General features: G+C 42.6%; 58 protein-coding genes. 13 read left to right on the forward strand and 45 right to left on the reverse strand.

Annotated features, from left to right (window positions below; all coding sequences use genetic code 11):
- Positions 1–362: 362 nt before the first annotated feature.
- From folB to B3763_RS14840, 3 genes are all read right to left on the reverse strand, one after another.
- Positions 363–728: a dihydroneopterin aldolase gene (folB, locus tag B3763_RS14830; protein ID WP_286747505.1), complete on the reverse strand. Its 366-nt coding sequence runs from the start codon at positions 726–728 to the stop codon at positions 363–365.
- Positions 729–811: 83 nt separating this feature from the next.
- On the reverse strand, positions 812–1,651 hold the full coding sequence (locus B3763_RS14835) for a DivIVA domain-containing protein (protein ID WP_189630313.1): 840 nt from the start codon (positions 1,649–1,651) through the stop codon (positions 812–814).
- A complete protein-coding gene (locus B3763_RS14840; RefSeq protein WP_286747506.1) occupies positions 1,648–2,574 on the reverse strand; it encodes a WD40 repeat domain-containing protein in 927 nt (308 codons plus the stop codon). Before B3763_RS14840 ends, B3763_RS14835 begins: the two co-directional genes overlap by 4 nt.
- Before the next feature lie 65 nt (positions 2,575–2,639).
- Between B3763_RS14840 and B3763_RS14845 the strand changes: the two genes are divergently transcribed.
- The gene (locus B3763_RS14845) at positions 2,640–3,260 is read left to right on the forward strand and encodes a 4'-phosphopantetheinyl transferase family protein (protein ID WP_286747507.1); all 621 of its coding nucleotides are present in this window, start codon (positions 2,640–2,642) and stop codon (positions 3,258–3,260) included.
- Here B3763_RS14845 and B3763_RS14850 read toward each other — a convergent pair.
- The 4 genes from B3763_RS14850 to B3763_RS14865 all read right to left on the reverse strand — a co-directional run bounded on the left by B3763_RS14850 (position 3,254) and on the right by B3763_RS14865 (position 7,615).
- Entirely contained in the window at positions 3,254–4,120 is an 867-nt protein-coding gene (locus tag B3763_RS14850; protein WP_286747508.1) for a transglutaminase-like domain-containing protein, read from the reverse strand. The genes B3763_RS14845 and B3763_RS14850 overlap by 7 nt on opposite strands.
- Positions 4,121–4,122: 2 nt before the next feature.
- Entirely contained in the window at positions 4,123–5,751 is a 1,629-nt protein-coding gene (locus B3763_RS14855) for an acyl-CoA carboxylase subunit beta (protein ID WP_286747509.1), read from the reverse strand.
- 101 nt (positions 5,752–5,852) lie between these two features.
- The gene (locus B3763_RS14860; protein WP_286747510.1) at positions 5,853–6,812 is read right to left on the reverse strand and encodes an MlaD family protein; all 960 of its coding nucleotides are present in this window, start codon (positions 6,810–6,812) and stop codon (positions 5,853–5,855) included.
- Complete coding sequence (locus B3763_RS14865) at positions 6,812–7,615, reverse strand: N-acetylmuramoyl-L-alanine amidase family protein (RefSeq protein ID WP_189630307.1); 804 nt, start codon at positions 7,613–7,615, stop codon at positions 6,812–6,814. Before B3763_RS14865 ends, B3763_RS14860 begins: the two co-directional genes overlap by 1 nt.
- On the opposite strand from B3763_RS14865, the gene B3763_RS14870 reads away from it, so the two are divergent.
- Positions 7,608–10,433, forward strand: coding sequence for a putative LPS assembly protein LptD (locus B3763_RS14870; RefSeq protein WP_286747511.1), 2,826 nt, complete (start codon positions 7,608–7,610; stop codon positions 10,431–10,433). The two genes, B3763_RS14865 and B3763_RS14870, sit on opposite strands and share 8 nt — an antisense overlap.
- A gap of 103 nt (positions 10,434–10,536) precedes the next feature.
- On the opposite strand, the gene lysS is transcribed toward B3763_RS14870, so the two are convergent.
- Together lysS and B3763_RS14880 are read right to left on the reverse strand one after the other, a co-directional pair.
- Complete coding sequence (lysS, locus tag B3763_RS14875; RefSeq protein ID WP_286747512.1) at positions 10,537–12,246, reverse strand: lysine--tRNA ligase; 1,710 nt, start codon at positions 12,244–12,246, stop codon at positions 10,537–10,539.
- A gap of 68 nt (positions 12,247–12,314) precedes the next feature.
- Entirely contained in the window at positions 12,315–13,526 is a 1,212-nt protein-coding gene (locus B3763_RS14880) for a proline dehydrogenase family protein (protein WP_189630304.1), read from the reverse strand.
- Between the two features lie 79 nt (positions 13,527–13,605).
- Between B3763_RS14880 and B3763_RS14885 the strand changes: the two genes are divergently transcribed.
- The 5 genes from B3763_RS14885 to B3763_RS14905 all read left to right on the forward strand — a co-directional run bounded on the left by B3763_RS14885 (position 13,606) and on the right by B3763_RS14905 (position 18,779).
- Entirely contained in the window at positions 13,606–14,706 is a 1,101-nt protein-coding gene (locus B3763_RS14885) for a chorismate mutase (protein WP_286747513.1), read from the forward strand.
- Positions 14,699–15,238 carry a prephenate dehydratase domain-containing protein gene (locus tag B3763_RS14890; protein ID WP_286747514.1) on the forward strand — a complete coding sequence of 180 codons (540 nt, stop codon included), beginning with the start codon at positions 14,699–14,701 and terminating at the stop codon, positions 15,236–15,238. Before B3763_RS14885 ends, B3763_RS14890 begins: the two co-directional genes overlap by 8 nt.
- A 207-nt stretch (positions 15,239–15,445) precedes the next feature.
- The gene (locus tag B3763_RS14895; RefSeq protein ID WP_189630301.1) at positions 15,446–16,540 is read left to right on the forward strand and encodes a bifunctional 3-deoxy-7-phosphoheptulonate synthase/chorismate mutase type II; all 1,095 of its coding nucleotides are present in this window, start codon (positions 15,446–15,448) and stop codon (positions 16,538–16,540) included.
- Complete coding sequence (gene aroB / locus B3763_RS14900; protein WP_286747515.1) at positions 16,537–17,562, forward strand: 3-dehydroquinate synthase; 1,026 nt, start codon at positions 16,537–16,539, stop codon at positions 17,560–17,562. Before B3763_RS14895 ends, aroB begins: the two co-directional genes overlap by 4 nt.
- A 5-nt stretch (positions 17,563–17,567) precedes the next feature.
- The gene (locus tag B3763_RS14905) at positions 17,568–18,779 is read left to right on the forward strand and encodes a 3-phosphoshikimate 1-carboxyvinyltransferase (RefSeq protein WP_286747516.1); all 1,212 of its coding nucleotides are present in this window, start codon (positions 17,568–17,570) and stop codon (positions 18,777–18,779) included.
- A gap of 41 nt (positions 18,780–18,820) precedes the next feature.
- Here the strand turns inward: B3763_RS14905 and B3763_RS14910 are convergent, their stop codons facing one another.
- Genes B3763_RS14910 through B3763_RS14920 form a run of 3 tightly spaced genes read right to left on the reverse strand, consistent with a single transcriptional unit; the run spans position 18,821 to position 20,677 of the window.
- Positions 18,821–19,303 carry a hypothetical protein gene (locus tag B3763_RS14910; RefSeq protein WP_286747517.1) on the reverse strand — a complete coding sequence of 161 codons (483 nt, stop codon included), beginning with the start codon at positions 19,301–19,303 and terminating at the stop codon, positions 18,821–18,823.
- Complete coding sequence (locus tag B3763_RS14915; RefSeq protein WP_286747518.1) at positions 19,300–20,406, reverse strand: BF3164 family lipoprotein; 1,107 nt, start codon at positions 20,404–20,406, stop codon at positions 19,300–19,302. The genes B3763_RS14910 and B3763_RS14915 overlap by 4 nt, the downstream gene beginning before the upstream one ends.
- A 55-nt stretch (positions 20,407–20,461) precedes the next feature.
- Positions 20,462–20,677, reverse strand: coding sequence for a hypothetical protein (locus tag B3763_RS14920; RefSeq protein WP_286747519.1), 216 nt, complete (start codon positions 20,675–20,677; stop codon positions 20,462–20,464).
- Positions 20,678–20,869: 192 nt separating this feature from the next.
- Here B3763_RS14920 and B3763_RS14925 point away from each other — a divergent pair, with 192 nt between their 5' ends.
- The gene (locus B3763_RS14925; RefSeq protein ID WP_348655151.1) at positions 20,870–21,037 is read left to right on the forward strand and encodes a hypothetical protein; all 168 of its coding nucleotides are present in this window, start codon (positions 20,870–20,872) and stop codon (positions 21,035–21,037) included.
- Positions 21,038–21,077: 40 nt separating this feature from the next.
- Here the strand turns inward: B3763_RS14925 and B3763_RS14930 are convergent, their stop codons facing one another.
- Genes B3763_RS14930 through B3763_RS14940 form a run of 3 tightly spaced genes read right to left on the reverse strand, consistent with a single transcriptional unit; the run spans position 21,078 to position 22,896 of the window.
- Positions 21,078–21,335 (reverse strand): hypothetical protein, encoded by a 258-nt coding sequence (locus B3763_RS14930; protein ID WP_286747520.1) that lies wholly within the window; start codon positions 21,333–21,335, stop codon positions 21,078–21,080.
- A 3-nt stretch (positions 21,336–21,338) separates the two neighbouring features.
- On the reverse strand, positions 21,339–21,875 hold the full coding sequence (locus B3763_RS14935) for a hypothetical protein (RefSeq protein WP_189630298.1): 537 nt from the start codon (positions 21,873–21,875) through the stop codon (positions 21,339–21,341).
- A gap of 1 nt (position 21,876) precedes the next feature.
- Complete coding sequence (locus B3763_RS14940; RefSeq protein WP_189630297.1) at positions 21,877–22,896, reverse strand: 6-bladed beta-propeller; 1,020 nt, start codon at positions 22,894–22,896, stop codon at positions 21,877–21,879.
- Between the two features lie 116 nt (positions 22,897–23,012).
- Between B3763_RS14940 and B3763_RS14945 the strand changes: the two genes are divergently transcribed.
- From B3763_RS14945 to B3763_RS14955, 3 genes are all read left to right on the forward strand, one after another.
- Positions 23,013–24,764 (forward strand): ABC transporter ATP-binding protein, encoded by a 1,752-nt coding sequence (locus B3763_RS14945; protein ID WP_286747521.1) that lies wholly within the window; start codon positions 23,013–23,015, stop codon positions 24,762–24,764.
- 12 nt (positions 24,765–24,776) lie between these two features.
- Entirely contained in the window at positions 24,777–25,427 is a 651-nt protein-coding gene (locus tag B3763_RS14950; RefSeq protein ID WP_189630295.1) for a GDSL-type esterase/lipase family protein, read from the forward strand.
- A gap of 170 nt (positions 25,428–25,597) precedes the next feature.
- On the forward strand, positions 25,598–26,113 hold the full coding sequence (locus B3763_RS14955; protein WP_189630294.1) for a hypothetical protein: 516 nt from the start codon (positions 25,598–25,600) through the stop codon (positions 26,111–26,113).
- A 129-nt stretch (positions 26,114–26,242) separates the two neighbouring features.
- On the opposite strand, the gene B3763_RS14960 is transcribed toward B3763_RS14955, so the two are convergent.
- The 3 genes from B3763_RS14960 to B3763_RS14970 form a co-directional block, all read right to left on the reverse strand.
- Positions 26,243–27,010, reverse strand: coding sequence for a helical backbone metal receptor (locus tag B3763_RS14960; RefSeq protein ID WP_286747522.1), 768 nt, complete (start codon positions 27,008–27,010; stop codon positions 26,243–26,245).
- 106 nt (positions 27,011–27,116) lie between these two features.
- Positions 27,117–28,181, reverse strand: a complete 1,065-nt coding sequence (locus B3763_RS14965; protein WP_286747523.1) for a M42 family metallopeptidase — start codon at positions 28,179–28,181, stop codon at positions 27,117–27,119.
- Between the two features lie 26 nt (positions 28,182–28,207).
- The gene (locus tag B3763_RS14970; protein ID WP_189630804.1) at positions 28,208–29,794 is read right to left on the reverse strand and encodes an acyl-CoA carboxylase subunit beta; all 1,587 of its coding nucleotides are present in this window, start codon (positions 29,792–29,794) and stop codon (positions 28,208–28,210) included.
- Between the two features lie 137 nt (positions 29,795–29,931).
- On the opposite strand from B3763_RS14970, the gene B3763_RS14975 reads away from it, so the two are divergent.
- Entirely contained in the window at positions 29,932–30,870 is a 939-nt protein-coding gene (locus B3763_RS14975) for an exopolyphosphatase (RefSeq protein WP_286747524.1), read from the forward strand.
- A gap of 10 nt (positions 30,871–30,880) precedes the next feature.
- Positions 30,881–31,954 (forward strand): Ldh family oxidoreductase, encoded by a 1,074-nt coding sequence (locus B3763_RS14980; protein WP_286747526.1) that lies wholly within the window; start codon positions 30,881–30,883, stop codon positions 31,952–31,954.
- A 121-nt stretch (positions 31,955–32,075) separates the two neighbouring features.
- Here the strand turns inward: B3763_RS14980 and B3763_RS14985 are convergent, their stop codons facing one another.
- The 27 genes from B3763_RS14985 to rpsC form a co-directional block, all read right to left on the reverse strand.
- On the reverse strand, positions 32,076–32,648 hold the full coding sequence (locus tag B3763_RS14985) for a hypothetical protein (protein WP_229838640.1): 573 nt from the start codon (positions 32,646–32,648) through the stop codon (positions 32,076–32,078).
- A 32-nt stretch (positions 32,649–32,680) separates the two neighbouring features.
- Entirely contained in the window at positions 32,681–32,980 is a 300-nt protein-coding gene (locus tag B3763_RS14990) for an FtsB family cell division protein (protein ID WP_286747527.1), read from the reverse strand.
- 317 nt (positions 32,981–33,297) lie between these two features.
- Positions 33,298–34,587: a phosphopyruvate hydratase gene (gene eno / locus B3763_RS14995; protein WP_189630288.1), complete on the reverse strand. Its 1,290-nt coding sequence runs from the start codon at positions 34,585–34,587 to the stop codon at positions 33,298–33,300.
- Positions 34,588–34,599: 12 nt separating this feature from the next.
- The gene (gene carA, locus B3763_RS15000; RefSeq protein WP_286747528.1) at positions 34,600–35,712 is read right to left on the reverse strand and encodes a glutamine-hydrolyzing carbamoyl-phosphate synthase small subunit; all 1,113 of its coding nucleotides are present in this window, start codon (positions 35,710–35,712) and stop codon (positions 34,600–34,602) included.
- A gap of 125 nt (positions 35,713–35,837) precedes the next feature.
- Positions 35,838–36,422 (reverse strand): 50S ribosomal protein L17, encoded by a 585-nt coding sequence (gene rplQ / locus B3763_RS15005; RefSeq protein WP_286747529.1) that lies wholly within the window; start codon positions 36,420–36,422, stop codon positions 35,838–35,840.
- 3 nt (positions 36,423–36,425) lie between these two features.
- Complete coding sequence (locus tag B3763_RS15010) at positions 36,426–37,415, reverse strand: DNA-directed RNA polymerase subunit alpha (protein ID WP_189630285.1); 990 nt, start codon at positions 37,413–37,415, stop codon at positions 36,426–36,428.
- 30 nt (positions 37,416–37,445) lie between these two features.
- Complete coding sequence (gene rpsD / locus B3763_RS15015; RefSeq protein ID WP_189630284.1) at positions 37,446–38,051, reverse strand: 30S ribosomal protein S4; 606 nt, start codon at positions 38,049–38,051, stop codon at positions 37,446–37,448.
- A gap of 18 nt (positions 38,052–38,069) precedes the next feature.
- Positions 38,070–38,462, reverse strand: a complete 393-nt coding sequence (rpsK, locus tag B3763_RS15020; protein WP_189630283.1) for a 30S ribosomal protein S11 — start codon at positions 38,460–38,462, stop codon at positions 38,070–38,072.
- A 36-nt stretch (positions 38,463–38,498) separates the two neighbouring features.
- A complete protein-coding gene (gene rpsM, locus B3763_RS15025; RefSeq protein ID WP_189630282.1) occupies positions 38,499–38,876 on the reverse strand; it encodes a 30S ribosomal protein S13 in 378 nt (125 codons plus the stop codon).
- 2 nt (positions 38,877–38,878) lie between these two features.
- The gene (gene ykgO, locus B3763_RS15030; protein ID WP_084375668.1) at positions 38,879–38,995 is read right to left on the reverse strand and encodes a type B 50S ribosomal protein L36; all 117 of its coding nucleotides are present in this window, start codon (positions 38,993–38,995) and stop codon (positions 38,879–38,881) included.
- 6 nt (positions 38,996–39,001) lie between these two features.
- Entirely contained in the window at positions 39,002–39,220 is a 219-nt protein-coding gene (gene infA / locus B3763_RS15035; protein ID WP_189630281.1) for a translation initiation factor IF-1, read from the reverse strand.
- Between the two features lies 1 nt (position 39,221).
- Positions 39,222–39,995 carry a type I methionyl aminopeptidase gene (gene map, locus B3763_RS15040; protein ID WP_189630280.1) on the reverse strand — a complete coding sequence of 258 codons (774 nt, stop codon included), beginning with the start codon at positions 39,993–39,995 and terminating at the stop codon, positions 39,222–39,224.
- A gap of 2 nt (positions 39,996–39,997) precedes the next feature.
- A complete protein-coding gene (secY, locus tag B3763_RS15045; RefSeq protein WP_189630279.1) occupies positions 39,998–41,326 on the reverse strand; it encodes a preprotein translocase subunit SecY in 1,329 nt (442 codons plus the stop codon).
- A 4-nt stretch (positions 41,327–41,330) separates the two neighbouring features.
- Complete coding sequence (rplO, locus tag B3763_RS15050) at positions 41,331–41,777, reverse strand: 50S ribosomal protein L15 (RefSeq protein ID WP_189630278.1); 447 nt, start codon at positions 41,775–41,777, stop codon at positions 41,331–41,333.
- 1 nt (position 41,778) lies between these two features.
- Positions 41,779–41,958 carry a 50S ribosomal protein L30 gene (rpmD, locus tag B3763_RS15055; RefSeq protein WP_189630277.1) on the reverse strand — a complete coding sequence of 60 codons (180 nt, stop codon included), beginning with the start codon at positions 41,956–41,958 and terminating at the stop codon, positions 41,779–41,781.
- A 6-nt stretch (positions 41,959–41,964) separates the two neighbouring features.
- A complete protein-coding gene (rpsE, locus tag B3763_RS15060) occupies positions 41,965–42,468 on the reverse strand; it encodes a 30S ribosomal protein S5 (protein ID WP_370298998.1) in 504 nt (167 codons plus the stop codon).
- 18 nt (positions 42,469–42,486) lie between these two features.
- The gene (gene rplR, locus B3763_RS15065; RefSeq protein WP_286747532.1) at positions 42,487–42,831 is read right to left on the reverse strand and encodes a 50S ribosomal protein L18; all 345 of its coding nucleotides are present in this window, start codon (positions 42,829–42,831) and stop codon (positions 42,487–42,489) included.
- An 8-nt stretch (positions 42,832–42,839) separates the two neighbouring features.
- Positions 42,840–43,391 (reverse strand): 50S ribosomal protein L6, encoded by a 552-nt coding sequence (rplF, locus tag B3763_RS15070; protein ID WP_189630274.1) that lies wholly within the window; start codon positions 43,389–43,391, stop codon positions 42,840–42,842.
- A gap of 11 nt (positions 43,392–43,402) precedes the next feature.
- Positions 43,403–43,798, reverse strand: a complete 396-nt coding sequence (gene rpsH / locus B3763_RS15075) for a 30S ribosomal protein S8 (RefSeq protein WP_189630273.1) — start codon at positions 43,796–43,798, stop codon at positions 43,403–43,405.
- 139 nt (positions 43,799–43,937) lie between these two features.
- Positions 43,938–44,207, reverse strand: a complete 270-nt coding sequence (gene rpsN, locus B3763_RS15080) for a 30S ribosomal protein S14 (RefSeq protein WP_189630272.1) — start codon at positions 44,205–44,207, stop codon at positions 43,938–43,940.
- Between the two features lie 7 nt (positions 44,208–44,214).
- A complete protein-coding gene (gene rplE, locus B3763_RS15085; protein WP_189630271.1) occupies positions 44,215–44,769 on the reverse strand; it encodes a 50S ribosomal protein L5 in 555 nt (184 codons plus the stop codon).
- Positions 44,762–45,109, reverse strand: coding sequence for a 50S ribosomal protein L24 (rplX, locus tag B3763_RS15090; protein WP_189630270.1), 348 nt, complete (start codon positions 45,107–45,109; stop codon positions 44,762–44,764). Before rplX ends, rplE begins: the two co-directional genes overlap by 8 nt.
- Before the next feature lie 2 nt (positions 45,110–45,111).
- Positions 45,112–45,480, reverse strand: a complete 369-nt coding sequence (gene rplN / locus B3763_RS15095; RefSeq protein WP_189630269.1) for a 50S ribosomal protein L14 — start codon at positions 45,478–45,480, stop codon at positions 45,112–45,114.
- 2 nt (positions 45,481–45,482) lie between these two features.
- A complete protein-coding gene (gene rpsQ / locus B3763_RS15100) occupies positions 45,483–45,740 on the reverse strand; it encodes a 30S ribosomal protein S17 (protein ID WP_189630268.1) in 258 nt (85 codons plus the stop codon).
- A gap of 8 nt (positions 45,741–45,748) precedes the next feature.
- On the reverse strand, positions 45,749–45,943 hold the full coding sequence (rpmC, locus tag B3763_RS15105; RefSeq protein ID WP_189630267.1) for a 50S ribosomal protein L29: 195 nt from the start codon (positions 45,941–45,943) through the stop codon (positions 45,749–45,751).
- Positions 45,944–45,945: 2 nt separating this feature from the next.
- Positions 45,946–46,365 carry a 50S ribosomal protein L16 gene (gene rplP / locus B3763_RS15110; RefSeq protein WP_189630266.1) on the reverse strand — a complete coding sequence of 140 codons (420 nt, stop codon included), beginning with the start codon at positions 46,363–46,365 and terminating at the stop codon, positions 45,946–45,948.
- 23 nt (positions 46,366–46,388) lie between these two features.
- A complete protein-coding gene (gene rpsC / locus B3763_RS15115) occupies positions 46,389–47,111 on the reverse strand; it encodes a 30S ribosomal protein S3 (protein ID WP_189630265.1) in 723 nt (240 codons plus the stop codon).
- Between the last annotated feature and the right edge of the window lie 2 nt (positions 47,112–47,113).

Here is a 47,113-nt window from a genome sequence, read left to right on the forward strand (position 1 = left end):
TTAGTTTATAAAAATTTATAGGGTTACTTACTTAAGTCGCAAGAAATATATTTCTGAACCTTGCCTCCATTTGTGCCCTCACAAATGGCTGTTAAAAGACGTTGTGAGGACACAGCTTGTGGCTAGTATACTGGATCTAACAAATGCGATCTAAATGAGTAACCCTAAAACTTAATTATGAAAGTCATGATTAAGCGGGGTAGATATCTCCGTCAAGTCGGGATAAAAACCTTTTTAGGTTGAACAAACCCCAAATTTCAATTGGATCATCATTACCGACCTGATCGGGATCTCAATTGTTTTGAAAAGGGTTTGGGGATTCCTCCCGATTTTTTTCGGGACGGGAATGACAAAATCACGGACTATTTACGTGCCCGGATCATCGTTATCTTGGATTGCTCAATTTTAGCATCAATAGGCGGATTTTTCTTGGCTACAGACACCTTCACTTCTGAAGCTGTTGGAAACTGCTCGAAGCATTTTTCAATAATTCTGCCGGCCACGCGCTCCAATAACTTGGTTGGGATTTCCATTTCGGCTTTCACTAGCGCATGCAGTTCTTCGTAGTTGACGGTACCGGAAAGTTCATCGGTTTCAGCTGCTTTTTCGAATGAGGTGGTCAGGGCAACATCCACCACAAAATGATTACCTTTTTCTCTCTCCTCTTCATAAAAACCATGAAAGGCATAGAACTCCATGCCTTCCAGCGCAACGATATCTTTGTTCATCGATTCGTTTAAATATTGGAATGAATATCCTCACTCATTCGACAGTGAATACACCATCTATGCTATGAAGTGAGCTAATTGAATCAATCAAACTGATCGAAAAAAGAACCTTTCTCTTTCTTCTCAGTGGTTTCTTCAACCATTTGTTCTTCTTTAGGTGTTTTGGCTTTGGGCTCTTCTTCTACCTTTTCCTCTTTTTGAGTTTCAGCTTCCGGGGCCTCATCAATGGCCTCTACCATAGCAATGGTTTCTTCATCGTCAGAATCTTCCACCATTTCATCAATGCTGGCCTCTGCTTCTTTTTTCTCGTTGTGGGCGATGATTTTATTCACATCTACGGGAGCCACATTGTCATTGACCTCCCTTGCTAACTCCTTTGCTTTTTTGAGGTGGGGTTTAATGTCGGCCGGAAAATCTTCGTGTCGGCTGAGTTTTGAAAGAATATCTTCAGCCAGCATCTTCAAATCGCTCATTAAAGACGATTTGTTGGCATCCAAGCTTCTGAACACCTGCTCTAACTGACGAATCTCATCTTCCATATCGTCCACAATCATACGCGCCTTATCTTCAGCATCTTCGATAATCGACTTGGCTCTGGATTTAGCCTCACTCATCAGGGCATCGGCCTTCATCTCTGTCTCGCGCATGTGCAGCTCGGCAGTCCTTGTGGCTTGCTCAATCATATTGGCCCCGGTATCTTCTGCTGTTTTCAACGTTTTGAAAAGCGAGTTTTCTACTTCCCGTAGTTTTTTCACTTCTTCTTGCGCTGCTTCCAACTTAAATTTCAACTCCTTATTCAGGTCGTTGAGCTTCTCCCACTCCAGGGAAAGCGAATTCAAAAAGGCTTTGACTTCGTCTTTGTCATAACCTCTAAAGTTCTTTTCGAACTCCTTTTGTCTAATTTCTAATGGTGTAATATTCATTCCTCAGAAAGATTAAAATTAATATTCCAAACGGATATACTCCGATCGTCACTTGCCGATACCAATAGGTTGTTGAAGTTTGACCAAAGCACTTTGTTGACTGAGGTGCCATGCCCTGCGTGCCTTGCCTTATCGATTACTTTAAGGAGTTGGTAAGTCGCGGCATCCCAGACCTTTATCGACTTATCCATGCTACAAGTTACAAAATGTTTGCCATCAGCACTAAAAACCAGGTGGTTAATTGCATACATATGAGCCACTATGGCTTGTTTGAGCTCATAGCTTTGGTTCACCTCCCAAATCTTCAGGTGGGCATCTCTGCTACCACTGATTAAGTAACGCTCATCGGATGAATATTGTACGGTAAAAACCGAAATTTTATGAGCTTCAAACTCTTTTTTCTTACTGAATGTCTGCAGGTTATAAATTCGAATATAATTATCGCTAAACCCAACCGCCAACTCATTGTTTTTCGGACTAATGGCGATGCATCTGGCACTTTTGTCGGAAGCTTTAATAACCCGTAAGGTTTGAAGTGTGGCAATATCCAGCACATGAACCTCTCCGTTGCCCAATGCACAGAAAATATGATCGTTCATTACCTTTATATCGAAAATAGCCGCATTACCCAATTTAATTGAACCCTTCTCCTTCTTTTCAGTAAGATCGATAATATGAATGCCATCGAAGTTTTGGCCTACAATCAGTGCATTGCGTTGGGAATAATAACAAAGGGCATATACAGAATTGGGCACTTTAGCTACCATCTTTGCCTGTTCGAGGTTGGTAAGGTCCCACTGGGCTACTACACCATCGCCACCCGAAGAAAAGAACACATGTGGTTGGGGCCCTGGTGCTAAGGCGTAAACACAATCCTGATGGGCAGCAAGAGTATTTACTTTAGCGACTTGAATTTTAGACATATCTTTGGCCTTTGAATTATCCGTTGCAAAGCTAAGCAGCCGCCAACCAAAAACTTAGAAAGCAGATGCCTATTATTAAAAAAGGTGAAGTAGAAGAAAATGTTCATTTTGCCATTTGGCAAATTGAAGAGGAGGCCGACACTCTGCAGGAGTTTTTGAACCTGACCATTCAGGATGAGGAGCTAAACAGTATAAAAGTAGAATCGCGCAGAATCGAATCGCTGGCCGCACGCTGTGCGTTGCGGGTTCTACTAGAGCCGTTTGGCGATTTCGAGATTTATAAGGATAAGTTTGGCAAACCTCATTTGGTAGACGAGAGCATAGGGCTATCTATTTCGCACGCTAAGGGTTATGCTGCTGCAGCTATAAACCTCAATGGCCCCATAGGTATTGATATTGAACACGAGCGTGAGCAGGTGCTCAAAATCGCTCATAAGTTTGTTCATTCCAGCGAACGCAAATGGGTAGATGGGGATATTAATCGCCTAACCCGGGTATGGAGTGCCAAAGAGGCTTTGTACAAATTGCACGGCCGAACTCAGTTAATCTTTGCAGAACAACTCATCACTAAGAACCTGGACAGGCCCTACGGTGAAGGAAAAATTATTGAGAGAGATGAGGGAGTATCTCTATACAAGCTTTTTCTGCCGGCAGACACTCCTTTGACTACGGTTATTGCTTACTGATTTTCTTTGCTGGCTTCTATAATGGAGAGCATCTGCTGCACTTCATTGACCTTGTCATTATTACCCAGTTTTTCATGAGCATTCATGAGATTGCGTAACACTCTGGCAATAATGTCCAGATTAGTACAAGGCTCATAGAATTTTTCGTTCGGAGGCAACCTCAGGTTAGTGATGTACTCATCAATTTCTTTTTTAGAAAACACCAAGCCTCTGTTAAAGGCATTGATGTAGAACTGCACATCGCCTTGCTTGTAAGTCATTACAAACAAATTGGGCAGATTGACTCCATAAATTGGCATTTTTAGCTTTTGAGCAACCAACATATAGATTATGCAAAGCGATATAGGATTACCTTTTCGGGTTTGCAACACCACATTGAGCATGGAGTTTCCTGGCGAATGAAAGTTCTTAGTGTTTGCTCCAAACTTCAGCTTATTGAACATTACCGAGTTGAGCAGCTTTACCTGGTCTACAGGGTGTAAATCCGTCTTAAACTCTAACCAGGCGTCATAATAAATTTGTTCTACTTCTTTACTGAGTTGCTCTAATTCCAGATCGGGGTACTGATAGGTATTTATCAGCCACATACCTTCCAATAAGTCGTGGTTTCCCTGAACCTTCCAGGCATAGAGCTTTTCTTTTGTTAACTCAAACTGCAGGTTGTGCACCAACTCTTCTATGCGCTTTTGCACCACCGGGTTAAAGCTATTTTCCCATTCAAACTCCAGGTAAGGAATAATGTAGGTTCCCAAGGCCATGATTCTATTCTCCACATGCTGAACCACCTCCACATCGTCATCGTCTAACAATGACACCAATGCCTTGAGCTCACTATTGTTTAAATGATTTGTCTCTTCCATACTTATGTCTGAATCACTCCTACATTAAATGCTTCTTTAATGGGGGCATGATTAGCAGCTTCTATTCCTTTAGATATAATTTTTCGGGTGTCTTTGGGGTCAATAATACCGTCTACCCACAAACGGGCGGCAGCGTAATATGGGCTCATTTGCTCATCATAGCTAGCCTTTATTTCATCGAGTAGTTTCTTTTCTTCCTCCTCACTTATCTCTTTACCTTGGGCTTTTAGTGTAGATACTTTTATCTGAAGCAAGGTTTTGGCCGCAGAAGCTCCACTCATTACCGCTATTTGTGCGGTCGGCCAGGCATAAATGAGGCGTGGATCATAGGCTTTGCCACACATGGCATAGTTGCCTGCTCCAAATGAATTGCCTGTAATAATGGTGAACTTAGGTACTACCGAATTAGCCATTGCATTGACCATTTTAGCGCCATCTTTGATAATACCACCGTGTTCGGCACGGCTGCCTACCATAAATCCGCTTACATCCTGCAAGAACACCAAAGGAATTTTCCGCTGATTGCAATTCATTATAAATCGAGCGGCCTTATCGGCAGAGTCAGAGTAAATCACTCCTCCCATTTGCATTTCGCCTTTTCTCGACTTAACCACAACCCGCTGATTGGCTACAATTCCAACAGCCCAACCATCAACTCGGGCATAGCCACATACTATGGTTTGGCCATACTTCTCTTTGTATTCATCGAACTCCGAGCCATCTACCAGGCGAGCTATAATTTCGCGCACATCGTATGGCTTCACCCTGTCTTGAGGCATTATTCCATAGAGTTCATCGGGATCTTTCTGCGGCAGCCGGGGTTCTTTTCTGTCGAAACCGGCCTTTTCAAATTCCCCAATTTTATCGAAAATGGATTTTATGTAGTCCAAACAGGCCTCATCATTTGGAAACTTGTTATCGGTTACTCCCGAAATCTCACTTTGGGTGGTTGCTCCTCCGAGAGTTTCATTATCAATATCTTCGCCAATGGCGGCCTTTACCAGGTAAGAGCCTGCCAGGAATATGGAGCCTGTTTTATCTACAATAGCTGCCTCATCGCTCATAATGGGTAAATAGGCTCCTCCGGCCACGCAACTTCCCATAATGGCAGCTACCTGAATAATTCCCATTGAAGACATCCGGGCGTTGTTTCTAAATTGCCTGCCAAAGTGTTCTTTATCGGGGAAAATTTCATCTTGCATGGGAAGAAAAACACCTGCACTATCGACCAGATAAATAATGGGCAACCGGTTTTCCATGGCTACCTCCTGAGCCCTCAGGTTCTTTTTGGCGGTTATTGGAAACCAGGCTCCTGCTTTTACAGTGGCATCGTTGGCCACAATAACACATTGACGTCCACTAACCCTTCCTATTCCTGTGACCACTCCACCTGAGGGGCATCCGCCAACTTCGGTATACATGCCGTCTCCGGCAAAAGCTCCTATTTCAACAAAATCATCAGAATCGTCAACAAGGTAGTCGATACGCTCTCGGGCAGTAAGCTTTCCTTTATCGTGCTGTGCTTTTATCTTTTTCTCTCCTCCGCCAAGTTTAACTTTCTTCAGTTTGGTATTTAACTGAAAAAGCAGCTGACGCATGCTGTCGTCATTTTTATTGAATTCTAAATCCATTTCCTTTAAGTGAGTTGCTCAATTTCTATTACGGTTTACAGGCTAAAAATAGACCTGCACCCTCAGATTTCAAACTTGAAATTGGAGCTACTGTTTTTGCACTACCTGTTTGATTTCCTACTATCGGCTGGCGGACGGTTCTTTCTGCCAAAAATAGAGAAGTGCATATAACGCTTAGGATTGTACCTCAGGTCGATCATCAGACTATCTAAATCGGCCATGGTCCGATTCAGGGTATTGTACAGGGAGTCGTTGGTAAGCAGCTTGCCAAGTGTACCATCATCAGAGTTGAGTCGGGCAAGGAAGCTCTGCGTAGAATAAAGCACCGAATCGATTCGTTCCAGCCTGCTCTCCACATCAACCGCATTGAGCTTTTCGCCCAGCTTTTTGTATTCGTCCATTAGAGGCTTTACACCTCCCATGGCCGCCACGAGCGAATCTGTTACATATTCCAGCCTAAGGTTGAATTGTTCCATTGAGGCCTGGGCCAACTCGTTGGTAACAACCAGCCCATCTGAAAGTTTCTTGAAATTATCTATGGCTGCCGCAATGGTATCCGTTTTTTCAGCAAATGGCTCCAACACATTGTTTATTCTATTCACCAAGGCGGTGAGTTGATTGGCTGCCGAGAGGCCTTCCTGAGTAAGTAGTTCTGTAATACCTCCATCAATTTCTCCGATCAGCGTGTCGCCTTTTTCCAGTATCCGAGTACCTCCGGAATTCAATACCAACTGCACTTCAATTCCTCCAAGAAAATCAGGCTTAGCTAATCTGGCCAGGGTACTATCGGTGAGCTTAATGGTTTTATCTATAGCCAGCGTTACTAAAATTTCATTGTACTGTTCGTTAGAAAAACGCCTCTCTATTACGCTTCCTACATCAAGACCATTGAGAATAACCCTGTCACCCTTGTTGAGCCCACTTACATTGGGATATTTCACATAGTATGTGGTAAGCGGAGAAAAGACATCGAGCCCTCTAAGGTAATTAAACCCAATGTAGAGCGATGCTGCCATGAGCACTACAAAAAGACCAACTTTGAATTCTTTACCTTTAGCCACTAGTTATCTAACGTTTTCTGATACTCGAAATAGTCGCGAATAGCCCTGAAAATGGCCGAAGCAATATACTCCTGAACCTCAGGGGTAGAAAGCTCTCGCTCTTCTTTCGGGTTGGTAAGATAACCTATTTCTATTAAAACACTTGGCATTGCTGTGTTCCAAAGTACCCAAAGACTCGATTGCTTTACCCCTCTGCTGTGTCTGCCCGCACGCTTAGAAAACTGCTCCTCAATGTTTTGCGCTAACAAAATGCTGTTTTCCTGAAATGCTTCCTGCATAATTTCGAACATAATATTTACCTCCGGGGCATTGGGGTCGAACCCCTGATAAAGCTCTTTATAGTCTTCTTCCAGAAGAATTACAGAGTTCTCACGCTTTGCTACTTCAAAGTTTCTTCCTTCGTTTTTGGTTCCCATCACGTAGGTTTCAGTACCGTAAACATGAGAGTTGCCGGCAGGCATGGCGTTCGCATGTATAGACACAAACAAGTCGGCCTCCATATTGTTGGCTAGCGTGGCACGAACTTTGGGGTGACTGTACTCATCTTTTTTGCGGGTAAAAATCACCTCAATGTCATCGGTATATTTTTCAAGATATTCTCCCACTTTAAGAGTAACGGCCAAAACCACATCCTTTTCCAAAAGTTTGGAACCTCTTGTACCGGAGTCTTTCCCACCATGTCCGGGGTCTAAAACTACCTTATACTTCTTTTTGGCCGTTTGTGCGGGCGAAACAGTCGGGCATACCACCAGAAGTGTTAAAAGAACTAAAGGAATCAGATAAAATTTCACTTCGATGCGCATGAAACGGCTGATTGAGATAACTTTACGCAAAAATCTTAAAAATTCGGAAAAACCGAAATTCAGCGTGTTTTCAAACGGGAAAATATTCTTCATTGTTTTAGCCATACTCTGTACTTCTTCTTTGAAGGCTCAGTTTATAAGAGCCGGACAAGAAAGTAGACAAAATCGTGCCGAAGCCGAACAACCGGTTAAAAACGACACCGTACCGGGTATTTCCGATTCGCTACAGGTTGTGGTTGGAGGGATTCAAACCACCATTAAATACTACGCTGAAGACTCCATCATCACCAAACTGCTTACCAACCAAACCTACCTCTACGGAAACGCTAAAATTGAATATGGTAATATAAAGCTGGTTGCAGAAAGAATAACCATAGATAAAAACAAGAACGAGCTAATGGCCACCGGTATTCAGGATTCGCTGGGCAACTGGGTGGGCAGACCAATTTTTCAGGATGGCCCTGATATTTTCGATACCGAAGAGATTCGCTACAATTTTGAAACACAAAAGGCCATAATTAAAGGTGTGGCCACCAAACAGCAAGATGGCCATTTGCGCGGCAGTGTAGTGAAAAGAAATGCCGATCAGAGTGCGTACATAAAGGACGGCAAATTTATACCCTGTCTGGACGACCCTGATGCAGGCACCTACATTAAGTCTTCAAAAATTAAAATTAACCCGGGTAAAAATGTAATAACAGGCCCTTTTCTGTTGTATGTAGGTGACATACCCACTCCCCTGGGGCTTCCCTTTGGTTATTTCCCGGACACGCAAGAATCTACCTCTGGCATTCTGTTTCCTAAATATGGAGATGAACGAAGAAGAGGGCTTTTTCTAAAAGAAGGAGGCTATTACTTTGCCTGGAACGATAATATTCACACCGCAGTTACAGCCGATTATTACTCCAAAGGAAGCTGGGCTACTCGTATTCGATCGGTATATAAGCAACGCTATAAATTCAGTGGGCAGTTTGACCTTACCTATAATCGCAACATTACACCCGACTATGAAGTAGATGCCTTGGACTCTAAGGACTTTTGGGTTTCTTGGTCTCACCGACCCGACTCCAGAGGGCGCAACGGGCGTTTTTCGGCCAGTGTAAACGCAGGAACAAGCACCTACAATCAGAACAACCTGGGTACCGTTAACCTTCAGAACAATATACGGTCGGAGTTTAGGTCGAATGTGCAGTATAGTGGGGTAATACCTCGCTCACCATTTAGCTATTCCTTTAGTGCCCGCCACAACCAAAACGTACAGACTGGGATTATAGACATTTCATTACCGGAAATGTCGCTGAACATGAACCGGGTATACCCTTTGCAAAATTCAGACATTGACCTTTTAAAAAGGTTCAACTTTGGCTGGCGATTTAATGCATCGAACCAAATCACAAACATTGTAAGACCCGGAAGTGCGGGTTTTCAAATTGCCAACAAAGCTGAGGCAAACGACACCATTGCCGTTGGTTTTGACACTTTAGGAGAACTACTGGACAATGCAAAGAACGGTGCCCGACACAACATCGATGTTTCCACCTCCTTTTCGGCACTAACCTACCTTAACTTTTCGCCTTCTTTTCAAATAGAAGAACTCTGGTATCTGGAAGAACTGCAATATGAATTTCTCGAAGACCAGAATGCTGTGAGAATAGACACCATCAATGGTTTTTCCAGATCGATGACTTATTCGGCCGGTATTGGAATGACCACCCAGCTTTATGGCATGTTCAATTTCAAGAGAAGTCGCAGGGTTGAAGCCATCCGCCATATCATGACTCCTTCAGTTTCTTTTAGCTACAGGCCTGATTTTAGCGATCCAAAGTATGGCTATTATCAGCTCGTACAAACCGACACCACCGGAGGGGGAAGATTCCGATTGCTTTCTAAATACGATGGTTTCCGCTTTGGTACACCAAGTCTGGGAGAGTCTGCTGCCTTAGGTTTTTCGCTCAATAACAAATTTGAAATGAAAGTAAAGAGCGACACAGCCAAGTCGGAGAAAGTAGCCTTACTGGAAAGCCTTAATTTACAGGGTTCTTATAACTTCTTAGCCGATTCATTCAGGCTATCCCCCATTCAAATTACTGCCAGAACCACCCTTTTCGATAGAAAACTAAACATCAATATGGGGGCCACGCTCGATCCTTATGCCTATTTGCCCGAAACCTCTGAAGGCGTAACCACTTTACGGCCTGTTGATGTACTGGCCATTCGATCCGGCCAGGGGCTGGGCAGAATCACAAGTGCCCGATTCTCCCTTTCCACCAACCTTAATTCGAAGGCTTCGGCCCCTATGGGAGGTGGTGGACGCTTTGGTGGCGAGAGTATTGGTGTTGGAGATTTCGGGGGTGATGGCTTTGGCAACAATAATGAGAACGAATATGGCTCGTTAAACGATGGTGGTGGTGCACTGGCAGCCCAAATGGGTGAATATTTTTATGACCCAAATGCCTATGTGGATGTGGAAATTCCCTGGAACATTCGGTTGAGCTATGACTACAGTTATCGCTGGACACCCACTAACCAGGTAACACGCCAGTCGGTAAAGGCTCATGGACAGGTGGCTCTTACTCCAAAATGGCAAATCACATATAATACCGGCTACGATTTCTTCGAAAAAGAATTCACCACCACTTCTATTGGTTTGTATAGAGACTTAGGTTGTTGGGAAATGCGAGGCAACTGGATTCCATTTGGTGCCTTTACTTCTTATACTATCGATATTCAGATTAAGTCTTCCGTACTGAAAGACCTGAAAATAAGCCGCAGAAGAAGCCAGTTTGAAAACAACCGAGGTGGATTCTCCTCTTTCTAATGCTACATTTCTTTTAAAGGACTGCGGTAAAAAAAATCCTCTCAAAGACTGCGACCTTATTTGGTCCGGTACTTTAAGAGGATCTTTAGAATTGTTGTAGCGATTAGGCTACCGGCTCTACTGTAAGTGCATCGTTAGTCTTTTGCACTTTGGCCAACCCATTGCGGGTCAATTCTTTTATGGCTTTATCCCATTTCTTGTTAGAAAGCCCGGTACTCTCTTTAAATACATTAAGATCGGTAACACCCGCAGCCTTCAGAGCATCCAGTACTCCTTTTGCGTCTTCGCTCAACTCCACAGACACCTTCTTTTCAGGTTTCATCTGAGGGAAGAACAATACATCTTGTATGGAGTTGGAGTTGGTCATAATCATGGAAAGTCTATCAATGCCTACTCCCAAGCCGGCCGTTGGTGGCATTCCATACTCCAGTGCGCGCAAGAAGTCTTCATCTAAAACCATGGCCTCATCGTCTCCACGCTTGCCAAGCTCCAGCTGCTCTTCAAAGCGCTTTCTCTGGTCTATCGGGTCGTTCAATTCAGAGAATGCATTGCAAATTTCCTTTCCGTTACAAATAGCCTCAAAACGCTCTACCAGTCCTTCTTTGGTTCTGTGCTTCTTGGCCAAAGGAGACATTTCTACCGGATAGTCGGTAATAAAAGTTGGCTGAATGAGCTTTGGCTCGCAGTGTTCACCAAAAATCTCATCGATGAGTTTTCCTTTGCCCATGGTATCGTCCACCTCAACCTTTAGTTCCTTGGCCGTCTTTCTCAATTCATCTTCGTTCATTTGAGAAATATCAACCCCGGTAAAGTGTTCTATAGCCTCAAACATGGTAAACCTCTTCCATGGCCTCTGGAAGTTGATCTTATGCTCTCCTACTTGCACCTCGGTGGTTCCATGAAGGTCCAGCGCCACCTTTTCAATCATTTCCTCCACCAAATCCATCATCCAATTGTAGTCTTTATAAGCTACATAAAGCTCTACCTGGGTAAATTCGGGGTTGTGGAAACGCGACATCCCTTCGTTTCTAAAGTCTTTAGAGAACTCAAATACACCATCGAAACCTCCTACTATAAGCCTCTTTAAGTATAGCTCATTGGCTATTCTCAAATAAAGAGTCATATCGAGCGTATTGTGATGGGTTTTGAACGGTCTGGCGGCAGCTCCACCATACAGGGGCTGAAGAATGGGAGTTTCTACTTCCAGATACCCTCTATCGGCCAGGAAGTTGCGCATAGAATTTACCAATTGCGTGCGCTGTACGAAGGTCTTTTTTACGTGCGGGTTTACTACTAAATCAACATACCGCTGACGGTAACGTTGTTCAGGATCGGTAAAGGCATCATGCACTTTGCCTTCGGCATCTGTTTTTGGTAATGGAAGTGGCTTCAACGATTTGGCCAAAACCTTGAGCTCAGTAACGTGTACTGAAATTTCTCCCACCTGGGTTTTAAAAGCGTAGCCCTTAATGCCTATAAAATCTCCTATGCCCAATACCTTTTTAAATACGGTATTATAGAGTGTTTTATCGTCTCCCGGGCAAAGGTCATCTCTCCTCAGATACACTTGAATTCTGCCCTCAGAATCTTGCAGTTCAGCAAAAGATGCTGAACCCATAATTCTTCGGCTCATAATGCGTCCGGCAAGGCTTACCTCTTTGTACTGCTCAGGATTTTTTTCGAAATTCTGCTTTATCTCTTTGGTATAGGCAGTAACCTCGAATGTTTCTGATGGATAAGGATTAATGCCTAGTTGCTCTAGTTCCTCCCTTTCTTGTCTTCTTTGTATCTCCTGTTCGCTTAGTGCTTGCATGACGCTTCAAAATTTTGGAGCGCAAAGTTAATGATTCAACAGGATAATACGAACAGACTCAGGCAGAACTAAAATTTATCCTGATGGCCTAGTTGTTTCTTAAATAATTTTCTTCGGCTCATCTCCTTTCTTAGCAAGCTAAGCTCTCTTCCGCTTTGCCCTTTCACCGAGGTGTTTTCATTGGCTCTTCTAATAAGGTATGGAATAGTTGCTTTTAAAGGACCGTACGGCACATACTTTATTACATTATAACCTGCATCGGCCAAGTTGAACGAAATATGATCGCTCATGCCATATAGCTGACTAAAGTATATACGGTGGTCATTCTTTTGCAAGCCAAACTCGTCCATAACAAGAGTGAGTTTGTAGTTAGAAATTTCGTTGTGGGTACCACAGAAAAGACCGATCTGGTGGATATTTTCTACGCAATACCTTACCGCCAGATCAAAATCCCTGTCGGTTGCTTCTTTGTTGGGTTGAATAGGATCTTTATAGCCCAACTCTTCAGCCCGATCGCGTTCTTTCTCCATGTAGGCTCCGCGAACCAATTTAGCCCCCAACCGGTAGCCGCTATCAACGGCCTGCCTGTGCATACTTTTTAGGTTATCGAGCATGCTATGGCAGTACATCTGAAAAGTATAATAGATGAGTGCTTTTTCGCGGTTGTAGATACTCATCATTTTCTGAGATATCTCATCAATTGGCTTCTGAATCCAGGTTTCTTCGGCATCAATCAATACAGAAACATCCTTTTCATAGGCCAGACGGCAAATTCTGTCTACCCTATCAAAGACACGGGCGTAAGCAGCCTCCTCTTCCTGAGTAAGTTTTTCTCCGGCATGAATTTTTTCGAGCAGATCGAAAGAAGCCAACCCCGTTACTTTAAAGGCCGAAAAACGGATATATTCCATTTCCCCTGCCCTCTCTATGGTGCGAAGTATCTCATTGGTTGTCTGGTCGAATCCCTCTTCAGACTTTTCTCCTTCTACTGAGTAGTCGAAGATGGCCCCTATTCCAAAAGCTGCCAGTTCGTTGGAGGATCTTTGGCAGCCATCGAGCGTTTCTCCTCCGCAAAAAATATCGAAGATGGTAGATTTTATGAGCTTCTTTACAGGAAGCCCGGTGGCTAGTGCAAACTTGGTAAGGCTTGTACCCAATTTTACCAACCATGGCCATTGCATGGTAGAAAAAATGAAATGACGTTTTTTGAGAGCTTCATCAGTTTTAGCACGAAAAGCCACTTCCAGCTCATCAAAATCAACAAACTTCTTTAGTTCCATAGGCGATTTTCGGTCGGCAAATATAACAACAAACCAATACCTTTCTACATTTGTTAAGGCTCTGTAAAACAGGAATAGAATGGTTGTGCGCGAACTTAAAGACTGGTACCCTCAATACAATAAACCTTTGCTTATTTCAGGCCCTTGCAGTGTAGAAACGGAGGAGCAACTGAGAAACAGTGTTCTCCCTATTATTGATAAGGTAGACTTTGTTCGGGGTGGTATTTGGAAACCCAGGACTCGCCCGGGGAATTTTGAAGGACATGGCGAACGCGCATTGCAATGGGTACAAGCCCTTAGAAAGGAGACTCCTTTTAAATTTGCCATGGAAGTAGCTACTCCCGAACATGTTGAGCTGGCTCACAAGTATGAAGTAGACTTGGTTTGGATTGGTGCCCGAACCACCGTAAACCCTTTTAATGTGGCAGAACTTGCCGAGTCGTTTAAGGGTTCGGAACTACCCGTTTTTATAAAGAACCCCATTCATGCGGAACTGTCGCTCTGGAAAGGAGCGCTAGAGCGCTTCTCCAAAGCGGGAGTAAGTAAGCTAGGAGCCATACACCGGGGCTTTCATAGCTACCAGAAAAACAAATACAGAAATGTGCCCATGTGGCAAATACCTCTAGATCTGAAGAGTGAGTTTCCGGAGTTGCCACTCTTGTGTGACCCCAGCCACATTGCGGGCGATCGTGGACTGGTTGCTGAAATTGCCCAACGAGCGCTAGACCTCAACTATGACGGGCTAATGATTGAGTCGCACTGCAAGCCTGATGCGGCCTGGAGTGATGCCGCCCAACAAATTGCCACAGCCAACCTTCCTGACCTTATCAATGGTTTGTTGCTACGAGACGATGTGTTTACTAAAGAAAACATCATTAACCAACTGGAGCTCATTCGAGAACAAATAGATCAGGCCGACCGTGAACTGCTGGAGGCTTTGAATCTGCGCATGAACCTGGTTGAAAAAATTGGTGAGTTTAAAAAAGAAAATAACGTAGCCATTTTTCAACTTAGCCGCTGGAAAGAAATTTTTCAGTCGAGACAAGAATGGGCCGATCAGCTAAACCTTGATCGCCAGTTTGTAGTAGAAGTGTTAAGATTATTACACCAACAGTCAGTGAAAACGCAGACTGAGGTGTTCAACAAAAAAGAACAAAACCTAAATTTACCTAATGACTGACTTGGGACTACTCGGTCCGGAAAACACCTTTCACGATCTGGCAAGAAAGCGCTTCTTGCCTCACCTTAGTTTTGCCTATTTTCAAAACTTTGAAACCATCTTTAAGGCATTGAAAGAGGGTCAAATAAAACAGGCTCTCGTTGCCCTCAGAAACTCACACTCCGGTCAGGTGGGCAATAATCTCGAAACCATACGCCAAAGAGGGCTTCAATTGATAGAGGAATTTGAGCTGCCGGTAAATCTGTGTTTGGGGAGTCTAAAACCAAACACGATAAAGAGCATTCGCAAGGTTTTTTCGCACCCCATGGCCATTAAAGAAACCACACATTTCTTTTCTAAATACAGTCATATAAAGTTCATTGCCAGCTCGAGTACGGCCGGAGCCATAGACGAACTTAAGAATAGCCGCGACTCTCAGGCAGCCGTTATTAGCTCAAAAGAGGCCTTAGAGTCTCAGGGCTTACTTATTATTGCCGGGGGCATTCAGGATGAAAAGCATAACACCACCACTTTTGGTTTGATCAGGGCCTAGACAATCGTTTTCCGATTTTTTTTCAAATAATGTTTTCTTTAGAAAACTAAGATGAATATGTTTAGGCCATGAAAACATTGTTCGCGGCTTACTTTTACTTTTTTTACTTTATCGAAAAGGTGAGGTGAACCGCAGCTTATTAAGAAAAAATTAACTTATCACATAGGCCCGGTTCACACGAACCGGGCTTTTTATTTTTAAAAAGTCATGGAAATTGTAGACATCAAAGACTGGGGGTTGGGGCTATCGGAGCACACATTGATAGCCGGACCTTGCAGCGCAGAAAGCCCCGAACAAATTGAGGCTATTGCCCGCGGACTAAAAGGAAGCCCTGTGGAAATGTTTAGGGCAGGCGTTTGGAAGCCCAGAACCAGACCCGGTTCTTTTGAGGGTATAGGCACCGATGCCCTGGAGTGGCTGAACATTGCCAAAGACATACTCAATGTACCGGTTACGGTAGAGGTAGCCAACACAGCTCATGTAGAAGCCGCCCTTAAAGGTGGAGTAGACGTGTTATGGATTGGTGCCAGAACCACCGTAAACCCATTTTCTGTACAAGAAATATGCGACTCTCTAAAAGGAGTAGATATTCCAGTTATGGTTAAAAACCCCATTAACCCCGACTTGCAGCTTTGGCTGGGTGCTTTTGAAAGGCTCAATAAGGTAGGCATTAAAAAACTAGCGGCCATACATCGCGGCTTCTCCGACCCATACGAAAAGCGTTACCGAAACAAACCTGAATGGAGTATGCCCATTCACTTAAAGCGTATGATGCCGGGCATTTCGGTGGTTTGCGACCCAAGTCATATTTGTGGCACCAGAGAAATTATAGCATCGGTGAGCCAGCGAGCCATCAATTTCGGATTGGATGGACTAATGATAGAAACTCATCACGACCCCGATAAGGCCTGGAGCGATGCCAAGCAGCAGGTGACGCCTGAAATGCTGAAGATCATTTATGAAAACCTGAACTTCCGAGAATCCATTGATAAACATCCAGAAGCTATTACTGAACTGGAGCAACTTCGGCAAAAAATAGACCTTCTCGATGGTCAGATCATAGAGTTACTGGCCGATAGGTTTCAGATAATAAAGCAAGTGGGTGATTACAAAAGAGATCATAACCTGGCGGTATATCAGCCGGGAAGGTGGCAAGAAGTAATGGAGTCCAGAATAAGAACAGGCATGAAGAAAAACATGACCGAAAAATTCATGAAAAGTTTATTATTTGCCATTCATGAAGAATCAGTTAAAATGCAGGAAGCACAGCTCAAAGAAGTGAAGACTTCTGTAAAAATATGAGTATACAAATCGATGATATCAGTTTAAGCCTACCCTCGTTTTTCAACCAAAGCAAACATTCGCAGATTGCTGTTTTGGTAGATGAAAACACAAGGGCTCATTGCTACCCAAAAATTAAATCATTATTGCCCGAGCATCAACTTATTGAGGTAGCATCGGGCGAGATAAATAAAAATCTGCAAACCTGCGAGCACATATGGAAAGAGCTCACCAGGCACCAGTTCGACCGCAAGGCCCTGCTGGTTAATCTGGGGGGCGGAGTAATTGGCGATATGGGTGGTTTTTGTGCCGTAGCTTATAAAAGAGGGATCGACTTTATCAACATTCCCACTACCCTGCTGGCTGCTGTAGATGCCAATATTGGTGGTAAACTGGGTATCGATTTTCATGGTTTTAAAAACCACCTGGGCTTTTTTCAGGATCCACTACATGTATTCATTGACCCGATTTTTCTGGAAACTTTGCCCGAACGCGAGCTTAGATCCGGTTTTGCCGAGGTGGTAAAGCATGGTTTAATAGCCGATGCCGACTATTTTGAAAAGGTGAGTTCAAAAGGGCTTAAGCAAGAGAATTGGAATGCTGTAATTGCTCACAGTATTCATATTAAGGATGCGGTAGTAAAAGAGGACCCCAAAGAGAGAGGTCTTCGCAAAATCTTAAACTTTGGCCACACCATAGGGCATGCCATTGAAAGCTACTACCTGCACACAGAAAACAGGCTACTCCATGGCGAAGCTATTGCTATAGGAATGATATGCGAAAGCTACCTCTCCGGTAAATTATTGGGTTTATCGGATAGTGCTGTCAAAACTATTTCTCAAACCTTAAAAGGTATTTATCCGGAACTAAGAATAGAAAAAAGACATTTTACAAGCATCATTGAACTGATGTACCACGACAAAAAGAATATCAACAACTTCCTCAATCACTCATTACTCTACGAAATAGGCCGGGCAGGTTACGATATTGCCGTAGACGAAAAAGATGTAATGGACTCATTGTTTTACTACTCCAAAACCTAAACTCCTTGGACACCAAAAAACTACCACATAGCCCCAAATTAAAATCAGTTGATATACCTCTTGAGGCTTCTAAAAGTGAGAGCAATCGGGCCCTTATAATCAACGCCATTTCGGGCAACCGTTCGGTAATCAGAAACCTGTCGAATGCCAGAGATACGCAAACGATGCTTCGCTTACTGAGCTCAGAAGAAACAACGCTCGATGTGCTTGATGCAGGCACCACCATGCGTTTTCTAACAGCCTATTCTATATTGGGAGAACAGCCCAAAATACTTACGGGCACCGAACGTATGCAGCAAAGGCCCATTCATATATTGGCCAAATCGCTCAAACAACTCGGTGCCAAAATCAAGTACCTCAACGAAGAAGGCTTTCCTCCCTTGCGCATAAAGCCACTGGAGCATCAGAAAACAAATCGATTGAGTATTAGAGGCGATGTGAGTAGTCAGTTTATATCGGCCTTGTTGATGATAGCTCCCGCATTGCCCCAAGGGCTTAGTCTGGAACTGAAAGGCAAAGTTGGCAGCCGTCCTTACATTCAGATGACATTGGACATGATGCGTCTCTTTGGTGTACAGTCTAACTGGACCAACAACACCATAGAAATTGCTCCACAGAGCTACGGAGAATACCCTTATGTGGTAGAGTCTGACTGGTCTGGGGCTAGCTACTGGTATAGCTTTGTCGCCCTGGCCGATGAGGCTAAAATAAAGCTACTGGGCCTACGGCAGAAGTCGCTACAGGGCGACATAGCCATTGTGCGGATTATGAACCAGTTAGGTGTAATGAGCACTTTCGAAGATGATGGGGTGGTGTTGGAGAAAATTCCGCATCAGGAAGAGTTGGAGTTCGATTTCTCTGATTGTCCGGATCTTGCACAAACGGTTGCTGTAGTTTGTGGCATAAAAGGAATCCACTGCCGCATGACCGGCCTGGAAAGCCTCCGAATCAAAGAAACAGATCGAATTAAAGCCCTCAAAAAAGAGCTCAAAAAATTTAAGATTAAACTCAAAGAAGTTGAAGAAGGCCTCTGGGAGGTGAAATCGAAGTATCAGCCAAGTGAAGAGATTATAGCAATTGAAACCTATGACGACCATCGCATGGCTATGGCCTTTGCGCCCATAATGACCCGACAGCCAATAATCATTCACAACCCCTCGGTAGTGAATAAATCATACCCTGGTTTTTGGGAGCATGTGGAGATGGTAACCCTTTAGATTCCTTAAAGCATCAAAAACGAATGACTATTTGAGGGTATTTAATGCATTGCTTTCAAAACACCTAAAATCTCTTCAACTAACTCATCGAAATCGGTATGTGAATCATACTGTCTAAGTATTTCCCGATTTCTATTTATGATATAGGTATTATTGAGTAATGCGATATCTTTATTCTCCTCATAAAAATTATTATCTAAGTCGATAATGACATAATTAGCAAGCTCAAAAAGATTTGTGTTATAAGTAAAAAGGTCGACATTATTTGTTGTTCCGATAGCTTTAAAATACAAATCCCTAAAATCATAATGAGAATCAAGAATACTTTTGAAACTCTTAATTCGATGAAAGCAAAGGCTGCAATCGCCATCAAAGTAATAGATTAACCCTAGCTTATTGCTTGGTATTATAAATTCTTGGGGAAGATTTAATACTTGGTTCTCGCTACCTGACTTATACTGATTACAACCTGACAAACAATGAATGAGCAAAAAGAATAAAATAGCAAACTTTAGCCTTCTCATTTGTTCAAGTCGTATTTAACAACAGCCACTTCATTCCCATCTTCAGGAGACTCAAGAGTTAAGCCATAAAGGATATTTTTCTCCCAATCGATATCAAACGCATAGATTGGAATGTTTAATTTGAATCTAATTAATGGCTCCAGTTTATAATTAAACAGAAACAGTTCATCTTGATGGAAACCCTGTTCAGAAGTGTTTTTCCCATCAAAAAGAACATAAATCATATTATTGCCCAAAACCGGATATGTGTAAGCATCTCTGGAATCCTTAAGGGGAGCCACCATACTCCCCCCTCCACCAACAGACTTAGTTTCTAAAAGAGGATCGAATAATTCAGGACCACGAGCTGACGATATCAAATTGAAATCGGAATCATAAAGCTCAAGATAGTCCGTATATGCATGTGCTAAAGCAAAGTATTCTGCTTCCGGATCTGTATTCATAAAGGCCATAAACACCTGTGACTTAAATTGAGGGCTTTGTTGCGGGTAATCAATCTCAGGATAAAAACCACCTTCTTTAATGATGGCAGCATCTTCTAAACTTAGTTTATATAGCCTATTTTCTTCATTCCCAGATAACGAGCTTATTAAATCAATGACGTGTCCCTTTCGGTCAATTTTTGGATAGTAGGTTTGGAGTGAGTCTAATTCAATCGTATTCTTAGGCATTAAAGATTTCTCTCCAATGGTTTTTTCCAGATCGTATACGTCAATCCTTTTTTGAATCATATCGTGTATGTATAGCTCATTTTTAGAATGACTCAACTGAACATCTGTCGCATTGAGCATTTCGCCCGGACCCTGCCCTTTTGAAACAAGCTCATTGATTAATTTCTTACTCCTTATATCATATACTTGCAACCATTTACTATGACTAGCAGTAGTTATGTACATCCGCTCCTTAGCACCATCAACCTTTATTCTGAGTGGAAGCTTCAAAGAATCCAAAGCAATCACATCTCCAGAAAGATTCAATTCATATTCAAAATCTGAGTAAGCAAATACTCCCTTTATACCTGACCCCTCTTTTTGTGCACTACTATTACCTTCGAAAGAACACGACAATAGTATAAAGACGATTACTGTTAAATATTTATTCATAGGAAGACCTAAGGGATTTACCCTTAGGCTTTATTGATAATGTTTATTAAAAAAATTATTGCGGTTCTGGCTTAGGTGTTTTCTGCGGACAAGTCAGAGTATGCCCTGTTGTATAAACAATTTCACAACTTTTCAATAAATCAGTATCACAAAACCTAGTACAATCTTCGATACATCCACAAGCATTGCCATCACCATTGAATGCCTGAAGTCCCAAAACTGACATTAGAATTAAAATTAGGGCTACTACAAGCCTCTTAGCTTTTTTCATAATTTATTTTTTTTATACTGTAATTAACAAAAATTTAGAATACACAACCTCATGAAAATCATTCAAAAAGATAACCAAGTACATATTTAAATGAATTCAAACAAAAATGAAGACAACCCAAGTTAATTTATTTATACTATATATCCAAATATATCACATTGATTTATAGTGTAAAGGGAATTGCAATTCTATATGGACCGCAAAAAGGATAGAACCCTAGTCTATGACGACCATCGCATGGCTATGGCCTTTGCCCCCATAATGACCCGGCAGCCAATAATCATTCACAACCCCTCGGTAGTGAATAAATCATACCCTGGTTTTTGGGAGCATGTGGACAAAATAAGGTTAGAAAAATAAATGATTAAAAAAGAGGAACAGAGTTCCTCTTTTGTTGCCTTTAATATGGTTCGGTTGAACAATACTCCTTGCCGTTACCACAATCAATCCAAAATGACTGCTGTTCTGTACTCCAGCCCCCTGAGCAATGAGGGCTTGTTCCTACACAACAAGCCAGACCGTTTTCACAATTTCTTACACATTCTCCTGGATCATCGGCTATACATTTCCCTGGTCCTTGTCCGAAAGAGCTAAAGCCGAAGAAAATCATGACTAAGGAAAAGACCGATAGCGTAATTTTTCTTTTAATTTTTCTCATAATTTATTGTTTAAATGTATTTATAAAATTTGCAGAGTCCTCACTCTGTTCAATTCCTGCTAATGGAAAAAATGCATCTTTAATCTCACCCTCTTCATTCAAATTGATCATGAAGGGTGTCATAAAGCCATTGTAACTTTGATCGATTTTATGATATGAATGAAGATTTGCGTATTTACTATTTTCCAAAAGAGGTTTAAAATTATCAGTATACTCTCCTTCGTAGATATTATAATAAAAAATTTCAGAATCGGGTATATTAAAAAAGACTTCATCCATCATCTTAACTGCTTTAAAAATACAGGTGTTGCAGTCTAAAGAGTTATACACCAAAATCATTGTATTTGTACTCCATCCATTCTTGTTTGGTGTAAGTAAAAACTTTTCACCTTTCAGTCTTTTTCTATAGTTCTCTGCCCGATCAGTTATTCTATCAAATTGCACTTCACTTTGACTCAATTTTTCTGATGAATTAGTCTGACAGCAATTTGTTAAAGTAATTAGCACGCAACATAAAATTGCCTTAATCAAATCTTTCATATCAGTCAATTTGAAACTTCATTAATTCTGCACCAGCTTTCTCAAAAGCATACAGGATATTCTCATCTACAGCGATTTCGTAGAAAAAGGAATTTGGCACATCAAGTTTAAGAACCCTATCAAAAGTCAGCTTATCTCCCTTTGCATTTATAACTATTATTTCGTTAGAAGCTAGCGCCTTATTGTTTCCTATGAACAATAAATATATGGTGTCCTCAAACGATGTAATATCTCTATAGTAATCAAATTGCAAAGTATATTTTCGTCTCGGATTTTGTTTTAAAAGTTCATCGTATACTCTTGACCTAAAACCCAAAAATTCACTCAAATCTAAACTATCAAGAACTTCCCCTTTAGAACTAAAAAGCTGTACAAAAGGTCTAGATGACCAAACTGAAGCCACTTTCCCATCTTTTAGAGCGAGAATATTTTGACTATTGATAGATCGATGATGGGAATAATTCTCAAATTCTTGAACTGTACCAAAAGTCTTTACAATATCCATTTTCTTATCAAAATGAACTATTGGCTTATCTGAGCGTAAACTTGGAGCAAAAATTTCACCTGAAGGAAATATTGCTGGCTTTCTATCGTACAACATTATTAATGTGTCCTTTGGCCTCATTTTTCTTTGGAATCTCCCCTTCAAATCGAATTGTGAAACTTGTAACTTATGATTATCGAAAACGAACAAACTTTCGTTTTCAAATTGAACGAAATTTGCCCCCAAAATTTCTTCAGGACCGTATCCTCTCTCGATGTAATTTTGAACTTCGAACTTATTGTTCAAAATCAACGACTTGTTGAGCTTGGCATCGTTTATGAAAATTCGGCCATCCTTAGCAGCAATCTCTGTTATACCATCAGTAACAAACGTTGTATCATTAAATTGATTATACCTAGCCTCAACAGACAAACTAATATACTCCAACCTAGTTTTTCTTGATTCACTATTGCAGCAGGTTGCAAAAAATACAACAAAAGCAAGTCCTAATATTTTTACAACTTCTTTTTTTCTCATTGTTTTACTTTACTACGAAAATATAAAATTTATTTTTTTTAAATACTCAAACCAGGGTCTAAATATTAACAATAACATAACTTACACCGAAGTTATTCTTTCAATACTTTTAGTGCATGACTAAGAAGAAAAAACTCGAAAACATCTCGATAGGCGAAGTATTTCGCAGAATTATATGGCCCAAAAGGGGCATGTTGTTATTCGGCCTGGTACTCATCTTACTACGAAGTGCCGCAACCTTAGTTCCTCCAAAAGCCACACAGTATTTAATAGATGATGTTGTGGTTGCAGGTGATGTTTCAGAATTAAAGAGGATAGTTGTTTTTGTAGTTCTTGCAATTGTTGTTCAGGCAGTTACATCCTTTATGCTTACCAGAATTTTGAGCGTTCAAGCCCAAAAACTGATAGCCAACCTCAGAGTGCAGGTTCAGAAGAAAATTCTATCACTTCCGATAAACTTTTTCGATAGCCAAAAGTCAGGAGCCCTGGTCTCTAGAATTATGACTGATGTGGAAGGTGTCAGAAATCTGGTAGGAACAGGGTTTGTTCAGTTAATAGGTGGATCAATAACGGCTGTGGCTGTATTAGTAATACTGATCTATATGAATGCTCGATTGACTGCTCTAATAGTGATCCCTATAGTCTTATTTGGCGTGATTGCCATGAAAGCATTTGGCATTTTGCGGCCTGAATTCAGAAAAAGAGGAAAGCTCAATGCAGAAGTTACAGGTAGGTTGACTGAAACTTTAAATGGAGTAAGAGTTATTAAAGGTTTCGGAGCAGAACAACAGGAAATTAAAATATTCGAAAAAGGAGTCATATCGCTATACGAAGTAGTCAAAAAAACCCTTACAGCTACAGCATTCGTATCAAGCTCTGCAACATTCCTCTTGGCTGGCGTTGCCTCAACCAGTATACTAGGACTAGGAGGATACTACATTATCAATGGAAGCATGACTTCCGGTGAACTGGTAGCCTTTATTGCCTACTTGGCCGTGGTTGTTGCTCCGGTTCTCCAAATGTCGAACATTGGTAGTCAGATTACCGAAGCATTTGCCGGGCTCGATCGTACTGAAGAAATAATGCAAACTCCGTCAGAAGAAGATGATCAAACCCGAACCGTGGCGTTGGGCCCAATACATGGAGATATTCGGTTCGAAAACGTTTCTTTTGCTTACGATGGAGATGACGATGTAATCAAAAACATATCGTTCGATGCGCCAGCAGGTTCTGTTACCGCACTGGTGGGTTCATCCGGCTCGGGCAAGTCTACCATAGCAGGTCTGGCAGCTACTTTTCTCAACCCTAGAGAAGGCCGTGTTACGGTAGACGGCACTGATCTTTCTACGGTGAAACTCAGCAGTTTTCGCGAGCAATTGGGGGTAGTGCTACAAGACGATTTCCTCTTTGAAGGAACCATCCGCGAAAACATACTTTTCCCTCGCCCCAATGCCACGGAACAACAGCTACAGGAGGCTGTGGAAGCGGCCTATGTCAAGGAATTCACAGATAGGTTTGAGAAAGGCCTCGATACAGTGATTGGAGAAAGAGGGGTGAAACTATCAGGAGGCCAACGCCAACGACTAGCCATTGCCAGGGCCATTTTGGCCAACCCGAGAATTCTCATTTTAGACGAAGCCACCTCCAACCTTGACACCGAGAGTGAATCTTATATTCAACAAAGCCTCAACGAGCTTATGAAAGGGCGCACCACTTTTGTAATTGCCCACCGGCTAAGCACCATTAAGAGAGCCGATAAAATATTGGTTATCGAAAAAGGAGAAATAGCCGAAAGCGGCACACATGATGAACTGATTGCAAAAGAAGGGCGGTACTTCCAATTATATACTTACCAAGCCCGAATTTAAAGCACAATAAATATGAAATACCTAATATCACTACTTCTGCTTAGCCTGACTTATGGAAGCCTCAAAGCACAGGACCCAAACCGTTTTGCCGAAGAAGTAAGAAAGTTTGAGAATGCAGCAGAAAAATACCCTGCCAAAAACAGAATCGTGTTTACCGGCAGTTCCAGCATCAGGCTTTGGGTAGACTTTAAATCTTACTTTCCTGAACACAACGTTATTAATACCGGCTTTGGTGGCTCTGAAACCTCCGACCTTATTTACTACAAAGATTTACTCATTTCTCAATTCAAACCCAGACAAGTATTTATTTATGAGGGAGACAATGACTTGAATTCAGGAAAATCAGAGTTGGAGGTGTTGGCCGACATTAGCTCTCTTACCCAACAGTTACTCAATGAGGGAATTGAAAGCATAGTAATCATCTCAGCCAAACCGAGTATAGCACGATGGCACCTAAAGCCAGCGTACGAAAAACTAAATGAAGCCTTAAAGCATATGGCAAACCTTAGCCCCAGAGTTCGCTTTGCCGATGTATGGAGTCCTATGCTAAAGGAAGATGGATCGCTTAAAGAAAACATCTTTCTAGACGATGGCCTTCACATGAATAAGAAGGGCTACGACCTCTGGATTAAAGTAATTGGTCCACTTTTGGTGAATCCCTAAAAATTTTCTTTCGCATACAACCCCTACAAAAAAGCCCTTTAAATCTCCTGAAGGGCTTTTTTGACTAACAACTGCGCCCGCCTGCAGATACACCAACAAAACTTTTTATGAATATATGTTGAATATTTCATATAAAGTTTTCATCTTTAATCACCGTTTCACCTAAACGTATGAAAACACTAACCGTCTACGCGCTATTGCTGGGGACGGGACTTACCACCTTGCTTTCGATTTTAGATAATCGCGAGAGCCATGTGGCCCAGTTGTCCCCAATAGCTTTAGAATCACCCTTCGATTCTAAGCTTAAAGTAGAGTTGCCCCTACCCGGCCCTGCTTTGAAAGATTCTTCGGCCACCGTCCGAAAGAAAGAGTATCACATCTATTTTGAAAATCGCTCTACCGAAGCCATTGAAGTAGCCATTCGGTATAAAAGCTATAATGGAGATTGGGAAACTTCTGACATGGTTACCCTAGCCGCAGGAGAAAAAAGACGCATGGGAGTTTCTGACGAAAAGACCTACTTCTACTATGCAGAAAACAAACGCAAGTGGAAGAAAAAGAAATGGAAGGGTTCGCATCATTTTAGCCTGGGTGAAGAAACCTCTAACAAGGTAAAGTTTATAAAGGAACAGATATGGGAGTGTTACGACACTAAAATGTGCAACGCATTTGCAGTGTTTAGGTAACGTTAAGACAGGGGGGCTTGCTGGGAGCTCCCCTTCTCTTTATTCTCATCCCCACTTTTACCTTACATCCCATACACTACTTAGGCCATCCGTATCCAATTTTTAGGTAAGCCACAGGAAGAAAATCCATTACAACGCCTGAAAATAGGCCGGAGCTTTTAGCAATCGGCTGCCATACCAGCTAAACATCTCTCCATCTACCAACCTCATCTCAACGCCAGGCAACTCATTTCTAATTTCAGACATGTGCTTTTTTTGGAAAGGGTATGGCTCCGAACTCAATAGAATAACTTCCGGGTCGAGCGCTTTAATATCTTCTACCCTCAGCTCGGGGTAGCGAGTCTCTTTCACCAGATTTTCGAACCCTGCCATCGACAGCATTTCATCAACAAAAGTATTTTTACCGGCCGCCATGTACGGATCTTTCCAGATGAGGTAAACTGCCCTTTGCTTCTTTAGCGACTGCTCCTGCAGGGGTGCAAAAGCACTAAGTACATCTACTACCAGTGCCTCAGCCTCCTTTTCCCGACCAATTAATTGCCCAATAGCCTCCATCATATCCAGCGCCTCATTGAGCGAAGCAATGTCACTCATCCAAACAGGGTATCTGGTGGCCAGCTCATTGATAAAACCCTCTTCGTTTTCTTCTTTATTCCCAATAATCAGGTCTGGTGCCAGCTTTTCGATTCTATTGAAATGAACTTGTTTTGTACCTCCTACTATGACTTTCTCTTTTCGCCAATGAGCAGGATGAATACAAAATTTGGTAATCCCAACCACCTCCTTATTCAACCTCAGGTCGTGAAGAAGTTCGGTTTGAGAAGGCACCAAAGAAACAATACGTTTGGGTATATCGGACAACTCCACCGATCGCCCCATTTGGTCGGTAAACTTCATAGAACAATTGCTGCGCCCAATGGCTTAATATTTAACGATGGTTGTGAATGGGTCAGGTTCGGGATGTTCACTCCTAAAAGTAAATAGCCGGAACTCTACTTTGATCCTACTTGAGATACCTGAAATCGTGGCCGCTTTCCAACTGAATCAAAAACTGATACATTAGTTCTATCACCTGTTCAATATCTTGCTCATGAGCTGTTTCAACAGTGGTGTGCATGTATTTTAAAGGCAGCGAAATTAAAGCAGCCGGCACCCCTTCGTTGCTATAAGCAAAAGCATCGGTATCCGTTCCGGTAGACCTGGAAGACGCACTTCTTTGATAAGGAATGTTTCTGGATTCGGCCACACCAATAAGCATGTTTAGCAGGTTATTCTGCACGGCCGGACCATAAGTTAACACCGGACCATTGCCACATTTTTGATCGCCCTGATATTTCTTCTCATACATGGGCGACTGTGTATCATGACAAACATCGGTACAAATGGCTACATGGGGCTTGATTCGTGCGGCAATCATTTCGGCTCCTCTTAAACCAATTTCCTCTTGCACGGCATTTACTATATACAAACCAAACGGAAGTTCATTGCCTTGCTCCTTTAGCTTTCTAGCCACCTGGGCAATCATATAGCCTCCAATTCGGTTGTCGAGCGCTCGGCCACACCAGTATTTTCCATTGAGTTTAAACAGCTCATCATCGAAAGTAGCTACTGTGCCCACGTGAATGCCCATATCGAGTACTTCTTGTTTCGAAGAAGCACCCACATCGATGAAAATATTCTTAAGTGTGGGGGCATTTTCATTCTCTTTTTCGCGCACGTGTATAGCTGGCCAGCCAAAAACACCCTTCACTACTCCCTTTTCCGTATGAAGGTTTACACGCTTGGAAGGAGCAATTTGATGGTCGCTGCCACCATTGCGAATCACATAGATATAGCCATCGTCCGAAATGTAATTGACAAACCAACTAATCTCATCGGCATGAGCTTCTATAACCACCTTGTATTCAGCTTCGGGGTTAATTACTCCCACCGCTGTACCGTAGTTGTCTGTAAAGTAAGTATCTGTGTATGGCTTAATGTAGTCGAGCCAAATTTGCTGGCCACTGGTCTCAAAACCGGTTGGCGAAGCATTGTTCAAGTACTTTATTAGAAATTCTTCTCTATTCATCTCCTTCTCTGTTCTGTTCTTTTAAGTTAAAGCGGAATGTTGCCGTGCTTCTTTTTAGGCAGTGTATCCACTTTATTTTCGAGCATTTTAAAGGCTTTTATCAGTTTAGCTCTGGTTTGCTCCGGAACTATAACCTCATCGATAAAGCCTCTGCGAGCTGCTCCGTAAGGGTTGGCAAATTTAGCGGTATACTCATCTACCTTTTCTTGCAGCTTTGCCTCCGGGTCTTCAGCTTCAGCTATCTCCTTCTTAAAGATGATTTCTGCAGCTCCCTTGGCTCCCATTACCGCAATCTCGGCCATTGGCCAAGCATAGTTCATGTCGGCACCAATGTGTTTGGAGTTCATTACATCATAGGCTCCGCCATACGCTTTTCGGGTAATTACAGTAATTCTAGGCACGGTAGCTTCTGCAAAAGCATAAAGTAGTTTAGCTCCATTGGTAATAATACCGTTCCATTCCTGATCGGTTCCGGGTAAAAATCCGGGCACATCTTCCAGCACAAGCAGGGGAATGTTAAAACAGTCACAAAAACGCACAAACCGAGCTCCTTTGGTAGAAGAAGCAATATCGAGTACTCCGGCCAAAGCAGCAGGCTGGTTACCCACTATACCAATACTTCTTCCTCCCAAACGGGCAAAACCCACAATTATGTTTTCGGCATAGTTCTTATGTACTTCGAAGAAAGAGTCTTCATCAACCAATTGCTCAATCACCTCGTGCATGTCGTATGGCTGATTGGGATTGTCCGGAATGACATTGTTCAACCCTTTGCGCACCTCATTTTCAGGTAAGTACTCATAAACGGGGGCATCTTCTTCACAGTTTTGAGGAATATATGAAAGCAATCGCTTGATATCATTAATGCACTGTACCTCGTTGGCCGATGCAAAATGAGTAACTCCACTTTTGGAGCTGTGGGTACTGGCTCCACCAAGCTCTTCGGCCGTCACATCTTCCTGAGTAACCGTTTTTACCACATTGGGGCCCGTAACAAACATATATGAGGTGTTTTCTACCATGAATATGAAATCGGTAATGGCCGGAGAATACACCGCCCCACCGGCACATGGCCCCATAATGGCGGATATCTGAGGTATTAGTCCTGAAGCCCGTGTATTACGGTAGAAAATATCGGCATAGCCACCCAACGAAACTACTCCTTCCTGAATTCGTGCCCCACCACTATCATTCAGCCCAATAATTGGAGCTCCATTCTTCATGGCCAAATCCATAATCTTACAGATCTTCTCAGCATGTGTTTCGGATAGTGAGCCTCCAAAAACGGTGAAATCCTGAGAATAAACGTATACCAGTCGGCCATTTACAGTACCGTAGCCTGTTACTACACCATCGCCCAAAAACTTTTGCTTATCCAGGCCAAAATCGGTTGCCCTGTGTTCTACAAACTTGCCGATCTCCTCAAATGAACCTTCGTCTAAAAGGAGGGCAATTCGCTCTCTGGCGGTTAGTTTCTTTCTAGCATGTTGAGCCTCAATTCTTTTCTTTCCTCCGCCCAAAAGAGCCTTGGCATTCTTCTCTTCTAGCAAAGCATATTTCTCTGCTTTTGTCAAAACTTTGAGCGGTGCTTTTTCTGCTTTCTTATCTGCCATAGGTAGTTCTGTAATTTGGTAGCCAAAGATAGAGACATACATGGAATTATGAATTTTGAGAAAGGTATTTGTCCATAGTGGCTCTCTATTTTTAGTGAATAAATCCTATATTCGGCCAACTTTTCGCGGAGTAGGGTATGAGGAAAGCTGTCATAGATTTAGGAACCAATACCTTCCATTTGTTCATTGTAGAACTTGAGGCAGGAGTGCTCAAAACACTCTACAAGGAGAAAATTGCCGTAAAAATTGGTAAAAATGGCATTAGCAAAGGCCTCATTGCAAAAGATGCCATGAAGAGAGCCGTTCATACGTTGGAGGTTTTCAAAACAGTACTCAACCAGTTTGAGGTAACCGATGTAATAGGGGTGGCTACCAGCGCCATTCGAAATGCGCGTAATGGTCAAGAACTCTTAGACAGGATCTACGAATCTACTCAAATCGAAATCCAGATTATTGATGGCGATAAAGAAGCGGAACTGATCTTTGAAGGGGTGAAAGCTGCCGGAGCCGTGGGCAAGAATTATGAACTAGTGATGGACATTGGCGGTGGCAGTGTGGAGTTTATTATTGGCAACGAAGATAAGATACTCTGGAAAAGGAGTTTTGAAATTGGAGCACAACGCTTGCTCGATAAATTTCATAAAAAAGACCCTATGCCCCCTAAGGCTGTTACCGAGATGTTTGCCTGGCTGGATTCCGAGCTCTCAGATCTGAAGAAGGCTATTGCTGAATATCGGCCTACCGGCCTGATTGGCTGTTCGGGCACCTTTGATACACTCACCGAAATTTACTTTAAGGAAAGTAATCAGGATCGTCCGGTACACCCTACGGTATTTAAGCTACCCATAAAGGCTTATAGGGATACGCATAGGGAACTTCTAATCAAAGACAAGGCGGCTCGCCTGGCCATTCCGGGTATGGTTTCTATGCGTGTAGACATGATTGTTGTAGCCAGTTGCCTTATTTCTTTTGTTTCTGATCTTATTCCTACTGACCACATTACGGCCTGTACATATGCTCTTAAGGAAGGGGTACTGTACTCCATGGAACATAAACCTATTGCGGAAAAGCAATAATTAACGCAACATGAATCACTACTCGTACGACCAACTCCACACGTTTTCCAAGAAAATATTTCTGGCTATGGGCTGTTCGGAGTCACACGCCACCACGGCTGCCGACACTCTTCTTTCGGCCGATATGCGAGGCGTAGATTCTCATGGCGTGGCCCGGCTTAGCGGTTATGTACGACTATGGGAGAAGAAACGTATTAACGCAAAGCCCAACATTCGAGTGGTTCATGAAAGCCCCAGCACTGCGGTAGTCGATGGCGATGGCGGTCTCGGGTTGGTGGTAGCTCCGTTTGCTATGCAGGTGGCTATTGAAAAAGCTGAAAAGGCCGGAACCGGCTGGGTGGCCGTGAGAAACTCCAACCACTATGGCATTGCGGGTTACCATGCCATGCAGGCTCTAGCCCATGATATGATAGGCATGTCTATGACCAATGCCAGCCCGCTGGTAGCTCCTACTTTTTCTAAGGAAAGACTATTGGGTACTAACCCCATAGCAGTGGCCATTCCGGCCGATGAGGAGCCTCCTTTTGTAGGTGACTTTGCCACCACTACTGCCGCCAACGGCAAGCTGGAAATTCTGCAACGCAAGGGAGAACCCGCTCCCAACGGATGGATTCAGGACAAGGAGGGAAACACCACTACCAATGCCTATGGGGTAAAGGAAGGCGGAGCCTTGCGACCTCTTGGAGGAGACAGACAGAACGGAAGCCATAAGGGTTATATTCTGGGTTCCATTGTCGATATTTTTTCCGCTGTACTCTCGGGGGCCAACTACGGCCCATGGGCTCCACCATTTGTAAGTTTCATAGACCCGGTGTCAGACCCGGTGGGCGAAGGGTTAGGCCATTTTTTTGGCGCCATGCGAATAGATGCTTTCAGGCCTGCTAGTGAGTTTAAGCAACATATGGATCAATGGATCAGACGGTTCAGAGGCTCTGCACCCATAGAATCGAATCAGCAGGTACTTATACCCGGAGACCCTGAGAGAGCTTTTGAAAAAGAAAGAAGCGAAAAAGGCATTCCTCTTCTGGAGCCTGTAGAAAAAGATTTGAGAGCTCTGGGAGTGAGATTCGAGGTAGAATTTTAGCCAACCTTATATGAAGCCTTGGAACCAATGAATGAATCAGGAGAAGGTATCTGTTGCCCGAAACCCTGTTTAGATATATCTAACTACAATTTAAGAAAGAGAAACCTCCTTAGCCCCTGGCTTAAAAAGTAACACCAAATCGAAAAACCCACGCACTACCATAGGGTGACCGAATGGAATCGTAAGCCAAATTATAGAGCACTGTAATATTTACTCCTCCTCTGGCAAAAATGGGTTGAAAAGTTCCGCCCCCAATAAACACCCCCGGCACCCACTCTCTGGTGGTGCGGTTAGAGCCATCGTTAAGAGGCACCTCCGTATTGAGGGTTTCTACCTCACCATGAGCAAAGTAATTTTCAATAACCGTGTGTCTGAGGAATGCCCTTCCCCCATACACACTATTCGAAACTCTGAACCGATCATTGCCGGGCAGAATAATAAACTCTCTGGAAACATAGAGATAAGTAGCTCCTACCCCCACCGAAAAATCAGTATTAACCATATAGCCAACAAGTGGAGAGATATCTACAAACGATGACCCTCCGCCAAAACCAAGGTTAGCTGAAAAGTTACCACCAAAGAATAACCGATCTTTGAATTGAAGCGAGTCGGCTTCTTCCTCCTCAAAGTAAACCTGCCCCAGAAGGCTGCTCGAGAGGCTTAGCAATACGATGGAATAAAACAGTTTTTTCATATACTAAAAAAGTCCTCGGCTGAGGACTTCGTTTAATCTTCTGTTACTATAACGTAGAGGTCTTCACTCTGTTTCCGCATCATGTATTTTTCGCGGGCAAATTTTTCGAGCAGCTCTTTGTTTGTGCTCAGCTCCTCCCTGTCTTTGAGTACTTCTTGCTTTTTCTGCAGGTAGTATTCTTTTTCAGCCTTCAGTTCATTTAGCCTGCTGGCCATTCTAAACTGGGATAATACATCGTTCGAATCGATGAAAATCATCCAAAAAACGAAGAACAGACCGAAAAGTACGTAGTAGTTCTTCAAAAATTTCGGAATTCTGGTGAAAGGATTCATAGGTTAAAGATACGGAAGTTTTGAGTTGAAAGTCAATGGGTTTTGAAATCCTGCAGCCCAGATAGCCTCAGGGCTGCCAACTTGCTATTTCTGGGCAAGCTATGGAGATTAGAACAATTTGCTTCGATTCAAAAGTCCAACCCTCCTAACCTCCTTCTCCACGGAGGAATGTGCATGCAAACACCCTTGGGGCAAAGTTAGCGGAAACAGCATCTGCCAGGAATTTGCCCACAAGAGGGGGACATAAAAAAAGCACCTCAAATGAGATGCTCTATTTATATCTAAAGTCTATGTACCAGATACTCTGTACCCAGGTACTAATAAGCCTTTCTAAAACCCTTACCAGGGAATTTACCCACTTCGCCCAGCTCTTCCTCAATTCGAATCAACTGGTTGTATTTTGCCATTCTATCCGAACGAGAGGCCGAACCGGTTTTGATCTGCCCTGTGTTCAGTGCCACGGCCAAATCGGCAATGGTATTGTCTTCAGTTTCTCCGGAACGGTGAGACATAACGGCCGTATAGCCATTTGTTTTGGCAAGGTTCACAGCTGCTATGGTTTCGGTGAGCGTACCTATCTGATTAACTTTAATGAGTATTGAATTTGCTATTCCGTTATCAATACCCTTTTGAAGACGGCTCACATTGGTCACAAACAGATCATCACCCACCAACTGTACTTTATCGCCTATCTTCTCGGTAAGTGCCTTCCAGCCCTCCCAATCGTCTTCGAACATGCCGTCTTCTATGGAAACAATAGGATATTTGGCACAAAGGCTTGCCAAATAGTCGGCCATTTCTACCGGGCTTAGCTTTTTACCTGTAGAGTCTTTGAAGTAATATACCTTTTCATCTTCCAGATAAAACTCTGATGAGGCCACATCCAAGGCATATACAATATCTTCACCCACCTTGTAGCCTGCATTTTCAACCGCCTGAGAAATTACCTCAAGAGCCTCATCGTCAGACCCAAGGTTAGGAGCAAAACCTCCTTCATCGCCTACGTTGGTAGCAAGTCCCTTGTCAGAAAGTACTTTTTTAAGGTGATGGAACACCTCGGCCCCCATACGAATAGCTTCTGAGAAGTTAGCAGCTCCTACAGGCATAATCATAAACTCCTGAAAGTCTATGGAGTTATCAGCATGCGAACCTCCATTAATGATGTTCATCATAGGCACGGGAAGCGTGTTGGCACTTACCCCTCCTACGTATCTGTAAAGTGGAAGACCAAGCTCTGCTGCTGCTGCTTTGGCTACGGCTAGTGAAACACCCAAAATAGCATTCGCGCCCAGGTTACCTTTGTTTGGAGTACCATCGGCTTCCAACATAATCTTATCAATCAGGTTTTGTTCGAATACTGAAAAGCCAATGATTTCTGCAGCCAGTACGTCATTTACATTCTGTACAGCTTTGGTCACCCCTTTGCCCAGATATTTTGATTTATCGCCATCTCTTAACTCCACGGCTTCGTGGGCTCCGGTAGAAGCTCCTGAAGGAACTGCCGCGCGACCCATGACACCATTTTCGGTCACTACATCAACCTCAATGGTTGGGTTACCTCTTGAGTCTAAAATTTGTCTGGCGTGTACGCTTTCTATTAAGCTCATATTGATTCCTTGTTATGATTTGAATAGGTTGATAAATTGATCGAACAAATAACGTGAATCGTGAGGGCCCGGAGAAGACTCTGGGTGATATTGTACGGAAAACGTTTTCTTACCCTTAACCTGAATACCAGCGCAGGTATTGTCATTAAGGTTAATGTGTGTAAGCTCGAGTATACCTGACTTCTCGACCTCTTCTCGACTCACGGCAAAACCATGGTTCTGAGAGGTCACTTCGCTCTTGCCCGACACAAGGTTCTTTACCGGATGGTTAAGCCCTCTGTGACCATTGTGCATTTTAAAAGTGGACACTCCGCACGCCAAAGAGATGATCTGATGCCCCAGGCATATACCGAAAAGTGGCTTGTCGGCAGCCATAATTTTCTTTGCGGTTTCAATGGCATAATCCATTGCCGAAGGATCGCCAGGACCATTGGACAGGAAGTATCCATGAGGATTCCACTGCTCCATTTCCTGAAAACTTGTTTTGGCGGGGAACACTTTCAGATAAGTACCTCTACTGGCCAGGTGCTTGAGTATGCTGGTTTTAACCCCAAGGTCTAGCACGGCCACACGGTAAGACGCAGACTCTTCACCGACAAAGTAAGGTTCTTTGGTAGATACAAAAGAGGAAAGCTCAAGACCTTCCATATTGGGCACCTCAGCCAGTTTAGCGGCCAATTCTTCGTCAGAAAGATCTTCTGAAGATATGATGGCATTCATGGCTCCTTTACTTCGTATGTGCCTTACCAGCAAACGAGTATCCAGCTCAGAAATACCTACAATACTGTTTTTGTCGAGGTAGTTCTGCAACGAGTCGGTACCGGTAGGGCGGCTAAAATCCTGAGAGAAGGTATTTACTACCAATCCTCTGATTTTCGGACTGTCAGACTCTTGTTCGCTGTCTTCCACACCATAATTGCCTATATGAGAGGTAGTGTTCACTACAATCTGGCCGTAATAGGAAGGGTCTGTGTAGATCTCCTGATACCCGGTCATTCCGGTGTTGAAGCAGATTTCTCCGCCTGCTGTTCCAATTTTACCTATGGCTACACCTTCGAAACGAGAACCGTCTGCCAGGAGTAAAACCGCTTTTTTTTGTGATTGATCGAATGAATTTTGAGACATATCTTGATTGGCTTGCGTTTGACGCATCGTGCAAAAATAATGTGTATTTGTTAGGGAGCAAAACCTAATAAAAAAGGGATTGAACTTTCGTCCAATCCCTTTTCAATATCTGGTAATTTATACAATTACTCTTCGCTTTTCTTTTCCTCATCAGCAGCAGGAGCTTCCGGTTCGGCAGCAGCTTCGGCCTTAGGCTCTTCAGGTGCTTCTTCTTTCTTCTCCTCCTTAGCGGCTTTCTTTTCGGCTTTGGCTTCGGTAGCTGTTGCTTCCTTGGCTTCGCCCGATTTTTTACCGCCTCTTCTGCTTCTTCGGGTAGTTTTCTTTTCTTCCTTGGTTTCACCAAGCAATAGCTCGTTGAAGTCAACCAACTCTATGATACACATATCCGCATTATCACCCAGACGGTTGCCTGTTTTGATAATTCTTGTGTAACCACCTGGTCTGGTTGCTACTTTTTCGGCTACTTCATTGAACAACATGGTAACAGACTCTTTGTCCTGAAGGTAAGAGAACACCATTCTTCTTGAGTGAGTGGTATCGTTCTTAGCTCTGGTGATCAAAGGCTCCACATATTTTCTCAAAGCTTTAGCCTTGGCTACTGTGGTTGTGATTCTCTTGTGAAGAATCAAAGAAGAAGCCATGTTAGACAGCATTGCTTTTCTGTGAGCCGCTGTTCTACCTAAATGATTAAATTTCTTCCCGTGTCTCATCTGTTATTCCTCGTCCAATTTATATTTCGACAAATCCATACCGAAGGTCAAGTTCTTCTCAGCAACTAGTTGCTCTAGCTCTGCCAAAGATTTCTTACCAAAGTTTCTGAACTTCATCATATCAGAAATCTCTAATCTTACCAAATCTCCCAAAGTGCGTACATCGGCTGCTTTCAAGCAGTTGTATGCTCTTACTGAAAGGTCGAGATCGTTCAGAGAAGTCTTCAATAGCTTGCGCATATGAAGCATTTCTTCATCTACCTGCTCAGGCTCATCCAATGCACCAGTTTCCAGAATCATATTCTGATCTGAGAACAGCATGAAGTGCTGAATAAGTATGTGAGCGGCACCCTTCAATGCATTCTCAGGGTGGATAGAACCATCGGTTTTAATATCCAAGATGAGCATTTCGTAGTCAGTCTTCTGCTCTACCCTGGTGTTTTCAACGCTATACTTTACGTTTTTGATTGGCGTAAAAATGGCATCGATTGGGATATAACCGAATACTTGCTCGCTTGGCTTATTTTCTTCGGCAGGGAGGTATCCTCTGCCTTTTTCAATGGTTAGTTCAATTTCGAACTTCACTGATGGATCAAAGTGACAAACCACATCTTCGGGGTTAAGGATTTCGAACGCACTGGTGAATTTTCCAATATCACCCGCATTGAATTTATCCTGCCCTTCGATAACCACATTGATCTTGTTATCTACAGTGTCTGAGATTTTCTTAAACCTTACTTTCTTGAGGTTCAAAATAATTTCAGAAACATCTTCTACAACACCTTCAATGGTAGAGAACTCGTGCAATACACCAGGAATTTTAATTCCTGTGATGGCATAGCCCTCCAGAGAAGAAAGCAATATTCTTCTCAGTGCATTACCAATAGTAACCCCGTAGCCTTTTTCAAGGGGTTTGAAGATAAACTGACCGTGAAAATCGTCAGCCTTTTCCATCACCACTTTCTCCGGGATTTGAAATGCAAGTATTGACATATATGTAATGTTTTAATGTTCTAAAATAGATTACTTAGAGTAAAGCTCGACAATTAGCTGCTCTTTAATGTTCTCAGGAATATCTTCTCTTGTAGGAACATTAATCATTTTACCAGCCAATTCCGACTTATTGAACTCTAACCATGGGTATCTCTGAGCAGTGTTAGCTGCTACGCTATCAGAGATAAGCTCCAATGACTTAGACTTCTCTCTAACTGCAACTACATCGCCAGGCAATACATGGTATGAAGGAATGTTCACAATCTCACCGTTTACGGTAATGTGTTTGTGAGACACCAACTGTCTTGCAGCCCTTCTTGTAGGTGCAATTCCTAATCTGAACACCAGGTTATCCAATCTTGCTTCCAACAATTGAAGTAAGATTTCACCGGTAACTCCAGATTTTCTTGAAGCTTTGTCGAACAAGTTAGCAAACTGCTTTTCAAGCACCCCGTAAGTATACTTGGCTTTTTGCTTCTCCATTAACTGGATAGCGTATTCAGACTGCTTTCTTCTTCTACCACGACCGTGCTGGCCGGGAGGATAAGCTTTCTTTTGTAATGCTTTGCTATGACCGAAAATAGGATCGTTAAACCTTCTCGCGATTTTAGCCTTTGGTCCTTTATATCTTGCCATTACTTCTTAAATTCTTAATTAAACTCTTCTTCTTTTAGGTGGACGGCATCCGTTGTGCGGAAGCGGAGTAACGTCTCTAATAACAGTTACTTCAATTCCAACATTCTGGATAGTTCTGATTGCAGATTCACGACCTGCACCAGGACCTTTCACAAAAACCTCAACTTTTCTTAAACCAAGGTCGTACGCAGCCTGCGCACAGTTTTGAGCGGCCATCTGAGCAGCATAAGGAGTGTTCTTTTTAGAACCCTTAAAGCCCATTTTTCCGGCAGAAGCCCAAGAAATAACCTGTCCTTGCTGATTGGTCAAAGAGATGATGATGTTGTTGAAAGACGCCTTGATGTGCGCCTGCCCAAGAGCATCAACCTGCACTACTCTTTTCTTAGCTTTATCTTTTCTTTTTTGAGCCATCTTCAAATATCTTTTTCGGCATTAAAAACTTACCTATTACTTAGTTGCCTTTTTCTTGTTAGCAACCGTCTTTCTCTTTCCTTTTCTGGTTCTGGCGTTGTTTTTGGTATGCTGACCACGAACAGGAAGTCCTTTTCTGTGTCTCAAACCTCTGTAACAGCCAATGTCCATCAATCGCTTGATGTTCATTTGAACCTCTGACTTAAGAACACCTTCTATTTTGAACTCTTCACTGATGATGGTTCTGATGTCTTTCTGTTGGTCATCGTCCAGGTCGCCAATTTTAGTATTTACATCAATACCCGCCTTTGCCAATATGTAGTTGGCTGAGCTACGACCAATACCGAAAATATAGGTTAAACCAATTTCGGCTCTCTTGTGATCTGGAATATCTACTCCTGCAATCCTTGCCATAATTACCCTTGTCTTTGTTTGAATCTAGGATTCTTCTTGTTAATCACGTACAACTTTCCGTTTCTGCGGATTATCTTACAATCGGCACTACGCTTCTTGATAGACGCTTTTACTTTCATGTTTCGTTATTTATACCTGTAAGTAATTCTTCCTTTTGTTAAATCATAAGGCGACATCTCCAGTTTTACTCTGTCGCCCGGTAAAATCTTAATGTAGTGCATTCTCATTTTTCCTGAGATGTGAGCCAACACCACATGTCCATTTTCCAGCTCAACACGAAACGTAGCGTTCGGCAGTGCCTCTACGATCGTTCCGTCTTGCTCAATAGATCCTTGTTTAGCCATGTTAAAACTTTACTACTTCTTCTATATATTGATGACTTGTCAATATTTCAGTACGATCTTTGAAGATGGCCACGGTATGTTCAAAATGGGCTGATGGCTTACGATCTCTTGTTCTGATTGTCCATCCATCGCTCTCTTGCACAATTTGTCGAGCCCCCAAGTTTACCATTGGTTCAATGGCAATAACCAAACCTTCGTTTAGTTTTGGTCCTCTACCGCGCTTACCATAATTGGGCACCTCAGGCCCTTCATGTAAGCTTCTTCCTAAGCCATGTCCTACCAACTCGCGAACCACAGAGTAACCTCTGTCTTCTACATACTTCTGGATGGCATAGGCTAAGTCTCCTATACGGTTACCAAACCTGGCTTCTTCAATACCTACATACAACGACTCTTTCGTTGCCTTTAGAAGTGATAAAGTCTCTGGGGAAATGTCTCCTACGGGGTAAGTATAAGCGGAATCGCTATGAAAACCTTGGTAGAAGACTCCACAATCTACAGAGATTATATCACCGTCTTTCAATTCATACTCGCTCGGAAACCCATGAACAACCACTTCGTTCACGGATATACAAAGCGTGGCGGGGAAACCATTGTAACCTTTAAAGGAACCTGTTGCCCCATGATCTGCGATAAACTCTTCTGCAACTTTATCGAGATCTTTGGTTTTTACGCCCGGCTTTATAAGCTTGGCTATTTCTCCGTGAGCTCTGGCAAGTATGTCTGCACTCTCACGTATTTTTTGAATTTCTTCTTCGGTCTTGTAAAAGATCATATTTACGCCACCGCTACATTCTGAGATCTTCCTCTCATCTTGCCCGACTTCATCATGCCTTCATAATGTCTCATGAGCAGGTAGCTCTCAATCTGCTGTAGCGTATCGAGTATTACACCTACCATAATGAGCAATGAGGTTCCACCATAGAACTGGGCGAATGCATCGCCAACTCCTGCATTACGGGCAAACACAGGAAGCACCGCAATAATGGCTAAGAACACAGAGCCAGGAAGGGTAATTTTATCTAATACTCCACCTATAAATTCGGAGGTTGGTTTGCCCGGTTTAATACCAGGAATAAAGCCTCCGTTTCTCTTCAAATCGTCAGCCATGCTAGACGGGTTCACGGTAATGGCCGTGTAGAAGAAAGTGAAGGCAATGATTAATATGGCAAACACCACATTGTACTGCCAACCGTAAATATTCGAGAACATGGTGGTCATTCGAGCGGCAAAGTCATTATTCTCTGCCCATATCTGACCTATTAGTGTAGGAAGAATCATTAGTGCCTGAGCAAAAATGATTGGCATAACACCTGCCGCATTAACTTTCAGAGGAATGAACTGACGCTGACCGCCATATACCTTGCCTCCTACTACTTGCTTGGCGTATTGTACCGGAATTCTACGCGTGGCTTGTACCAATGCTACCGTTACAATTACTACTCCGAACAACACTAATATTTCTACTACTGTAAAGATTGCTCTGCTCAAACCATTGGTTACAAAGAACTCATTGATGGCCGCTGCAGGCAAGCTTGAGATAATTCCGATCATGATAAGCATTGAAATTCCGTTTCCAATTCCCTTATCAGTGATCTTCTCACCTAACCACATACAGAACATCGTTCCTGAAGTGAGTAGAATCATGGCCGTAATCATAAAGAAAGTAGGATCTACACCGGGGGCCAACGCGTTTTCGTTGAGTATGGTCACCTTAATGTATCCCACACTTTGAGCAAGAGTAACCAGTATGGTTAGTACCCGCGTAATTTGTGTGAGCTTCTTTCTTCCTGATTCTCCCTCCTTTTGCATTTTCTGGAAGCTAGGCACGGCCACAGTCATCAGCTGAATCACAATAGATGCTGAGATGTAAGGCATAATACCTAATCCAAAAATGGAAGCTCTGCTAAAAGAACCTCCTAACAATGCGTTGAGGATACCAAAAATACCACCATCAGCATCGGTCAATAAGTTGGGATCTACACCAGGTAGTACAACAAAAGACCCTAGTCTGAAAATGACGAGGAATCCTAGCGTGGCTAGGATTCTATTTCTTAGTTCCTCAATGGAAAAAATATTCTTTATGGTGGTGATGAATTTCTTCATTGAATTAAAGCTTTGTAACAGTACCTCCTACTTTCTCAATAGCTGCCTCAGCAGTAGCAGAGAATTTATGTGCTGTCACTTCTACTTTTGACTTAAGCTCTCCTCTGCCCAACACCTTGATGAGGTCATTCTTAGCAGCCAAGCCATGAGAGGCTAGTACTTCCAGATTGATCACTGACTCACCAGACTGGTCTACCAACTGCTGAATAGTATCAAGGTTGATGGCTTTATACTCTGTTCTGTTAGGGCTATTGAAACCGAACTTAGGCACTCTTCTCTGAAGAGGCATCTGACCACCTTCAAAACCGGCCTTTCTTGAATAACCTGATCTTGATTTGGCACCTTTGTGTCCTCTTGTAGAGGTTCCACCTCTACCGGATCCCTGGCCTCTACCTACCCTTTTATTTGATTTTGTAGAACCTTCTGCAGGTTTTAATGTATTCAGTTTCATCTTATGCTTCCTTTACAGATACAAGGTGATTTACTTTATCGATCATACCGGCAATTTGAGGAGTAAGTTCTACCTCAACTGAACGGTTGATTTTACCTAAACCGAGTGCCTGAATAGTTCTTTTTTGTTTTTCAGGTCTGTCGATGGTACTTCTTGTTTGCGTAATAATAACCTTCGCCATAGTAAATTACCCGTTAAAAACTTTCTCTAATTCTACACCTCTTTGTTCAGCAACAGTATAAGGATCTCTCATTTTTAGCAACGCATCGAAGGTTGCTTTTACCACGTTGTGTGGGTTGGAAGAGCCCTTGGACTTGGCCAATACGTTGTGAATACCTGCTGATTCGAATACGGCACGCATAGCACCACCCGCAATCACACCAGTACCTTCAGAAGCCGGCTTCACTAATACAAAACCTCCTCCAAACTTACCAAGTGCCTCGTGCGGTACTGTACCTTTCAGTACGGGTACTTCTACCAAATTCTTCTTAGCGTCATCTATACCTTTGGTGATAGCGTCTGTTACTTCATTGGCTTTTCCCAATCCGTAACCTACAACACCGTTTCCGTCACCTACCACAACAATTGCAGAGAAACTGAACCTTCTACCACCTTTTACTACTTTGGCTACACGCTTAATGGCAACAACTTTTTCTTTCAAGTCGATGTCACTAGCTTTAACTCTGTTCATTTTTTGTGTCATCTCTTTTTAAAATTTAAGACCACCTTCTCTTGCACCATCGGCCAAAGCCTTCACTTTACCGTGGTAGACATATCCGTTTCTATCAAAAACCACTGAACTGATGCCGTTGGCTGTGGCCATTTCGGCCAATTTTTTACCAACTTCTCTGGCCACTTCTACAGTGGTATTTTCTTTTGCTCCAAGCTCTGCTGAAGAAGCAGACACTAAGGTGTGTCCTTGCTCATCGTCTATAATTTGAGCATATATTTTCGTATTACTCTTGAATACAGAAACTCTAGGCCTAGCTGCCGTTCCGGAAATCTTCTTTCTGATTCCTCTTTTGATTCTAAGTCTACTCTTACTAATAGCCATGATACCCTTTATTTAGAAGCAGTTTTACCAGCCTTTCTTCTAATCTTCTCACCAACGAACTTGATACCTTTTCCTTTGTAAGGTTCAGTTTTTCTAAGCGATCTGATCTGAGCAGCTACTTGTCCAATTAATTCTTTATCTGTACTAGACAAAGTTACGATAGGGTTTTTACCCTTATCCATTTTAGCCTCGGCCTTAACTTCGTCTGGCACCTGCATATATATGTTATGCGAATATCCCAGGTTTAGCTCCAACACATTGTTAGCAACTGCAGCTTTGTAACCTACACCCACCAACTCGAGCTCTTTAGTATAACCCTGATTAACTCCCACAACCATGTTGTTTAGCAAAGCTCTGTACAAACCATGCAAAGACTTGTGTCTTTTTTGATCCGTAGGACGAACAATGCTCATAACACCATCTTCAACAGTTACTTTGAAATCAGGATCAATCTCCTGAGTCAACTCACCCTTTGGTCCTTTAACAGTAACCGCACCGGCAGCTACGTCTACAGATACGCCAGAAGGAAGAGTGATCGGTTTATTACCAATTCGTGACATCTATCTATATTCTAGTATACGTGACACAATATTTCCCCACCAATATGCTGAGTTCTGGCTTCCTTATCGGTCATAATACCTCTGGAAGTAGAAATGATAGCAATTCCAAGTCCGTTCAACACTCTTGGAAGCTCTTCAGCACCTGCATACTTTCTCAAACCTGGCTTACTGATTCTTTGAAGCTTCAGAATAGCCGGCTCTTTAGTACGTGAATTGTATTTCAAGGCAATTTTAATCTTACCCTGAACACCATCATCTTCGAACTTATAATTCAAGATGTAGCCTTTTTCATGAAGCACTTTAGTGATTTCCTTCTTCACCTTAGAGGCTGGAATCTCGATCACTCTGTGCTTTGCTTTTATCGCGTTTCTCAAACGCGTTAAATAATCTGCTATTGGATCAGTCATTTTTTAATGTTTTACGCTGTTTTTGAGCGTGTGCACCCTGGCGATATCACCCAGGCATGCCCTTTATAAAATGTTAAATACCTTCCGGCCGAAACCGGCCTGCAAAGGTATTGATATTTTCTTGTAATAAAAAGAAAGTTTACCAGCTTGCTTTTGTAACTCCAGGAATCTTACCTGCAGAAGCCATCTCTCTGAACGTTACCCTTGAGATACCGAATTTCCTCATGTATCCTTTAGGTCTTCCTGTAAGCTTACAACGGTTGTGCAATCTTACCGGAGAGGCATTTCTTGGCAATTTGTCCAGACCTTCGTAGTCACCTTCTGCCTTAAGCTTAGCTCTTTTTTCAGCATAGCGGGCTACGAGTCTTTCTCTTTTTCTTTCTCTAGCTTTTACTGCTTCTCTAGCCATATTTGTCTTATTTTTTACCGGTAGCGAAAGGCATACCCAACGCCTTCAGCAACTCGAAACTTTCTTCGTCAGTATTTGCAGTGGTAACGAACGTAATGTCCATACCAGTAATTTTGTTCACCTTATCGATAGATATTTCAGGGAAAATGATTTGCTCTTTTACACCAAGGGTGTAGTTTCCTCTACCATCAAAGCCCTTATCTTTCACTCCTCTAAAGTCTCTCACTCGAGGAAGAGCAATGTTCACAAGTCTATCGATGAACTCATACATTTTATCACCTCTCAGGGTAACCATGGCACCAATTGGCATTCCTTCTCTCAACTTAAAGTTAGAGATAGAGTTTTTAGCAATGGTGGGTACCGCTTTTTGACCGGTGATGGTTGTGAGTTCTTCTACTCCAACATCTACAAGTTTCTTGTCGGCTACTGCAGCACCAATACCTTTGTTCACAACCACTTTTGTAACCTTAGGTACCTGCATAATGCTGGAGTACTGAAACTTCTCTTTCAATGCAGGAACAATTTCCTGATTGTATTTTTCTTTTAATCTCGGACTAGCCATTTTTAATTACCTCCCCAGATTTTTTAGCGTATCTAACTAGTTTTCCATTTTCATCCAGTTTTCTACCTACTCTGGTAGCTTCTCCAGAAGAAGGATCTACAACCATAAGGTTTGAGATATGGATGGGAGCCTCGGTTTTTTCTATACCACCATTTGGATTAGAAGCTGAAGGCTTAATGTGCTTGGAGACAATATTTACGCCTTCTACGATAGCTCTATTCTTATCGGGAAATACCTCAAGTACTTTACCGGTTTTGCTTTTGCTATTACCGGAAATAACTTTTACAGTATCGCCTTTTCTCACATGAAGCTTTTTCACTACAGTTTGATTCTTTTTCATGATTACAATACTTCAGGAGCCAATGAAACGATCTTCATGAATTGCTTTTCACGCAATTCTCTAGCTACCGGGCCGAACATACGAGTACCTCTTGGCTCATCGTTGTTGTTCAACAATACGGCAGCATTATCTTCGAAACGAATGTAAGATCCGTCTTTTCTTCTCACTTCTTTCTTGGTCCTAACGATAACCGCTTTAGACACTGTACCTTTTTTAAGGCTGCTAGAAGAGTGAGCAGATTTCACAGAGACCACAATCTTATCACCTACTGTGGCGTACTTTTTCTTAGTACCGCCAAGTACACGAATACAGAGTACTTCTTTAGCACCACTGTTATCGGCTACGTTTAGTCTTGATTCTTGTCTAATCATGATTACTTGGCTCTTTCAATAATTTCAACTAGTCTCCAACGCTTTCTTTTGCTCAGCGGACGAGTCTCCATAATACGAACAGTGTCACCTATTCCGCATTCGTTCTTTTCGTCATGAGCCGCAAATTTGGTAGTTTTCTTCACAAACTTACCATAGATCGGGTGCTTCTCTTTTCTCTGAACTGCAACAGTAATGGTCTTTTCCATTTTATTGCTAGTTACCACACCGATTCTTTCTTTTCTAAGATTTCTGGTCTCCATGCTCCTAATTAATTAGCAAGTTCCTTAGCCCTTAACTCTGTTTTTAACCTGGCGAGCAGACGTCTTGAATGTCTGATCTTCATCGGGTTTTCAATTGGAGAGATAGCGTGTGCAAAGTGTAATTTTTGCAAGTTGCTAGACTCTGTATTTATTTTCTCCTTCAGCTCTTCTACAGAGAGTGCTTTGATTTCTGAATTTTTCATAATTATCCCACGTAATCTCTACGTACAACAAACTTTGTAGAAAGAGGCAACTTCTGAGCAGCAAGTCTCAAAGCTTCTTTCGCCAAATTTATATCAACACCGGCTGCTTCGAAAAGCACTGTACCCGGCTTAACAACGGCCACCCAGTATTCTGGAGCACCTTTACCTTTACCCATACGTACCTCTGCAGGTTTGCTGGTAATTGGCTTATCAGGGAAAATTCTGATCCAAACCTGACCTTCTCTTTTCATTGCTCTTGTCATAGCAATACGAGCGGCCTCAATCTGACGGCTTGTAATCCAACCGGGTTCAAGCGATTTGATACCGAATGTTCCGAAAGACAATGTATGTCCACGTCCGGCCACGCCTTTAACGCGGCCTTTCTGCATTTTTCTAAACTTGGTTCTTTTTGGCTGTAACATCTTCTCTCCGTTTTACAGTTGGGTTACTTCTTTTTACCGCGGTTAGCTCTTCTACCGGCAGATCTTCTTTCACCGCCACCCATTTGGTTAGAGATGCCTACGTTTGGAGAAAGATCTCTCTTACCGTAAACTTCACCTTTAAAGATCCACACTTTGATACCGATTTTACCGTACACAGTATCGGCTTCAGAGATGGCATAATCGATGTCGGCTCTAAGTGTATGCAAAGGAATTCTTCCTTCTTTGTACATCTCAGTACGTGCCATTTCAGCACCACCGAGTCTACCAGAACACTTAATTTTAATTCCTTGAGCTCCTACTCTAATGGCCGAGGCAATGGCTTGCTTCATGGCTCTTCTGTAGGAAATTCTGGCCTGCAACTGTTGAGCTACAGACTCTCCTACCAATTTGGCATCGAGCTCAGGTCTTTTGATTTCGAAAATGTTGATCTGCACATCTTTTCCGGTAAGCTTTTTAAGCTCTTCCTTAATTCGATCAACTTCTTGCCCTCCTTTACCAATCACAACGCCTGGTCTGGCGGTATGAACGGTGATAGTGATTCTCTTGATGGTTCTTTCAATAACAACCTTTGAAATACCACCTTTAGGAATTCGGGCATCAATATATTTTCTGATTTCCTGATCTTCGACCAGTTTATCAGAGAAGTCTTTTCCACCGTACCAGCTAGAGTCCCAGCCACGAACAATTCCTAATCTGAAACCAACAGGGTTAACTTTCTGTCCCATCT

The organism is Roseivirga sp. UBA1976 (assembly GCF_002336325.1).
Lineage (GTDB): Bacteria > Bacteroidota > Bacteroidia > Cytophagales > Cyclobacteriaceae > Roseivirga > Roseivirga thermotolerans.

Bases quoted from the DNA above. Each gene is read 5' to 3' on its own strand.
- rplE (WP_189630271.1), bottom strand. From the start codon at position 44,769: ATGGCTAGTCCGAGATTAAAAGAAAAATACAATCAGGAAATTGTTCCT.
- B3763_RS14925 (WP_348655151.1), top strand. From the start codon at position 20,870: ATGGACCGCAAAAAGGATAGAACCCTAGTCTATGACGACCATCGCATG.
- map (WP_189630280.1), bottom strand. From the start codon at position 39,995: ATGATCTTTTACAAGACCGAAGAAGAAATTCAAAAAATACGTGAGAGT.
- B3763_RS14985 (WP_229838640.1), bottom strand. From the start codon at position 32,648: ATGAAAAAACTGTTTTATTCCATCGTATTGCTAAGCCTCTCGAGCAGC.
- rpsD (WP_189630284.1), bottom strand. From the start codon at position 38,051: ATGGCAAGATATAAAGGACCAAAGGCTAAAATCGCGAGAAGGTTTAAC.
- ykgO (WP_084375668.1), bottom strand. From the start codon at position 38,995: ATGAAAGTAAAAGCGTCTATCAAGAAGCGTAGTGCCGATTGTAAGATA.
- B3763_RS14930 (WP_286747520.1), bottom strand. From the start codon at position 21,335: ATGAGAAAAATTAAAAGAAAAATTACGCTATCGGTCTTTTCCTTAGTC.
- B3763_RS14920 (WP_286747519.1), bottom strand. From the start codon at position 20,677: ATGAAAAAAGCTAAGAGGCTTGTAGTAGCCCTAATTTTAATTCTAATG.
- rplQ (WP_286747529.1), bottom strand. From the start codon at position 36,422: ATGAGACACGGGAAGAAATTTAATCATTTAGGTAGAACAGCGGCTCAC.
- secY (WP_189630279.1), bottom strand. From the start codon at position 41,326: ATGAAGAAATTCATCACCACCATAAAGAATATTTTTTCCATTGAGGAA.
- B3763_RS14890 (WP_286747514.1), top strand. From the start codon at position 14,699: ATGACTGACTTGGGACTACTCGGTCCGGAAAACACCTTTCACGATCTG.
- B3763_RS14945 (WP_286747521.1), top strand. From the start codon at position 23,013: ATGACTAAGAAGAAAAAACTCGAAAACATCTCGATAGGCGAAGTATTT.
- rpsM (WP_189630282.1), bottom strand. From the start codon at position 38,876: ATGGCAAGGATTGCAGGAGTAGATATTCCAGATCACAAGAGAGCCGAA.
- B3763_RS14965 (WP_286747523.1), bottom strand. From the start codon at position 28,181: ATGAATAGAGAAGAATTTCTAATAAAGTACTTGAACAATGCTTCGCCA.
- B3763_RS14850 (WP_286747508.1), bottom strand. From the start codon at position 4,120: ATGGAAGAGACAAATCATTTAAACAATAGTGAGCTCAAGGCATTGGTG.
- B3763_RS14895 (WP_189630301.1), top strand. From the start codon at position 15,446: ATGGAAATTGTAGACATCAAAGACTGGGGGTTGGGGCTATCGGAGCAC.
- B3763_RS14940 (WP_189630297.1), bottom strand. From the start codon at position 22,896: ATGAGAAAAAAAGAAGTTGTAAAAATATTAGGACTTGCTTTTGTTGTA.
- rplN (WP_189630269.1), bottom strand. From the start codon at position 45,480: ATGATTAGACAAGAATCAAGACTAAACGTAGCCGATAACAGTGGTGCT.
- lysS (WP_286747512.1), bottom strand. From the start codon at position 12,246: ATGCAAGCACTAAGCGAACAGGAGATACAAAGAAGACAAGAAAGGGAG.
- B3763_RS14880 (WP_189630304.1), bottom strand. From the start codon at position 13,526: ATGGAACTAAAGAAGTTTGTTGATTTTGATGAGCTGGAAGTGGCTTTT.
- rpsC (WP_189630265.1), bottom strand. From the start codon at position 47,111: ATGGGACAGAAAGTTAACCCTGTTGGTTTCAGATTAGGAATTGTTCGT.
- rpsE (WP_370298998.1), bottom strand. From the start codon at position 42,468: ATGAACAGAGTTAAAGCTAGTGACATCGACTTGAAAGAAAAAGTTGTT.
- rpsH (WP_189630273.1), bottom strand. From the start codon at position 43,798: ATGACTGATCCAATAGCAGATTATTTAACGCGTTTGAGAAACGCGATA.
- B3763_RS14975 (WP_286747524.1), top strand. From the start codon at position 29,932: ATGAGGAAAGCTGTCATAGATTTAGGAACCAATACCTTCCATTTGTTC.
- B3763_RS14915 (WP_286747518.1), bottom strand. From the start codon at position 20,406: ATGAATAAATATTTAACAGTAATCGTCTTTATACTATTGTCGTGTTCT.
- folB (WP_286747505.1), bottom strand. From the start codon at position 728: ATGAACAAAGATATCGTTGCGCTGGAAGGCATGGAGTTCTATGCCTTT.
- rplR (WP_286747532.1), bottom strand. From the start codon at position 42,831: ATGGCTATTAGTAAGAGTAGACTTAGAATCAAAAGAGGAATCAGAAAG.
- rpsQ (WP_189630268.1), bottom strand. From the start codon at position 45,740: ATGGAGACCAGAAATCTTAGAAAAGAAAGAATCGGTGTGGTAACTAGC.
- B3763_RS14950 (WP_189630295.1), top strand. From the start codon at position 24,777: ATGAAATACCTAATATCACTACTTCTGCTTAGCCTGACTTATGGAAGC.
- eno (WP_189630288.1), bottom strand. From the start codon at position 34,587: ATGAGCTTAATAGAAAGCGTACACGCCAGACAAATTTTAGACTCAAGA.
- B3763_RS14840 (WP_286747506.1), bottom strand. From the start codon at position 2,574: ATGTCTAAAATTCAAGTCGCTAAAGTAAATACTCTTGCTGCCCATCAG.
- rplO (WP_189630278.1), bottom strand. From the start codon at position 41,777: ATGAAACTGAATACATTAAAACCTGCAGAAGGTTCTACAAAATCAAAT.
- rplF (WP_189630274.1), bottom strand. From the start codon at position 43,391: ATGTCACGAATTGGTAATAAACCGATCACTCTTCCTTCTGGCGTATCT.
- rpsK (WP_189630283.1), bottom strand. From the start codon at position 38,462: ATGGCTCAAAAAAGAAAAGATAAAGCTAAGAAAAGAGTAGTGCAGGTT.
- carA (WP_286747528.1), bottom strand. From the start codon at position 35,712: ATGTCTCAAAATTCATTCGATCAATCACAAAAAAAAGCGGTTTTACTC.
- B3763_RS14910 (WP_286747517.1), bottom strand. From the start codon at position 19,303: ATGAGAAGGCTAAAGTTTGCTATTTTATTCTTTTTGCTCATTCATTGT.
- B3763_RS14980 (WP_286747526.1), top strand. From the start codon at position 30,881: ATGAATCACTACTCGTACGACCAACTCCACACGTTTTCCAAGAAAATA.
- B3763_RS14970 (WP_189630804.1), bottom strand. From the start codon at position 29,794: ATGGCAGATAAGAAAGCAGAAAAAGCACCGCTCAAAGTTTTGACAAAA.
- B3763_RS14885 (WP_286747513.1), top strand. From the start codon at position 13,606: ATGGTTGTGCGCGAACTTAAAGACTGGTACCCTCAATACAATAAACCT.
- B3763_RS15010 (WP_189630285.1), bottom strand. From the start codon at position 37,415: ATGTCAATACTTGCATTTCAAATCCCGGAGAAAGTGGTGATGGAAAAG.
- rplX (WP_189630270.1), bottom strand. From the start codon at position 45,109: ATGAAAAAGAATCAAACTGTAGTGAAAAAGCTTCATGTGAGAAAAGGC.
- B3763_RS14960 (WP_286747522.1), bottom strand. From the start codon at position 27,010: ATGAAGTTTACCGACCAAATGGGGCGATCGGTGGAGTTGTCCGATATA.
- B3763_RS14990 (WP_286747527.1), bottom strand. From the start codon at position 32,980: ATGAATCCTTTCACCAGAATTCCGAAATTTTTGAAGAACTACTACGTA.
- B3763_RS14855 (WP_286747509.1), bottom strand. From the start codon at position 5,751: ATGGATTTAGAATTCAATAAAAATGACGACAGCATGCGTCAGCTGCTT.
- B3763_RS14835 (WP_189630313.1), bottom strand. From the start codon at position 1,651: ATGAATATTACACCATTAGAAATTAGACAAAAGGAGTTCGAAAAGAAC.
- B3763_RS14845 (WP_286747507.1), top strand. From the start codon at position 2,640: ATGCCTATTATTAAAAAAGGTGAAGTAGAAGAAAATGTTCATTTTGCC.
- aroB (WP_286747515.1), top strand. From the start codon at position 16,537: ATGAGTATACAAATCGATGATATCAGTTTAAGCCTACCCTCGTTTTTC.
- B3763_RS14865 (WP_189630307.1), bottom strand. From the start codon at position 7,615: ATGCGCATCGAAGTGAAATTTTATCTGATTCCTTTAGTTCTTTTAACA.
- B3763_RS14870 (WP_286747511.1), top strand. From the start codon at position 7,608: ATGCGCATGAAACGGCTGATTGAGATAACTTTACGCAAAAATCTTAAA.
- B3763_RS14955 (WP_189630294.1), top strand. From the start codon at position 25,598: ATGAAAACACTAACCGTCTACGCGCTATTGCTGGGGACGGGACTTACC.
- rplP (WP_189630266.1), bottom strand. From the start codon at position 46,365: ATGTTACAGCCAAAAAGAACCAAGTTTAGAAAAATGCAGAAAGGCCGC.
- rpmC (WP_189630267.1), bottom strand. From the start codon at position 45,943: ATGAAAAATTCAGAAATCAAAGCACTCTCTGTAGAAGAGCTGAAGGAG.
- rpsN (WP_189630272.1), bottom strand. From the start codon at position 44,207: ATGGCTAGAGAAGCAGTAAAAGCTAGAGAAAGAAAAAGAGAAAGACTC.
- rpmD (WP_189630277.1), bottom strand. From the start codon at position 41,958: ATGGCGAAGGTTATTATTACGCAAACAAGAAGTACCATCGACAGACCT.
- infA (WP_189630281.1), bottom strand. From the start codon at position 39,220: ATGGCTAAACAAGGATCTATTGAGCAAGACGGAACGATCGTAGAGGCA.
- B3763_RS14935 (WP_189630298.1), bottom strand. From the start codon at position 21,875: ATGAAAGATTTGATTAAGGCAATTTTATGTTGCGTGCTAATTACTTTA.